Raw genomic sequence first — 56,697 nt, forward strand, 5'->3', positions numbered from 1 at the left:
CCAAGCCACGCTGCGTTAGGAATGGCGTGCCATCGCTAAGGACCCCCATCCCCAAATTGTTTACCTTTGTTCCACCTTCGTCGGTCAGGAAACCGAAATCCTGTTGTCGAGCGTCAGCAGTCGATAGGCTTGCAGGTAATTTGGCAATGGTGGTCATCTTGTGCTCCGCAGATTTCAATTCACCATAATTTCCATCATCACGAACTTGATTGCTAAGCCGCATTTCAAACCGAAAACCCACCCTTATTCCGGCGGTTCGATCCCGCCGCCAGCACTTTCTTGCCCGTCGGGGTCAGCGTCCATTTCGCGCCCTGTTGCGCCACCAAGCCCAGCGCGATGAGTTCGTCGCGGACGGGGTCGGTGGGGAGTTGGGGGCGGCGGTTTGACAGGCCCTCCAGGCAGGCGCGTTGCGGCTGGCTGAGGATCAGGAGTTTCAGTTTTTTCTTGTCGGTCATTTGCGACGTCTCTTTTCGATCATCGGTTCGGGCCGTTTGGCCCACCCCGCTTCGCCAAGCCAGCAAGCCGGCAGGCTTCGCTGCCCCTCCCCCCGGCCTGCGCCGGGGCAGGCTCTGAAGGGGGGGTGTTGGTTATTCGGCGGCGATGCCGGCCTGTTTGAACATGTCGTCGCCGCCATCGTCGCTGCTCGCGGCGGCCGGGTCGTCGTTCGCCTTGGCCTTCTTGCGGCTGTCGAAGCTGGTCCACACGGTGTTCCAGTCGCCGCGCGTCGCGGCCTTCGAATATTCGGTGGCGCGCGTTTCGAAGAAATTGGCGTGCTCGACGCCGTTCAGCAGCGGGGCGAGCCAGGGCAGCGGGTGTTCGTCGATCATGTAGATCGGCTGGAAACCGAGCTGTCCCAGGCGCCAGTCGGCGATGTAGCGAATGTAGCGCTTGATCTCCTTGGGCGTCATGCCGGGGACCGGGCCCTGTTCGAAGGCGAGGTCGATGAACGCATCCTCGAGCCGCACGGTCTTCTGGCAGCAGTCGATGATGTCTTCGCGGACGCTCTTGGTCAGGCAGTCGCGTTCCTTGACGAAGGCGTGGAACAGGCGCGTGATGCCTTCGCAGTGCAGGCTTTCGTCGCGCACCGACCAGCTGACGATCTGGCCCATGCCCTTCATCTTGTTGAAGCGCGGGAAGTTCATCAGCATCGCGAAGCTGGCGAAAAGCTGCAAGCCTTCGGTAAAGCCGCCGAACATCGCGAGCGTGCGCGCGATATCCTCGTCGCTGTCGACGCCGAAGGTGCCGAGATAGTCGTGCTTGGCGCGCATCTCGTCATATTCGAGGAACATGCCATATTCGCTTTCGGGCATGCCGATCGTGTCGAGCAGGTGCGAATAAGCGGCGATGTGGACGGTTTCCATGTTGCTGAACGCGGTCAGCATCATCTTGACCTCGGTCGGCTTGAACACGCGGCCGTACTTGTCGTGGTAGCAATCCTGCACCTCGACATCGGCCTGGGTGAAGAAGCGGAAGATCTGGGTGAGCAGATTGCGCTCATGGTCGCTGATCTTCTGCGCCCAGTCGCGGCAATCCTCGCCCAGCGGCACTTCCTCGGGCATCCAGTGGATCTGCTGCTGGCGTTTCCAGAAATCATAGGCCCAGGGATATTCGAAGGGCTTGTAGGTCTTGCGGGCTTCGAGAAGGGGCATGGCGTTTCCTCGGGTTCGATCTTTACTTTGTCATCCCCGCGAAAGCGGAGACCCAGTGTTGCGTAACCCCGCCCTGGGTTCCCGCTTTCGCGGGAATGACAGGATGGGGGAGGGCGGCCTTATTGGCAGGCCAGGCACTCGTCATAATCGGTGCTCTCGGCCGATAGCTCGAACTTCGCGGCCTCGGGCGTGTTGTCGGCTTCGACCCCGCCCGCGAAGCCGGCGCGCTGCACCGATTTCGAGCGGAGATAGTAGAGCGATTTGATGCCGAGCTCCCACGCGCGGTAGTGGAGCATGAGCAGATCCCATTTCTCGACGTCCGCCGGGATGAACAGGTTCAGCGACGCCGCCTGGTCGATATAGGGCGTGCGGTCGGCGGCGAGTTCGAGCAGCCAGCGCTGGTCGATCTCGAAGCTGGTCTTGAAACAGTCCTTCTCGTCCTGCGTCAGGAAGTCGAGGTGCTGGACGCTGCCGCCCCGCTCGAGGATCGAGTTCCAGATATTGTCGCTGTTCTTCGCCTTGTCGACGAGCAGCGCTTCCAAGTGCGGGTTGCGGATCGAGAAGCTGCCCGAGAGCGTCTTGTGCGTATAGATGTTCGCCGGGATCGGCTCGATGCACGCGCTGGTGCCGCCGCAGATGATACTGATCGACGCGGTCGGCGCGATCGCCATCTTGCACGAAAAGCGCTCCATCACGCCCTGATCGGCGGCGTCGGGGCAGGGGCCGCGCTCGTTGGCGAGCAGCATCGACGCCTGATCGACCTGCGCGCGGATATGCTTGAAGATGCGCAGGTTCGACGACTTCGCCATCGCGCCCTCGAACGGCAGGCCGCGCGCCTGGAGGAAGCTGTGGAAGCCCATGACGCCGAGCCCGACCGAGCGTTCGCGGCTGGCGCTATATTTTGCACGCGCCATTTCGGGCGGGGCGCGGTCGATATAGTCCTGCAGGACATTGTCGAGCATGCGCATCACATCTTCGATGAAACGCTTGTCGCCGTTCCACTCGTCCCAGGTTTCGAGGTTCAGCGACGAGAGGCAGCAGACCGCGGTGCGATCGTTGCCGAGATGGTCGCGGCCCGTCGGCAGCGTGATTTCCGAGCAGAGGTTCGAGGTCGACACCTTGAGCCCGAGATCGCGATGATGCTTGGGCATCATGCGGTTCACCTGGTCGATGAAGATGATGTAGGGCTCGCCCGTCGCGAGGCGCGTCTCGACGAGCTTCTGGAACAGCGAGCGCGCGTCGACGGTGCCGCGGACGCTCTGGTCCTTGGGCGAGCGGAGGTTGAATTCCTTGCCGTCGCGCACCGCTTCCATGAATTCGTCGGTAATGAGGACGCCGTGGTGGAGGTTCAGCGCCTTGCGGTTGAAGTCGCCCGACGGCTTGCGAACCTCGAGGAACTCCTCGATCTCGGGGTGCGAGATGTCGAGATAGCAGGCGGCCGAGCCGCGGCGGAGGCTGCCCTGCGAGATGGCGAGGGTGAGCGAGTCCATCACGCGAACGAAGGGGATGATACCGCTGGTCTTGCCGTTCAAACCGACGGGTTCGCCGATGCCGCGCACCGCGCCCCAATAGGTGCCGATGCCGCCGCCGCGCGAAGCGAGCCAGACATTCTCGTTCCAGGTGCCGACGATCCCTTCGAGGCTGTCGTCGACCGAATTGAGGTAGCAGCTGATCGGCAGGCCGCGGCCGGTGCCGCCGTTTGAAAGAACGGGGGTGGCGGGCATGAACCACAGCTTCGAGATATAGTCGTAGAGGCGCTGCGCATGGTCTGCATCGTCGGCATAGGCCGAGGCGACGCGGGCGAAGAGATCCTGATAGGATTCGCCGGGGAGCAGATAGCGGTCCTGCAAGGTTTCCTTGCCGAAGTCGGTCAGCAGCGAATCGCGCGACGAATCGGTGACGACCTCGAATCGGCGCGCATGCACCTTGGGCTCCGACGAATCGTTGAGCTTTGCGGCGGGTGCCGCAGCCTTTGATTCGGCACCCGATTCGGGCGCTGCCGGAGCGTCATTCTTCGTCAGTTCCACCGTCGCCACGTCGCCTGTCTCCACCCGTTCGGTCTCGCGAAAATCCATGTTTCAATGCCCCGTTTTCCGACCGCGCAGCGGCGCAGTCTGTTCCCGTCTTGTTCGACTCAGGGCGAAGCCCCAGCCTAGCACCATTCGACCGCCGGGTGGCACTTATTTTCGGACGCAAAAAGCTGTTTCCCGCCCCCATATGGGATGGAGCGCGGAAATCCGCCATTTTCGGCCGCATACTAATTCTTGGGGTGCCCCCGTGGTCTACCCACCATCTATAGTGCCACGTCGGCGCCGCGATGCAAGAGAGTAAATGACAGATTAGGGACTCGGTTCGTCGCTGATTTGATTCAACTCGTCGATGGAAAAGCACGCCTCAGGGGGTTATCGCCTGCGTTTCCGCGGGGTTCGGCCATATGTGGCGAAAGAGCATCGCTGTCGCAAAAAATCGGAGCGACGGCACAAGATATCGGGGTGCTTCGGACGGAGGGCCTTGCTCCAAAAGAAAAGGCCCCGGCAATGCCGAGGCCCAATCTTTGAAATTCGTTCGGGTTAGGCCGACGCGCCGCCGTTGCCGGAGCCGCCGCCACCCAGGAATCGCCAAAACCAACCCATGTCAGATCTCCTGTCGGTACTGCCCACGAAGAACAGTTAACGGAGCGTATACCTTAATCGACATGGTAAATCGAGTCTTAACTATAAATTCCCTGCCAATCTGGCACCTTAGGCGCGGCGGCTGTCGGAGGGCGGGGAGAGGCTGGCGAGGAGGTCGCCAATTAGCTGTGGTTTGCCAAGCAGATAGCCCTGGCCGATATCGCAGCCAAGCTGATCGAGAAGCGCCATCGTTTGCGCATCTTCGATGCCTTCGGCGACCGCGGTGGCGCCCAGGCGGTGGGCGAGATCGATGGTCGATTTAACCACTTCGAGGTTGCGCTGCGAATCGCGCATGGTCATCACGAATCGCTTGTCGATCTTGATTTCGTCAGCCTCGATTTCGGTCAGATATTCGAGGTTTGACTGCCCCGTGCCATAGTCGTCGATCGACAGGCGCATGCCGGCGCGGCGGATCTGCGCCAGCGTCTGGCGGGCCTGGAGGCTGTTTTCGATCTGTGCGGTTTCGGTGATTTCGATGGTCAGCCGTTCGGGCGGCAGATGATGCGCGCTGAGCATGACGCGGATCGTCGAGACGAGATCCTTGTGATCGAGCAGGGTCGCCGAGAGATTAACCGACATGTGAATTTCAGTGCCGAGTTTCTGCAACTGCGCCGCCGAACGGATCGCCTGGTCCATGACGAACAGGGTCAGGCGATAAATGTCCTGGCTCTTTTCGGCCTGAACGATGAATTCGTCGGGCGAGATCGGCCCGCGCGTCGGATGCGTCCAGCGCACGAGCGCCTCGACGCCGACGAGCTGCCGCGTCGCGATCCGGTATTGCGGCTGGAAGGCGACCCAGATGTCGCCCGCGTTGAGTGCATCCTCGAGCTGCGAGTGGAAGCTGAGCTGCCAGCCGGCATCGTCCTTTTGCTGCGGCGTATATTTGGTCCACAGGACGCGGCTGCGGATCGATTTTTCGGCGGCGACCAGCGCGGCGGCGAGCCGCTGCGCGTTCGAGCCTTCGAACTCGTCATTGACCCCGAAAGCCATCGACACGTCGACCTTCAACTCGTCGATGGTCAGCGGCGCGTTGAACAGCGCCGCCAGCCCCATGAGCTGCGTTTCGATCTGGCTGTGCTGATAATAGGGCACCAGCCATGCGAAGGTGCCGTCGAGATCGTGGTAGAGGGTAGTGCCCTGCGAAGCGAGCTGAAGCCGACGGGTCACCTGATCGACGAGTTTGCCGATCCCGTCGCCCGGAATGAAGGCGGCAAGATCTTCGAAGTTGATCACCTTAGCGGCAATGACAGTTGCGCTGCCGAAAGACTGCTGCGTGCGCAATGCTTCGAAATTGGGTAGTCCGGACAGCGGGTTCTCACGCTGCGCCGACCGCCTGCGCCTCGACCGCGACACATTCGCCGAAACCGTGGCGACAAAAAACAGAGCGGCACCGATCGAACTGCTGATCAGCATGGTCATCAACACCAGCTTGCCAATGATCAGGGCCGAAACCGTGGTGACAACCGCGATATTGAACCACCGTGTCTGGCGACGCGACAAGGCGGTAATCAGCGCAATCACGGCGAGCAGGAATGCAGGCGCCCAGCCGATGTCAAAAGGTATTCCACGCTTCAACGTCTCGGCACCTACGATATGGATGTAGGCGCCGGGCACGCGATCCTTGCCGGGCAGATAGTGGATATCCTGGAATGACTCGGCTGTCGGGGCGAAGATGACGTCTTTCCCTGCCAACTCGCGTTTGCCGATCTTGCCCGCCAGCACATCTGCGGCACTGTAAGTCGGGATGGAATTTACGTTATAGGAGTAATCGAGAGCATAGACGCTGGCCTTCTGCGGATGGAAATCGGCCATCATCGCTGAAAAGCTGGGATCGATCCTGCCGTCGACCATCACGGCGGCGGGAATGCGCCAAACTTGCCAAAACGCAAATTCCCAACCGATGACCCCGGTCTGGACTTCATTCCCGAACCCCGGGCCGGGCAAGTTTGCCAGTTCGGCGGTCGTCCCGCGCACCCATTTTGTAGAAGCGGCAAGGATGATGCGGTCATGCATCCGCTTGACCGCATCGGTCAGTAGCGGGAGGTCGCGGTCGTTGCGGCGGCGTTCATAGGTGAAGTCGACGAACAGCCGCTTGGCGCCGGCGCGATCGATCGCATCGATGACTTGCGCGTGGCGGCGGACCGAGAAATCGTCACGGCCATATTTTTCGATCGTCCGGTCGTCGAGGGCGACGACGACGATGTCGCCCGACACCGGGCGCCAGGCGACGGCACCGACAGCACTTTCGATGATGCGATCGATCGGTTCGGCGATCGACGACAGGCCCGCGGCCACGCTGAGCAGCAGCGCCAGCGCGATCGTCCGCCAACTGATGAAAAGGCTCTTGACCTTAACCGGCACGCACGGGTCTCCAAAATGACCCGCTGGCGTTAACTGAACCTGGTTAGCATCGCGTTAATCATGCCGCGAAACCGCGCCGCCCGATCGCGATGCGCGGCGCGGCTTTTCCGGCGTCAACCAAGGCGCGGCAGCGGCTCCAGCGCGGCGTCGCCGGCGAGCGCCGAGGGCGCGAGGCCGGTTGCCGCGGGCACGATCTGTTGCAGATAGAAGCGCGTCGAGGCGATTTTCGCTTCGAGGAAGGCGGTATCGCCCTCGCCGGCGTCGAGCGCGGCGCGCGCGCCCTGCTGCTCTACCGCCATCAGCCAGCCGCAGGTCGCGGTCGCCAGCATCGTGAGATAGGGATAGCTGCCCGCGAGCCGGTCGGGCGCGTTCGCCTGTTCGAGCCAGTCGGTGACCGCGGTGCAGGCGACGGCGAGGTCGGCGAGTTCGGGATGGCCGACGGCGCCGTGCGCGATGTCGGCGAGCAGGCTGCGCACGCCTTCGCCGCCCGCCATGCCGAGCTTGCGCCCGACAAGGTCGGCGGCCTGGATGCCGTTGGTACCTTCGTAGATCGGCGCGATGCGCGCGTCGCGATAATGCTGCGCGGCGCCGGTTTCCTCGATGAAGCCCATGCCGCCGTGCACCTGCACGCCGAGGCTGGCGACCTCGCAGCCGATGTCGGTCGCGTGCGCCTTTGCCAGGGGAATGAGGATTTCGGCGCGCAGCGCGGCGGCTTCGTCGCCGAGCTTGCCGAAATCGGTCTGTGCCGACGCATAATAGATCAGCGCGCGCGCCGCCTCGGTCTGGGCGCGCATCCGCCACAGCATGCGCTTGACGTCGGGGTGGTGCTCGATAGTGACGGGGGTGCGGTCGGCGCTGCCCGCGAGCGACGACTGGACGCGCTCGGCGGCGTAGCGCTGCGCCTGCTGCGTCGCACGCTCGGCGATCTGGACGCCCTGGCAGCCGACCATCAGGCGGGCGTTGTTCATCATCACGAACATCGCGCGCATCCCGCCCATCTCGTCGCCGACGATCTCGCCCAGGCAATCCTCGCCCTCGCCATAGACCATCACCGCGGTTGGCGAGCCGTGGATGCCGAGCTTGTGCTCGATCGAGGCGCAATGGACGCCATTCGAGATGGCGGGATTGCCGTCCGCGTCGAGGCGGTATTTGGGGACGAGGAAGAGCGAGATGCCACGCGTTCCCTCGGGCGCGCCGGGGGTGCGCGCGAGAACGAGGTGGACGATATTGTCGGTGAGATCATGCTCGCCGAAGGTGATGAAGATTTTCTGGCCCTTGATCTTGTAGAGACCCGCGTTCGGGCCTTCGGTGACCTTTTCGGCGGTCGAGCGCAGCGCGCCGACATCGCTGCCCGCGGCGGGTTCGGTCAGGTTCATCGTCCCGTTCCATTCGCCGGTGACGAGCTTGGGCAGCCAGGTCTGGCGCTGTTCCTCGGTGCCATAGGCCATCAGCGCGTGGATCGCGCCGGGGGTCAGGATGTTGCAGAGGGTGAAGCCCATGTCGGCGCTGCCCAGCGACTCGATGATCACCGTCGCGAGGGTGAAGGGCAGATCCTGTCCGCCATAGGCGGCGGGGCCGTCGATGCTGCCCCAGCCGGCTTCGACGAACTGCTTATAGGCTTCCTTGAAGCCCGGGGGCATCGTGACCTTGCCGTCCTGCCATATGGGGTTCTGGGTGTCGCCGACGCGGTTGAGCGGGGCATAGACCTCGGCCGCGAAGTCGCCGATGCCGGTGACGATCGCCTCGACCATATCGGGGGTCGCCGCCGCAAAGCGGTCGTGCTGCGCCATCGCATCGATGCGCGCGATATGCTGGAGGACAAAGAGCTGTTCGGTGGTCGGCGCCGTATAGGTCATGGGGTTTCCCGCTTTTGGGGGTGATTCCGTTGCGCCCGGCGCTATAGCGCGGCATGGCCGAGCGTCAAAACGAGAGTGTGGCAACAAAGGTCGCGCCCTATGGGGCCGATGCCATCGCGCGCGCAGCAGAGCTGATCGCGGCGGGGCAGCCGGTCGCGGTGCCGACCGAGACGGTTTATGGGCTTGCCGCCGACGCGCGCAACCCGCAGGCGGTCGCGCGCATCTATGCCGCGAAGGGGCGCCCCGATTTCAACCCGCTGATCGTTCATGTCCCCGACCTGGCGGCGGCCGAGCGGCTGGGTGTGTTCGGTGCGGCGGAGCGGGCGCTCGCGGCGGCGTTCTGGCCGGGGCCGCTGACGCTGGTGGTGCCGCGCACGGCCGATTGTCCGGTGGCGCGTATCGCGACGGCGGGGCTCGATACCATCGCGCTGCGCGTGCCGGGACACCGCGCGATGCAGGCATTGCTCGCCGCGACTGGCGCGCCGCTCGCCGCGCCGAGCGCCAATGCGAGCGGCCGCGTGAGCCCGACCAAGGCGGAGCATGTGCTCGCGAGCCTCGACGGCCGGGTCGCGCTGGTGATCGACGATGGCGCGACCATGGCGGGGGTCGAATCGACGATCGCGCGGGTGACGGACGGCGCGGTCGAGGTGCTGCGGCCGGGGCCGGTGACCGCCGCGATGCTGGGCGCGGCCAGCGGCCTGCCGGTGACGGGCGTTGCGGGATCGGAGATCGTCGCGCCGGGGATGCTCGCCAGCCATTATGCGCCGGGCAAGCCGGTGCGGCTGGGCGCGCGCGACTTCGCGGCGGACGAATATGGCATCGGTTTCGGCGCGCTGGCCGGCGACTATAATCTGAGCGCGGCGGGCGACCTGACCGAGGCTGCGGCGCATCTGTTCGATGCGCTGCACGCGGGGGCGGCGAGCGCGAAGCCGCGCATCGCTGTCGCGGCGATCCCCGCTGAAGGGCTGGGCGCGGCGATCAACGACCGGCTCGCGCGCGCGGCGGTCTAGGCGGCCGCGGGCTCGATCGGATCGAGCTGCGGGGTCTTGCGCGCGACGATCAGGCAGGCGGCGACGATCAGCAGCGCGCCGGCGATGGTCGGCAGCGTCACCGGTTCGGCGTAGAAATACCAGCCGAACATCATCGCCCAGAGGAAGCCCGTATATTCGGTCGTCGCGAGGATCTGCGCCTCGGCGCGGGCATAGGCCCAGCTCAGGAGCAGCAGGGAGATCGTCGCGAGAATCGCGGCGCCGACGATGTGCGGCGCATGGGCGCTGCCCGGCGGCACTGCGAACCACGGCGCGCCGAGGCCGAGGAACAGGGTGACGAACAGATTCTGGTAGAAGGCGATTTCCATCGGTTCGGCCATCTTGGCCTGCCGCCGCGCGAGGATGAGGTTGTAGGCGTAGAAGATCGCCGACAGGAACACCGCACCGACCGCGAGCAACGCCTCCGCCTCATATTGCCCCTGTCCGAGCTTGCCCGCGACGATGACCACGACGCCGACCAGCCCGAGCATAGAGGCGGCGATCGACCGCGGCCCGATCTTCTCCCCTAGGAATATCGCGGCCATGTAGAGCGTCATCAGCGGCGCCACGAAGGCGAGCGCGATCGCTTCGGCCATCGGCAACCGCGCGAGCGCCCAGAAGAAGGTGATCGCCATCCCCGCGACGAACAGCGCGCGCACCGCGTGGATCTTCATCGTCGCGGCATCGGGCCAGGCGGCGGGTCGCGAGGCGAGGTAGAGGAGGCCGCTGAACAGAGTGCCGGCGCCGGTGCGCCAGAGCACGGCATTATAGGCGCCGATGTCGATCGAGAGCCCCTTCATCAGCACATCCATCGCTGAAAAGGTCGCGATCCCTGCGCAGGCGACGAGGAAGGGGATGACGGGCGAGGGCGAATCGGGGCGCATGGGGAGGGCTTTATATTGATCGCCGGGATTCGTCATTGCGAGCGAAGCGAAGCAATCCAGAGCGGCGTATTCCAACTCTGGATTGCTTCGCTTCGCTCGCAATGACGACGCGGAATGAGACCGAAGATCAATCGATCCCGTCCGTTCGCCGGATGAAGTCGGCTACGTCGCTGTGCATTTCCGACAACAGCGTCGGGTTCACATAAACCATGTGGCCCGAGGGGTAATATTTGTATGCGATGTTCGCCTGCAATTGCTTGGGCACGGGCAAGTGCGCGAGTTCGTAGCGGCCGGCGAAATAGGGCGTAGAAATGTCGAAATAGCCGCCCGTCACCAGCAGCTTCAGCTTCGGATTCTGCTTCATCGCGACCGCCAAGTCGGGGAGGACGTTGGGGAGCGCGATCAGCGGCTGGCCGGCGCCGGGCGGCTGATGCTTGTAATCCCAGCTGCCATAGACATCGAGCCCGCCTTCATAATGCTTGCCTGCGCCATAGCCCAGGATGCCGCGGACATAGTCGTTGAACGCCGCGATGTAGGCGGCGCCGATCGCGCTGCCCTGCGGATCGTAGGATGCGGTCTTGCTGAGCGGATCGAGCGTCGCCCCGGTGAAGCGGGTGTCGAGCGTGCCGGTGGTTTCGCCCTTGTCGGCGAGCAGTTCCTTTTGCAGCGCGCCATATTCGATGCGCAAATTGGTCTTGAGCAGATAGTCGACCGGCAGGCCGGTATATCCGTGGAGTCTGGTCGCCATCGCCTGCCGGTCGGCGTCGGGCAGGGCGTTGCCCTTGAGCAGCGCGAGCGCATAGTCGCCGGTCGCAAAGGCCTCGACCTCTTTCAGGAAGGGCGCGAGCTCGCGTCCCATGCCCGCGCGTTTGTGATACCATGCGGTCGCGGCATAGGTTGGCAGCGAGACGATATAAGGAAGGTCGACCCCCGGATTGACCTGCGGATCGTCGGGGACGAGATCCCAGTTCAAAATGTCCGAAAGCAGGATGACGCCGTTGAGGTCGATGTCCTGCCGTTGCAGCGCCAGCGTCATCCCCGCCGCGCGCATCGTCCCATAGCTTTCGCCGTAGAGATATTTGGGCGATTTCCAGCGGCCGTATTTCGACAGGAAATCGCGGACGAAGACCGTGAAGGCGTGGATATCCTGATCGACGCCGAACCATGCCTTGTCCTTGTCCTTGCCGGCGACGCGGCTGAAGCCGGTGCCGGGCGCGTCGATAAAGACGAGGTCGGAGACGTCGAGCAGGCTGTGCTCGTTGGGAACGGTGCGATAGGGTGCGCTGCCGTGGGCAAGATCGGGGGTTTCGACGCGCTGGGGGCCATAGGCTCCCATGTGGAGCCACAAGGTTGGCGATCCGGGCCCGCCGTTGAACAGAAAGGTGATCGGCCGCGCTTCGGCGGGCGCGCCCTCCTTGAAATAGGCGGTGTAGAACATCGAGGCTTCGGACGCCGGAACCTCGGCCGCAGCGTCCTTGTCGCGCTTGCGTTCAATGGCGACGGTGTCGTCCCAGCCCCTGGGGTGGACGACCAGCGTGCCCGCGACGGCGCGATAGGGGATGGCGACGCCGCCGACCGTCACCGAGCCGCGGCTTTCGACCTCGGTGGGGGTGAACATCGGTTCGTCGGGGGCGGGCTTTTCGGACGCGGGCCGCACCTCCTTCGACTGTGCGGTGGCGCAGCCGGCGAGGACGAACGCGAGAGTGGCGGCGGCGATGAATTTCATACGGTCGATCCCTGCATCAGGTCGTCATTGCGAGCGGAGCGAAGCAATCCAGGGCGGTTTGCACTACTCTGATTTGCCACGCGGCTCCGCCGCTCGCAATGACGAGAAGGGCTTATCGGAAAGTCGCCTGCCCCGCGCCGTCGATGTTGAGTTTCTGACCCGAGCAATAGGGGTTGGCGTCGCTGACGAACCAAAGCACCGCCGCAGCGACATCGGAGGGATCGGACACACGGCCGAAGGGGAATTTGGCGTCGAGATGGTGAATGTCGGGATTACCCGTGATCGCCTGCGCCAGTCGTTCGCCCATGTCGCTGATCGTCAGGCCCGGAGCGACAATATTAACGCGCACGCCGTTCCGAAGTTCTTCCTTGGCAAGCGCGAGGGCGAGCGCTTCGCCCGCGACCTTGGCCATGGTGTAGGGGGCGCTGTTGGCGCTGTGCTGCAGCGTGGCGACGCTGGAAATGACGATCACATCGCTGCGCGCATGCTGGCGAAGCTGCGGCAGCGCGAGGCGGCTCAGCCGGTGCGCGCCGACCGCGTGGACCGCAAGGAGCTTTTCGACCTCGGCGGCGTCGGTGTCGGCGACGGTCCGGCCGCGGCTGGCGATGCCGGCATTGTTGATCAGGATCGACATCGGCCCGAAATCATCCTCGATCGCGGCGACCATCGCAGCGCTCGCCGCCTCGTCGGTGACCGACGCCTGATAGGCCTTGGCCCGGCGGCCGAGCGCCTGGATCGCCGCGACGGTTTCGGCGGCGGCGTCCGCGTCGCGGGTGTAGTTGACCGCAACGTCGGCGCCCGCCCCGGCGAGCGCCAGCGCGATGCCGCGGCCGATCCCGCGCGATGCCCCGGTGACGAGCGCGGTGCGACCGCCAAGGTTCATATCCGCCATCAGTTTTCCTCTCCCATAAGTTCGTTATAGATGTCGTCGTCGCTGCGGCTCGCGGCATTGCGCCATTTGGGCGCCGCCTTGCGGTTGAGCACGCGGCCGTCGCCGTCGAGGATCGCGACGGTCGGGGTGCCCTTGATTTTGAAACGGAAGCGCGCCGGCACCTCGGGATGCCGGACGAGGCCGGCGTGCGGCATCCCGATATCGGCAAATACGACAATATAGCGGCTCCGCACCGGGGCGAACCGATCTGTCGCGAGCAGATTGGCGAGCCACGCGCTGTCGTGGCAGGTGCCCGTCCCCATGACGAGCAGCACGCGCTTGCCCGATGCGCTGGCGGCGGCGAGCGCGGCGTCGATGGCGGCCATCGGATCGTCGTCGGGATCGAAAGCGTCGGTCTTGTAGGGTTCGGCAACACCGGGCATCGCGCGCGGCGCCGCTGTGGCGGAAAGAGGGGATGTCAGAGCGAGCGCGGCGGCAAGCGCGAGGGCGAAGCGGCGGGTCATCGCGCGACGGTAGCAGCGCGCGCGAAGAATCGGAATGACGTTTCCGTCAACGTAAGCTAGCCTGATCGGCATGAGCTGGAAAAAGGAAGTCGACGAGCTTTCCGCGCGGCGCGCGATGGCCGAAAAGATGGGCGGCGAAGAGAAGGTCGCGCGCCAGCACAGCCGCGGCAAGATGGATGCGCGCGCGCGGCTCGCCGCGATCGTCGATCCGGGCAGCTTTCGCGAGATCGGCAAGATCGCGGGGCGGGGGGATTATGGCCCCGATGGCGAACTCGAAGATCTGGCCGCGTCCAATTTCATCTTCGGGCGCGCGAATGTGGGCGGCCGGCCGGTGGTGGCGAGCGCCGACGATTTCACCGTGCGCGGCGGCGCGGCCGATGCGGCGCTGCACCGCAAGTTCATCCAGTGCGAGGCGATGGCGCACGAATATCGCCTGCCGCTGATCCGCATGATCGACGGCACCGGCGGCGGCGGGTCGGTGAAGACGCTGGAGGATATGGGCTATACCTATATCCCGCACGTACCCGGCTGGGACCAGATCATCGCCAATCTCGATACCGTGCCCGTCGTCGCGCTGGCGCTCGGGCCGACCGCGGGGCTGGGCGCGGCGCGCGTCGTCGCGAGCCACTACAGCATCATGGTGCGCGGCCTGTCGCAACTGTTCGCGGCCGGCCCGGCGGTCGCCGCGGCGATCGGCGACACGCTCGACCGCGAGGAACTGGGCGGGGTCGACGTGCATACGCGCAACGGCGTCGTCGACGACGAGGTGGCGTCGGAGGCCGAGGCCTTTGCGCGGGCGCGCTGGTTCCTGTCCTACCTGCCGTCGTCGATCCATGAGCGCGCGACGCGGACGCCGTGCAGCGATCCGGTCGACCGCCGCGACGAGGCGCTGCTGTCGGTCGTTCCGCGCGAGGCAAAGCAGGTCTATTCGATGCGGCGCATCGCGGGGGCGGTGTTCGACCAGGGCAGCTTCTTCGAAATGGGCGCGCGGTGGGGGCGAGCGGTGATCACCGCCTTTGCGCGATTGGACGGTTATCCGGTCGCGGTGCTCGCGAGCGATCCCACCTATCTGGGCGGATCGTGGGACGCCAAGACGAGCGAGAAGGCCGAGCGTTTTGTGAAGCTGGCCGACCAGTTCCGGCTGCCGATCGTCCACCTCGTCGACAATCCGGGCTTCATGATCGGCGGCGAGGCCGAGCGAACGGGGACGATCCGCTATGGCGTGCAGGCGATGAACGCAATCTACCGCGCGAGCGTGCCGCTGGCGTCGGTCGTCGTGCGGCGCGCCTATGGCATCGCGGGCAGCGCGATGTCGAACGCCGAGCGCTTCCAGTACCGCTTTGCGTGGCCCTCGGGCGACTGGGGCAGCCTGCCGATCGAGGGCGGGGTCGAGGTCGCGTACAAGAGCGAGCTCGAGGCCGCGGAGGATCCAGCGGCGCATCTGGAAGCGATCCGCGAACGGCTCAACCGCGTCCGCTCGCCGTTCCGCACCGCCGAGAAATTCGGGGTCGAGGACATCATCGATCCCCGGGATACGCGGCCGCTGCTTTGCGAGTTCGCCGAGCTGGCGTGGCGGGTGCTCGATTAAGGCGTTTCAGCCCTCCAGATTCTCCCGGAATCGCCGGCTGCCGCGGAGCATCTCGCCGCTTTCCATCTCGACCTCGAAATCGCCGCTCTTGTGTGTGACGACGCGCCGGACCGCCTGTTTTCGGACGATGCGTCCGCGGTGGATGCGGACGAAGCCCGCGTGGGCCAGTTCGGCTTCGATCGCGCTCAATGTCGCGCGGTGGAGCAGGCGCTGGCCACGCCATGCGATCTCGACATAATTGCCCGCTGCGGTGACATGCTCGATCTCGGCGACCGGCAAGTGGTGCGTGACCGATCCGTCGCCGACCGCGAGCGTCGTCGGCGCGACGATTCCGACCGGCGGCATGGCGTAACGGTCGATCAGCCACTGCATCAGGAACATGAGCAGGATCAGCTCGGCATAAGTCGCCAGATCCTTGCGCAATTCATAAAAGACCGGCGTCCCGTCGGGCGATTCGAAATGATAGGTGCCGCCCGATAGCCGCCACGCGAGCATGCGAAAGCCGACCATCAGCGCGATATGCGCGAGCGACACGGGAAAGGCGAGCGCGGCATGGATCGCGACCGCCGTGCGCCAGCCGAAGCGCGGTGGGCGGACGGTGCGGACGCTGAACCAGCAGACGATCATCATCAGCGCCCAGGCGAGCAGGCTGGTGCTTTCGTATGTCCATGCCGTCGCCGCGGTCACATCGACGCCCGCCGCGCGGCGGTCGGCAAGATAGGAATAGACGTTCGAGGTGATACGGATGAGTCCGTAGGCGAGCAGCGCCCCGAAGGCGAGCAAGGTCAGCGCGCGCGGGCCGAAACCGTTCGTCCCGGTCGCGCCGCCGCTCGTCCCTCGCCCGTCCTTCTCCGTCACATCGGCTCCGCAATTCGTCCCGCCGCCGTCGCCCGGCTGCCGCCATCCCGATTAGCGGCTGCGGCGGGCCCCGGCAAAGGAGATTTGGGTATGGTGACGACACGGCATTATGGGATGGACTGGTTGCGCATCGGCGCGTTCGCGCTGCTCATCCTCTATCATATCGGGATGTATTTCGTGCCTTGGGGGTGGCATGTCAAAACGCCGCATCCGATGGACTGGGTGCAAATCCCGATGATGGCGACGAACAGTTGGCGATTGCCGCTGCTGTTCCTCGTGTCGGGTTATGCCAGCGCCGCGCTGTTCGCCAAGCTCGGCGGCGCGGGGGCCTTCCTGCGGTCGCGCAGCGCACGGCTGCTGATCCCGCTCGCCTTCGGGATCATCGTCGTCATTCCGGTGCAGCCGTGGATCGAGTTGGCGACCCAGCATGGTTATGCGCATGGTTTCGGCTACTTCTGGGGCGACGACTATTTCCGCTTCGGAACGCTCGACGGGATCGTGCTGCCGACGTGGCAGCATCTGTGGTTCGTCGTCTATCTGTTCGCGTACACGCTGCTCGCGGTCGCGGCTCTTGTGCTGGTGCCCGAGCGGGCGCGGACCAAGATCGCCGATGGTGCGGCGCGGTTGCTCGGCGGCTGGGGGCTGCTGATTGCGCCGCTTGCTATATGGCTCGCCATCCTGTTCGCCTTTCCGGGCTATCGCGAGACGCACGCGCTGGTCGACGACGGGCCGAACCATCTCCATTACCTCGTGCCCTTCTTTATCGGCTGGCTACTTCGCGAGCGGCCGGTGCTTTTCGAAAGCGTCGCGCGCTGCTGGCCGGCGGCGGCGGCGCTCGCGGTCGCCGCCTATGGCTATATCGTTTGGGCGATGTGGAGCGCGCCGGACGAAGGCCCGGCCCCGGCGGGAATCGTGACGATCTTCATGGTCGTGCGGCTGGTGCAGGGCTGGGCGACCATCGTCGCGCTGATCGGCATTGCCGACCGCTTTGCGAACCGCGACCATCCACGGCGCGCCATGCTCGCCGAGGCGGTGTTCCCCTTTTACATCGTCCATCAGACGATCATCGTCGTCGTCGGCTGGTGGCTGTTGCAGGGGCAGGTCGCGGCGTTGCCGGCCTTCCTGATCCTCGTCGCGGCGACGGTCGGGGGATGCTGGGCCTTTTATCTCGGCGGACGGCGGATCGACTGGCTGCGGCCGCTGATCGGGCTTCAGCGCCGCGCGTGACAGCGGCGCGGCTTTGTGTCAGCTTCCCTGCAAGAAAAAGGGGAGGCTGACATGCAGATCGTGAGAGGATTGGCGGCGATCGTCGGGGTCGCGATGGTGCTTATGGGCGGGCTGTGGATATTGCAGGGGCTCGACATCGTGCGCTGGCCCGCGAGCAGTTTCATGCTGGGCGACATCGTGTGGACGCGCAACGGCGCAGTCCTGGCGGTGCTGGGCGTCGTGCTGATCTGGCTAGGGCGTAAACGCGCCTGATCATCCATCGACTACAATTGTAGTTGATCTGTATTGCAGATGTGATACAGCTTCGTCGGACGGCGCGGCGCCGGACGGGGACCGGTCGCGCCGAATATCCTTTCGATGGAGACCGATATGATGCCTGGCCGTTTTCCCCTGTCGCTGCTGCTGCTCGCGGCGAGCCCCGCGGCACTTATGCTGCCGACACCCGCCGCGATGGCGGCCGATGCCGGTGCGGCGGTGCCGTCCGACGTCGTCGCCGAACATTATGCCGCGCAGCTCGAAGCCAATTATGTCTATCCCGATACCGGGAAGCGCTACGCCGCCGCGCTGCGCGAAGGCATTGCGGCGGGGCGCTATGCGCCGCTGACCGGCGCGGCGCTCGCCGAGGCGCTGGGCGCGACGGTGCAGGGGGTGTCGCCCGACGGGCATCTGCGCGTGAAGCCGCCCGAGAGCGCGGATGCGGCGCCCGGCGCACCGCCCGCGCCGCGCCCGAAAAAGCCCGCGATCGAACAGCCCGGCTGGATCGCGCCGGGCATTGCTTTCATCCGCTTCAATGTCTTTCCGAACGACGCGGCGGTCACGCAGGCGGCGGCGCAGTTCATGGCCGATCATGCCGACGCCAAGGCGATCATCTTCGACATCCGTTCGCACAATGGCGGCGGGATCGACCAGATGGACGTCATCTTTCCCTGGCTGTTCGCGAAGCCGACGCGGCTCGTCGCGATGGCGACGCGGGCATCGGTCGATGCCGAGGGCGGCTCGCCGATCGACGGCATCCCCTCGATGCGGCCGGTCGCGGGCGACCCCGCCATGGTGACGCGCGAACATTGGGCGACACCGAACGGCGACCCGCGGCTGGCGCAGGCAAAAGTCTATGTTCTGACGTCGGGCGCGAGCGCGTCGGCGGCCGAACATTTCGCGTTGGCGATGAAGGCGAGCGGGCGCGGTGTGCTGATCGGCGCGCCGACCGGCGGCGCCAATCATTTCGGGCGCGGTGAAGAACTGGGCGGCGGCTTTACCGCCTTCATCCCGGTCGGGCGGACCTATGATCCGGCGACGGGGAAGGATTGGGAAGGCGACGGGGTGCAACCCGACATCGCGGTGCCCGCCGCGGCGGCGCTGGAGCGGGCGCTGACCGAATTGGGGATTGCGCCGGGCGAGGCAAAACGCCTGTCCGATGCGCACATGCCGAGCTGGCCGATGGAGCGGCGCCGCCGCCCCGGCGCGTCAGGCGGCTGACGTCGCTGCTTGGGCGAGGGCGGGGAGCGCGTCGCCATCGACGCGCATCACCGTCCATTCGTCCATCATCCGCGCGCCGAGACTGTGGTAGAAGCCGATGGCGGGGGCGTTCCAGTCGAGCACCGACCATTCGAGCCGCGCGCAGTCGCGCTCCACGCAAAGCTGCGCCAGATGTGCGAGCAGCGCCTTGCCGAGTCCGGCGCCGCGCGCTTCGGGACGGACGAACAGATCTTCAAGATAGATGCCCGGCTTCCCCTCGAACGTCGAAAAATTGTGAAAGAAGAGCGCGAAGCCCTGTGGCACGCCATCGACTTCGCCGATCACCACTTCGGCATAGGGGCGTTCGCCGAACAGCTTGGTGCCGAGCGTGGCGTCATCGAAACGCACTTCGTGGGCAAGCTTTTCATAGTCGGCGAGCGCGCGAATGAGGCCCGCGATCAAAGGCAGGTCGGCGCGGGTGGCGGGGCGTATGGCAAGGGTCATGCCGGCGCTTTGTCGGGCGCCGATGCGGTTGTCAATTTTCGGGGGAGGTCGACATCGGGAAGCGACAGATAGCGGACTTACCTCGCTTATTTCCTATTATTCGCTGCGCGAGCCATAAACGATAATATCAGGCCCTTGATATCTCGACCTGTAGGCGAAATCGATGAGGTGCTTGTGGTCCCATTCAGGATTCTCGCAATACTCATCATAGCAAGCGGTAAAAAATTCAGAGATCATCTTCAAATCTTCGACGGACACAACGAGGGTTGCTTCTCTAAGTTCCGATACGCCAGTTTCTTCCACTGGATTGCTTGCGTTCACATCCGTCCCATAAACTTTCATTGCTCTCTGATCCTATGTGCGGAGGGCCTATCTCGATGTCATAAGCGTTATAGCCACACATGCGTTAACGCCCGCTTCCGACCCCAAAGTCGCCGTTCGCGGCCGATCTGGATCGAATGTCGGCTAACGACCGATTGCGGACATCTTCTTCATCGTCATCCCGGACTTGATCCGGGATCCATTCACTCAGCGTCGGAATAATGGATCCCGGATCCAGTCCGGGATGACGACTGAGGTGAGCCCAGCGTGTATATGTGTTCCCCGGTGAAGGCCGGGGCCCATGGCTTTACGGCACCGACCTCAGCGTTCGACGCTCTGGACCCCGGCTTTCGCCGGGGTCCACAAAGCGGCTCACCGCAACGCCCGCTCTCCACCCCATTCCGGTCTGTCGTCGATGGCGAAAGGGGAAAGGGCCACCTGTCCCTTCCCACCCCGAAATCGCAGCGCGGCTGTCGTGGCGGGTTACGCCGCCTTGCCGTGCGTCACGTCCATGCTCACCGCGCTGCCGGCGTCGATCGCGGCCGCCTTGGCTTCGACCAGTTTGACGATGTGCGCGATCATGTCGGCGTCCTCGACATGGTGGTCGGTGACGCCCGAGAGATAGACCATATGCTTGCCGTTGCCGCCGCCGGTGATGCCGATGTCGGTTTCGCGCGCTTCGCCGGGGCCGTTGACGACGCAGCCCAATACCGAGAGCGACATCGGCGTCTTGATGTGCTGGAGCGCGTCTTCGAGCGCCTGCACCGTGCGGATGACGTCGAAGCCCTGACGCGCGCAACTGGGGCAGGAGACGACGCGGACGCCGCGCGTGCGCAGGCCCAGTGATTTCAGGATTTCATAGCCGACGCGCACTTCCTCTTCGGGTTCGGCCGACAGGCTGACGCGGATCGTGTCGCCGATCCCGGCCCAGAGAAGGTTGCCGATGCCGAGCGCCGATTTGACGGTGCCGCCGATCAGCCCGCCGGCTTCGGTGATGCCGAGGTGGAGCGGACAATCGACCGCTTCGGCGAGCTGCATATAGGAGGCGACGGCGAGGAAGACGTCGCTCGCCTTCACCGCGACCTTATATTCGTGGAAGTCGTGGTCCTGCAGCAGCTTGATATGGTCGAGCGCGCTTTCGACCAGCGCCTCGGGGCAGGGCTCGCCATATTTTTCGAGCAGATCCTTTTCGAGGCTGCCCGCATTGACGCCGATGCGGATCGCGCAGCCGTTCGCCTTGGCGGCGCGGACGACCTCGCCGACGCGCTCCGACGAGCCGATGTTGCCGGGATTGATGCGCAGGCAGGCGGCGCCGGCGTCGGCGGCTTCGAGCGCGCGCTTATAGTGGAAATGGATGTCGGCGATGATCGGAATGCGCGCGGCGCGGACGATCTTGCCGAGCGCCGCGGTGCTGTCGGTATCGGGGCAGGAGACGCGGATCAGGTCGGCGCCCGCATCCTCGCAGCGGCGGATCTGGTCGATGGTCGCGACGGGATCACTCGTCGGCGTGTTGGTCATCGTCTGCACGGTGATCGGCGCGCCGCCGCCGACGGGGACGTTGCCGACCATGATCTGACGGCAGTCGCGCCGCGCAATGTCGCGCCAGGGGCGCAGGCCGGGATTGTGATCGCTCATGAAACGGGTCCGGTGAGGAGAGGCTGGGATGCGCCTCCTTTAGCCGCGCGCGCGCGGCTTGGCAAAGCCTGTGGGCCGCGGTCGCGCTTGTGGCGGGAAAGACACAGTGTGGCGGCGAATGTAACATTTGTGCAGTTTTCAATTGTGCGCTGCCGCATGTTGCGCAATTTTCCGCGCGTTCCTGACCACGCGCCGGCCACAAGAGCATCGGGAGAGGATCGGGCGGGAACCGCAGGATGGACGGTTTCGGTTCAATATCGATGAGAGGGGGGCTCACCCAATGAAGTTTCTTACCAAGGCATGCTTCGGCATGCTGCTCGCGACATCGGCGATGGCGATGGCGACGCCGGCCATGGCGCAGGACGCGACCGACGCGCCCAGCGGTCCGATCACCGTGTCGGGCGGGGTCGACCTGGTGTCCGACTATCGTTTCCGCGGCATTTCGCTGTCGAACGAAAAGGTCGAGGTGCAGCCGACGATCACGCTGAGCCACGAAAGCGGTCTCTATGCCGGCGTCTGGGGATCGGGCCTGCCGAAGACCGACGAATTTGGCAAGGTCGAGGTCGATCTTTATGCCGGCTGGTCGGGCGAAGTCGCCCCCGGCACCTCGGTCGACATCGGCGCGACCTATTATTGGTATCCCGATGGCAAGGATGCCTTCGGCCCGGTCGACTATGTCGAGATCATCGGCAAGCTGTCGCACGACATCGGACCCGTGTCGGCGACGGCCACCGTCGCCTATGCGCCGAGCCAGAAGTCGCTCGGCAGCGATGACAATATCTATCTGAACATGGGCCTGTCGTCGGGGATTCCGAATACGCCGGTGACGGTCGATGCGTCGCTCGGGTACACGAGCGGTTCGCTGAGCGCGGGAGCGCCCGGCGGCGATTATCTCGACTGGACGGTCGGCGCCACGCTGACCGCGGGCATCTTCAATCTGGGCGTCCACTATGTCGATACCGACATCAAGAAGACCGGGATCAAGGCAGTCGACACGCTGTATGACCCGACCGTCGTCTTCAAGGTCGGCGTCGCCTTCTGACAGCGCGGCCCGATCGGGCCGACGGTAAAGCACGGGCGCCGACCGCGGGTTGGCGCCCGTTTGCGTAATATTGTTTCCGTTGAAACCGGATATGCGCAACGACCTGTTGCATAAAAGCCGCAATCCGCGCCTTATCGTGCCGGATGCGGCTTTTTTGTTTGTGCGCCGCAGCAAATTGTCGGAGAGAGGCGCCACGTACGGCCGACCGGAGCAAAGACTTCGGCTGTCTTGCGGCAGGCAGGGACGATCCATTTTACCTTGTTAAGGGGATCAACCCATGAAGACTCTCTCCCGCGCGTGCCTGGGCCTTGCCCTTGCGGCTTCCGCGCTTCCCGCCACCGCTTTCGCCCAGGACGAAGCGCCCTCCGATCCGATCACCATTTCGGGCAGCGTGACGCTGGTATCCGACTATCGCTTCCGCGGCTTCACCCAGAGCAGCGAAGACCCGGCGATCCAGGGCGGCATCACCGTGACTCACGAAAGCGGCTTTTACGCCGGCACCTGGGCGTCGAGCGTCAGCTTTGCCGGTAACACCGAGGTCGACCTGTTCGCGGGTTACAGCAAGGATGTCGGCGGCGTGACGGTCGACGGCGGCCTGCTTTACTATCTCTATCCGCAGCATGGCGGGTCGGGCGCCGACTTTTTCGAACCCTATCTGAACCTGTCGACCGATGTCGGGCCGGTGAATGCGAAGGTCGGCGTCAACTATGCGTGGAAGCAGTCCGCGCTCGGCAATCTGCAGGACCCGAGCCGCGCGCCCGGTGCCAAATCGTCGGCCTTCTATCTGCACGGCGAACTCGCCGCCGACATTCCGGGCACGCCCCTGGCGCTGAACGCGCATGCTGGCCATGCGTGGAGCGACGCCTTCCCCGGCGGTTTCGACGGCAAGGTGTTCGACTGGTCGGTCGGTGCCACGGCTTCGTACAAGATGCTGACCTTCGGCGTCAGCTATGTGAACACCGACGAGCCCAAGGCCGGCGGGTACAAGGAAGCGATCGGCGCCGACGGCGCGGTGGTCTTTTCGCTCGGCGCGTCTTTCTGACGCCGGGCAGGGGCGGCCTTCGGGGGGAGGCCGCCCCCTCCTTCTTCAGCTATTCGGAATGCCAGCGCAGATTGCCGCGCCCAAGGTCGGCGAGACTTTTCGCGCCCATCAGTTTCATGCCGCGCTCCATTTCGGCGCGGAGCAGCGCGACCGCGCGCGCCACCCCCGCTTCGCCCGCCGCGGCGAGTGCATAGAGATAGAGCCGGCCGCCCGAGCAGGCTTTCGCCCCGACCGACAGCGCCTTGAGCACATGCGTCCCGCGGGTGATGCCGCCGTCGCAGATGACCTCCACCCGGTCGCCGACCGCATCGACGATCGCCGCCAGCGCGTCGAAGGGCGCGATGCTGCCGTCGAGCTGGCGCCCGCCATGGTTCGACACCATGATCGCGGTGGCGCCGATGTCGGCGGCGCGCCGCGCATCCTCGACCGCGACGATGCCCTTCAGGCAGAAGGGGCCGTCCCACGCCTTGCGGATTGCCTCGGCGCGTTTCCAGTCGAGGCTCTGGTCGAGCATGGTGGTGAAATATTCGGCGACCGATTTCGGCACGCTCGACCCTTCGGACACGTGGGTCGCAAGGTTGGGCAGGCTGAATTTTTCGCGCAAGACATAGTTGAGGCCCCAGCCGGGCTTGATCGCATAGCTCAGCATGTTCGACGCGGTGAAGCGCGGCGGCGAGGTAAAGCCCGAGCGCAGGCAGCGTTCGCGGTTGCCGCCGACGATCGTGTCGACGGTGAGCGCAACGGCGTCGAATTTTGCCGCGCGCGCGGCCTCGAGCATCGCATGGTTGAGCCCCTCATCCTTATGGACATAGAGCTGGAACAGCTTGGGGCCGTCGGTCAGCGCGCCCGCTTCGGCGAGGCCGATCGTCGCGAGGCTCGATATGCCGGCGACGGTCCCCGCATCGGCGGCAGCGCGCAGCACCGCCCGCTCGCCCTGCCAGTGGAACAGGCGCTGGAGCGCGGTGGGTGACAGGAAGAGCGGCATCGCGATCTCGCGGCCGAAGAGCGTCGTTTTCATGTCGATCGATTCGACGCCGGCCAGCACGCGCGGGATGAGGTCGCACCGGTCGAAGGCGGCGCGGTTGCGGCGACGCGTCACCTCGTCATCCGCGGCGCCGTCGATATAGTCGAACACCGGCCAGGGCAGCCGCCGCTTCGCCAGCGCGCGGAAGTCGTCGATATTGTGGCAGTCGGTCAGCTTCATGTCGTGGTCGCTCCAGTCAGGCGGGCGAGCGCCCAGCGCGGTTCGATCGCGCGCGCGGGGTCGGCGATGTGCGCCGCGATACGCGCGCCGATGACCGGGGCGAGCGCGAAGGCACGCCCAGTCGCGCCGCCGGCGAGCCAGGCGCGTGCGTGGCCGGGCACGCGGTCGAGCAGCAATTCGCCGCTGATCGTGCGGCAGTCGTGCGCGGCGGCGCTCGCGACGACCGGAGCCTCAGCCAGATGCGGGACGCGGCCCGCGAGCCACTGGCGCACCGCGGCCAGCGCGGCATCGTCGGCGCGGCGGTCGAAGCTGTCGGGATCGACCGTTGCATCGGGGGCGTTTTTCCACACGCGCACCCCGCGCCCCTCGATGTCGGGGAGCAGGGTGAAGCCGTAAGCGCGGTCGACTAGCGCGGGCATCGCGGGCGGGCGATACTGGACATCGCCCTGACCGGGGCCGACGTGAAAAAGCTGGTAGCGCACCGCCGACAGCCGTGCGGGCGTCAATATCTGTGGAAAAAGCTCGGTCAGCCACGCGCCGGTCGCATAGACGATGCTGCGGGCGGTGCCGCCGTCGGGCAGGATATAGAGGTCGCGCTTCTTGTCGAACAGCGGCGCGGGCATGACGACGTTTTCGGCATCGACCTGCGCGTCGAGGATGGTTTCGAGAATGGCGCGGCGGCCGGCGAGAAGCGCGGCCTTATCGGCGACGAGAGCCGCTTCCTCGTCGCGCCAGCCGATCGCGCCGAAGCGGCTGCGCAGCTTGTGCCCGGTCGTGCGGTCGGTGCCCGGCGGCTCTTCGGCGCCGTCGGTCGGCAGCAGCGTCGTCACCGCGGCGCACGGCGTCACGATCGGCAGGCTGGCGCTGTCGGACAGGCGCTGCCACAGCGGCAGGCTGTCGTGCGCGAGATCGGCGTAGAGCGCGTCGCCCGCCTGCGCGGGATCGCACAGCATGGTCGGGAGGTTCGAAGCGGCGCGGCCGTTCCCGGCGCCATAGGCATCGAACAGCCGGACATCGAGGCCCTGACGGACGAGATGCCACGCGGTCCATGCCCCGACCGCGCCCGCGCCGACGATCGCGACATCGACATGCTTGTCGGGCGATTTGACGCCCTTGCGCTGTTTCGACGCGCGCGGCTGCGGCGGATCCCTGCGCTTCGGTTCTTTCGCCGCCGCGCCGAGCGCCAGCGCGGCGGGCGCCGCGGCGAGCGCGCCGAGCAGACGCCGCCGGTCCATCAGCCGCCCTTCTTGTAATAGCGGTAACCGCCGATCCAGGTTTCGAGCGGCACCATCTTGCGGATGTCCTCGGGGCTGGCGAGCAGCAGGTCGGTGTCGACGATCAGGAAGTCGGCGCGCATCCCCGGCATCAGCGTACCGAGCCGGTCCTCGGCGAAGGCGGCATAGGCGGCGCTGCGCGTGAAGCCGTCGAGCGCGGTCTCGCGCGAAACCGCCTCTTCGGGATGCCAGCCGCCGAACGGCTGACCCTGAGCGTCGGTGCGCGAGATGGCGGCGGCGATGCCGGGGAAGGGGTTGGCGCTTTCGACCGGCACATCCGACCCGAAAGCGAGGCGGACGCCGGCATTTTCCATGCTGCGCCACGCATAGGCGCCCTTCAGCCGGTCGGGCCCGAGGCGGGCTTCGGCCATCAGCCGGTCGGACGGCTGGTGGATCGGTTGCATCGACGCGATGACGCCGAGCTTGGCGAAACGCGGGATGTCGGCGGGATCGACGATCTGCGCATGTTCGATCCGCCAGCGCCGTTCGCCGGGCAGATCGGCGGTGAGATCGGTGATTGCGTCGAGCGCCTCGGCATTGGCGGCGTCTCCAATCGCGTGGATCGCGACCTGAAACTTGTCCATCGAGGCGCGGACCATCTTGTTGCGCAATTGCGCCGGGGTCAGCAGCGGCAGGCCCTTCTGGCCCGGCGCGTCGGCATAGGGCGCCTTGAGCCACGCGCCGCGCGACCCGAGCGCGCCGTCGAGATAGAGCTTCACCCCCACCATGCGCAGCTTGTCGTCATAGAGCCACGGCGTCGGCCCCGGACCCGCGATCAGCGCCATATTGTCGATGTCGCCGCCGTAGCTGAGGATACGGATCGCGAGCTGGTGCTTGTCGCCCGCGCGGCGATACGCCTGCCATTCCTGGATCGTCGTGCCCATGTCGGCGATCGCGGTGATTCCCTGGGCGAGCAACTGCTGCTGCGCGGCGAGGAAGGCGCGATCGAGGTCGCGCGCGAGCGGCTTGGGCTTGGCGCTGTCGATCAGCGCGACCGCGGCATCGACGAAGACGCCGGCGGGCTTGCCGTCCACTATCTCGATCCGGCCGCCCTCGGGCGCCTTGGTCGCGGCGGTGATCTTTGCTGCCGTCATTGCAGCGCTGTTGGCCCATCCGGCATGGCCATCGACGCGTTCGAGCCAGACCGGCCGGTCGGGCACGACCGCGTCGAGATCGGCCGCGGTCGGGAAGCGGCCCAATCCCCATTTTTCCTGATTCCACCCGCGCCCGATGATCCACGGCAGCTCGGGGTTTTCGTCGGCATATTTCTTGATCGCCGCCTGTGCCTCGGCCAGCGAGCGCGTGTCCGAGAGGTCGAGCAGCATGAGCGACAGGCCCAGGCCCATCAGATGGCCATGTGCGTCGATCATGCCCGGGATCAGCGTCCGGCCCTTGCCGTCTTCCTTGAAATCGGGGCGTTCGGGGCGCTTGTCCTTGCGGTCGAGGAGCTGCTTCACCTTGCCGTCGGTGCCGATCACCATGCCGGTGAATCGCACGACCTTGCCGTCCTTGTCGAGCGTGATGCCGTTGACATTGTCGACGAGCGTATCGGCCTGCGCGGGTGCAGCGAGCAGGAGGGCGATGACGGTTAGGGCTAGGCGCTTCATTTCGGCAACCTCGTCACGAGTGAGCTCGTGTCGAGGCGGCCGCCGCCCGCACCCTGCACCTCGGCATAAAATTGATCGACCAGCGCCGCGACGGGAAGCGTCGCGCCGTTGACGCGGGCTTCGTCGAGCGCGAGGCCCAGATCCTTGCGCATCCAGTCGACCGCAAAGCCGAAATCATATTCGTCCTTCGCCATCGTGCCCCAGCGGTTAAGCATCTGCCAGCTTGCCGCGGCGCCGCCCGAGACAGCTTCGAAAACCTTGTCGGTGTCGAGGTCCGACGCCTGGGCGAAGCGCAGCGCTTCGGAGAGGCCCTGAAGCACCCCGGCGATCGCGATCTGGTTGACCATCTTGGTCGTCTGGCCCGCGCCCGGCCCGCCGATATGGACGATGCGCGCGGCATAGGCGCGCATCAGGGGCTCGGCGGCGGCGAAGGCGGCGTCGCTGGCGCCGCACATGATCGACAGCGCCCCATTCTGCGCGCCCGCCTGACCGCCCGAAACCGGCGCATCGACGCACAGCAGGCCGCGCGCATCGGCCTCTTCGGCCAGGCGCCGGGCGATTCGGGCGGAGACGGTCGTGTGATCGACGAAGACCGCGCCGGACTTCATCGCGCCGAAGGCCCCGTCGTCGCCGAGCGTCACCGCCGCGAGATCGTCGTCGTTGCCGACGCAGGCGAACACCGCATCGGCGCCCGCGGCGGCGGCGGCGGGGCTGTCCGCTGCCTGGCCGCCATAATCCGCCGCCCAGGCGTCGGCCTTGGCGCGGGTGCGGTTATAGACGGTGACAGCATGACCGGCCTTGACGAGATGGCCGGCCATCGGACCGCCCATGATGCCGGTGCCGATGAAGGCGATGCGCAATTTTTCTTCGCTCATGCCGCGGTCCATAACCATGGTTTGCGCGCGGCGCCAGATAGGGTAGGGGGCTTGCCGCTATGACCGATCAATCCATCCTGACCGCCGCCGCCGATTTTCCGGCGATAAACCTGGACGATGTGCGGGCGGCTGCGGGACGAATTGAGGGCGCGGTTGTCCGCACCCCGACGCTGAAGTCGCAGACGCTGTCCGAACTGGTCGGCGCCGAGGTGTGGCTGAAGTTCGAAAATCTGCAGTTCACCGCGGCCTACAAGGAACGCGGCGCGCTGAACGCCCTGCTGCTGCTCAGCGACGAAGCGAAAGCGCGGGGCGTGATCGCGGCGTCGGCGGGCAATCATGCGCAGGGCCTTGCCTATCATGGCAAGCGGCTCGGCGTGCCCGTGACCATCGTCATGCCGAGCACGACGCCGCAGGTGAAAGTGTCGCAGACCGCGAGCCACGGCGCGCAGATCGTGTTGTTCGGCGAAAAATTCGACGATGCCTACGCCCATGCACGCGAGCTGGAGGCGGAACGCGGGCTGACCTTCGTCCATCCGTTCGACCATCCGCACGTCGCGGCGGGGCAGGGGACGGTCGCGCTCGAAATGCTCGAGGATGTACCCGAACTCGATACGCTGATCGTGCCGATCGGCGGCGGCGGGCTGCTGGCGGGCATGGGCACCGCGGCGCGCGGGATCAAGAATGACATGCGCCTCGTCGGCGTGCAGGCCGAACTTTACCCGTCGATGTATGCCGAGCTGAACGGCGTCGACATGGCGTGCGAGGGCGATACGCTGGCCGAGGGCATCGCGGTCAAGGAACCGGGAAGCTATACGCGCAAGCTCGTCGCCGAACTCAACGACGATATCGTGCTGGTCGCCGAGCGCCATCTGGAGCGCGCGGTCAGCCTGCTGCTCCAGATCGAAAAGACGGTGGTCGAAGGCGCGGGCGCGGCGGGCCTCGCCGCGATGCTCGCGCATCCCGAGGAATTCGCCGGGCGCAAGGTCGGCCTGGTGCTGACCGGCGGCAATATCGACACGCGCCTGCTCGCGAACGTGCTGCTGCGCGACCTTGCGCGATCGGGCCGCATCGCGCGGCTGCGCATCCGGTTGCAGGACCGCCCCGGCGCACTGTTCAAGGTGATGGAGGTGTTCAACGAAAAGCAGGTGAACATCATCGAAATCTATCACCAGCGCATCTTCACGACGCTGCCCGCCAAGGGGTTGATCACCGACATCGAATGCGAGGCGCGCGACAAGGAGCATCTCGACAGCCTCGTCTCGGCGCTGCGCGATGCGGGCTATATGGTCACGACGGTGGAACTGGCCTGATTTTTCCCCTCTCGCAAGCGGGAGGGACGGCGAGGCTTGGCAGCTTGCTGCCTAGCCGCAGCGGGGTGGGCTAGCCACGCCGCGTTCTTGCCCACCCTGTTGCGACTAGCGAACAAGTTCGCAAGCCTCACTGCCCCTCCCGCTTGCGGGAGGGGATTGCTATGGTGCCGCGATGAAAGACTTCACGCTCTCCCTCACCGCTACGCCCGACGCCATCGACGAGCTCGGCCATGTCAACAATGCGGTCTGGGTCCAGTGGATCCAGCAGGTCGCGACGGGACATTGGGACGCCGCGGCGCCGCAGAGCCACAAGGACGCCTATATCTGGGTCGTGGTGCGGCACGAGATCGACTATCTGCGCGCGCTCGGCCCCGGTGAGACGGTGACGGCGCGCACCTGGGTCGCCGACAAGCCGCAGGGCGCGAAGTTCGACCGTTTCATGGAATTCACCGGCGCGGACGGCACGGTGCATGTGCGCGCGCGCACCGTGTGGGCCTTGCTCGACAAGGCGAGCGGCCGTCCGCTGCGCGTCACCGACGCGATCGTCGCCCCCTTTCGGGCCGACCGCTGAGCGGTCCGGCCGTGCCGGGCGGTCAGTAGGCGAGCGCGCAGCCGTCGGCGCGCATCTCGCTCGCCGCGGCATAGACGCGCGTGTCGCCGTCCATGCGATGTTCGACGCACTGGTAGCGGCCGAAGCCGCCATCGGGATCGCCGATCGTCCAGCCGAGCGCCGCAAGCTGGGCCCTCGTCGCGGCGGGGACGCCGCTTTCGAGCCGCAGAAGTCCCTTGGGGCCGAGCCCCGGCGCATCCTCGCCCATCGATTGCGACGATCCTTCATGGTGCCAGCGCGGCGAATCGCCGGCGGCCTGGATTTCGAGGCCGTAATCGATGCGGTTGACCATGATCTGCGTCTGCCCCTGCGGCTGCATGTCGCCGCCCATCACCCCGAAGCTCATCCACGGCGTGTCGCCATGCGCGGCGAAACCGGGGATGATCGTCTGGAACGGGCGCTTGCCGGGGGCGTAGATATTCGGGTGGCCATCCTGCAGGCTGAACAACTGCCCGCGATCCTGGAACATGAAACCGAGGCCGTCGGCGACGAGACCCGATCCCATGCCGCGGAAGTTCGACTGGATCATCGACACCATCATACCGTCCTTGTCGGCGACGCTGAAATAGGTGGTATCGCCGTGGCTCGGCGCCTGCCCCGGATGGACCGGGGTCAGGATGCGGTCGGGGCGGATCAGCCGGGCGCGCTCGGCGGCATAATCCTTCGAGATCAGCCATTCGACCGGCACGTTCGAAAAATGCGGATCGGCATAATAGCGCGCGCGATCTTCATAGGCGAGGCGCTTTGCCTCTGCCTGAAGATGGATCGACAACGCGGACTGGAACCCCGCGCCCTTCAGGTCGAAATTTTCGAGGATGTTGAGCATCTGCAGCGTCGCGATGCCCTGCGTGTTGGCGCCGAGTGCATAGACGTCGGTGCCGCGGTAGGATGTGCGGTGCGGTTCGATCCATTCGGAGCGGTGCGCGGCCAGATCCTCGCGGCGCAGCCAGCCCCCGATGCGCCGGAAATAGGCGTCGATCGTCCGCGCAATCTCGCCATCGTAAAAGACGTCGCGGCCGCCCTCGGCGATCAGGCGGAAGGTGCGCGCGAGGTCCGGGTTGCGGAAGACCTGTCCCGCTTGCGGCCCCTTGCCGTCGGCCATGCCATAGGTGCGCAGCGCATTGTCGACCTCTTCGATCCCGCGCCCCGGCTGGCGAAAACCGGCAAGGCTGCGGCGGATATAATAAGCGATCATGTCGGGGACCGGGGCGCCCGCCTCGGCATGGGCGATGACCGGTTCGAAAAGCTCCTTCCAAGGCAGCTTGCCGTAGCGCTGGTGCATCGTCCACCACGCGTCGACCGTCCCCGGCACCGACACCGCGATCGCGCCATAGGCCGGGATCGCGCCGCCCTTTGCGCGCGACCGCACGGTGGCGAGGTCGAGCGCGCGGGGGCTTTTGCCAGACCCCGCCAGCCCGACGACCTTCTTTGCCTTCGGATCCCAGATCATCGCATAGGCGTCGCCGCCGATGCCGTTGGCGGTTGGTTCGAGCAGGCCGAGGCAGGCGTTGGTCGCGATCGCGGCGTCGACCGCCGACCCGCCGCGCTTCAGCATGTCGATCCCCGCCTGCGTCGCGAGCGGGTGCGCGGTGCCGACCGCGCCGCTGAGGCCGTAGGCGGCGGTACGCGAGGCGAAGCTCGCACCGACCGGCCGGTCGCCGGCATGCACGTCGGGTCGCAGGAAGCGTTCGCTGTCCTTGTCCCACGCGGGCGGCAGCGCCGGATCGCCTTTGGGCGCCGGCTTCGCGGACTGGGCAAGCCCGGCGGTCGGCAACAGGGCGACGGCGGGGGCGGCAGCAAGAAGCGTGCGACGGCGCATGGCGATGTCCTTTGAAATTTTCTGTCGCCCCTTTGTTGCGCCATGCGGCAGGCTTGGCAAGGGGCGTGGAGGCTCTCTACCCGAGTTCGGTAAGGTCGAGCGCCGCGAGCAACTGCGCGCGGGCGCGGCGGACATCGGCGGTGAGCGCGGGCGAAGCGAGGTCGCCGGGCGCGATCGCTTCGGGCCAGTGCGCCGCGACGACGGCGGCGATCCGGTCGAGCGTGGCTTCGTCGGCCATGAACCGCGGATCGACGGTCGCCGGATCGGCGACGACGCGCAGGCGCAGGCAGGCGGGACCACCGCCATTGGCCATCGACTGGCGCACGTCGACCGGAAACAGCCGCCGGATCGGGCCGTTGCCCGCGACATGCGCCTCGAGCCAGGTCCACACGCTCGGCGTCTCGCGCGCTTCGGTGGGGAGGATCAGCCCCATGCCGACGTCGTCCGGCAGGCTGACGAGCTGCGCGTTGAACAGATAGGATTTGATCGCATCGGGCAGGCTGACCGCGCTTGCCGGGACTTCGACGATCTCGACCTCGGGAAAGGCCGCGCGGATCTGCGCATGCGCCGCCGTGCGGTCCTCGAAAGCGGTTTCGTGGGTGAACAGCACGCGCTCGTTGGCGACCGCAACGACGTCGTTGTGAAAGGCGCCGCCCTGGATCGCGGTGTCCGATTGCCGGATGAACAGCGTCCGGTCGGGATCGAGCCGGTGGTGGCGCGCGATCGCTTTCGAGGCGTCGAGATGCTGGCGCGCCGGGAAGCGCCCGCCGCCGACGCCATAGACGAAAATCTCCACCCCCGGCTGGCCATGGCCGGCGCACAGCCGCATGTGATTGGCGGCGCCCTCGTCGCCGAACGGCGCGGGGACCGGGCCGTGCACCACAAAGGCGGGATGCGCGAAGGCGAGCCGGAGCTGGGCGAGCGTGCCCTGCCATTCATGGCTGCGGTGCGGCATGGTGACGAGGTTGGCGACGGTGAGATGGCATTTGCCGTCGCCGCTGTCGGGCGCGGGCGAGACGGTGGCGGCATTGGCGGCCCACATCGACGAAGCCGACCAGGCCTGCGCGCGCAGATGCGCTTCGGCGCTGTCGAGGTCGGTCGCGAGCGCCGCGAGCCACGCCGCATCGGGACGGTCGAGCGGCGCGAAAAAGCCCTGCGGCAGCCCAAGCGCGAGGTTGTGGCGCATCTTGTCGATGCCCTGCAGCGCCGCGGCGCGCGGCTGCGACACGTCGCCGGCATTGCTGGCCGAAGCCATGTTGCCGCGGCTGAGGCCGGCGTAATTATGCGTCGGGCCGATGATGCCGTCGAAGTTGATTTCGGTGATCATGGCTCAGCGCCCGATCCAGCTGATGGTATCGCCGGTGCCGATCTGCAGCAGCCGCGCCGTCTCGGCATCGATGCTGCCGCCCGCGCCGACCTTGCCGAAGCAGCAGCGGAAATCGGCAAGGCGGCCCGTCGCGATCAGCGCGTCCGCGTCATCGTCCAACCGGTCGGCGACCCGCGTCACCTCGACATGCTGCGCGTCGCGGATGCTCGACACCTGATCGGTGCGCGCGGTCATCGTCGGGCCGCCGTCGAAAATGTCGATGTAATTTTCAAAAGCGAAGCCCTCATTCTCCAGCATCCGCATCGCGGCGCGGCCGGTGGGGTGGGGCACGCCGATCACGCTGCGCGCGGTTTCGGGCAGCATTGCGATATAGACCGGATGCTTGGGCATCAGGTCGGCGATGAACTGGTTGCCGTGGACGGCATTGAACTGGTCGGCTTCCTGAAAGCTCATGCCGAAGAATTTGCCGGCGACGCCGTCCCAGAAGGGCGATCCGCCCGCTTCGTCGATCACCCCGCGCAGCTCGGCCAGGATGCGGTCGCCGAAGCGCGCGCGGTGCCGCGCGATGAACAGATAGCGCGAGCGCGCGAGCAACAGTCCGAGCCCGCCGGCGCGCGCCGCGGGATGGAGGAACAGGCCGCCGACCTCGCTCGACCCGTTGAGATCGTTGCTGAGCATGAGCACCTGCGCGTGGAAGGTCCGCCCCAATTGCTCGCTGTGCTTGCTGTCGGTGCCGATGCGATAGCTGTAGAAGGGCCAGCGCTGGCCGACCTGGCCGAAAATCTGGCAGGTGCCGCGCACCTCGCCCGTTTCGGTGTCCTCGAGCATCATCAGATAAAGCTCGTCGGAGGGATATTCGCGGTCGCTGGCGAAGCTGGCCTCGGCGCGATCGAGCTTGGCGCGCAGCGCCTTGCGGTCGGGCGGCAGATTGGTGAAGCCGCCCCCCGTCAGTTTCGCCATTTCGTAGATGCTTTGCAGGTCGCTCGGTTTCGCCGAGCGGATCACATAGCTCACACAGTCCCCCGTTCCGCTATTTTCATTAGGGTCAGTGCCGACAGCTGCGCGCGTTCGGCGAGGCTGTCGACGATCAGAAATTCGTCCGACGAATGGATGGCGCCGCCGCGCGGGCCCATCGTGTCGACGACGGGAATGCCGCAGGCGGCGATATTGTTGCCGTCGCACACGCCGCCGGTCGCGTTCCAGCCGATCGACAGGCCCAGCGCCGCGCCGCAGTCGCGGACCAGTTCGAAGAGACGCGTCGCCGCGGCATCGAGCGGCTTGGGCGGACGGTTGAAGCCGCCGTAGAGGTGGCAATGGACGTCGTGGTCGCGCTGGATCGCGGCGATGGCGTCGCGCAGCGCGGCTTCGGCGGCGGCCATCGCGTCGGGGGTCATCGGCCGCATGTTGACGCGCAGGATCGCCTGATCAGGGACGACATTATTGGGGCCGCCCCCGTCGATCTTCGCGGGATTGACCTTGAGGTCGGGCGATTTCAGCGCGTTGAGGCGGAGTGCGAGGTCGGCGGCGGCGACGAGCGCGTTGCGGCCGTCCTCGGGGTTGCGTCCGGCGTGCGCCGAGCGGCCGTGGATCAGCACCGAGAAATTGCCGCTGCCCGGCCGCGCGCCGGCGAGCGTGCCGTCGGGCAGCGCGGGTTCGTAGGTGAGCGCCGCGGTCTTGCCGCGCGCCAGCTCGGCGATCAGCACGGCGGAGGCATGGCTGCCCGTTTCCTCGTCGCTGTTGATCATCACGTCATAGCCGACACGCTCGGCCAGCGGCGACGCCTCGAGCGCCGACAGCGCGGCGAGGATGACCGCGATGCCGCCCTTCATGTCGGCGGTGCCGGGGCCGTTGAGCACGCCCGGCTCCAGCCATTTGAGCGACTGGAAAGGATGATCGGCGGCGAACACCGTGTCCATATGACCGGTCAGCAGCAGCTGGACCGGCGCGTCGGGGCGCACGCGAAGGTGGAGATGCGCGCCGCGCTCGATCGTCTGGACGCGGCCCGCGGCATCGACGCTTTCGACGGGGTCGGGCGCGACGAGGCGCACGGTGCCGGGGAGCGCCGAAAAGGCGTCGGCGAGCAGGCCAGCGACGGTCTTGAGCCCGGCAAGATTGCCGGTGCCGCTATTGACCGCGGCCCAGCGTTCGACCTGCGCCAGCATCGGCGCATCGGCCGCACGCTCCAGCGTGGCGGTTTCGCTTGGCTTCAGGATGGTCATGCGCAGCCTATAGCCGCCCGCGCCCGGCTTTGGCACCCCCGGCGCGAAACAATCTTTCACGCGATACGGTAAATCACTGACATCGCTGGACGAGGCAAGCGATGTCGCGCGCGAAAGCGTCCGAATCGCAACGCGTTAACCGAAACTTCGTCTGCCTGGGCATAGGGCCTTGGCATCGCGCCAACGAGTGGGTCCATGACAGCCGCCTTCGTCCTCGTCATCAACATGTGCATCGCCGGGATTTTCGCGGTGGCATTCGGCGTGATCGCGGCGACCAACCGAATGGCGCGCGGCGCCGCCTTCATGGCGGCGGGCTATGCGCTGGGCATCGTTGATGTCGCGCTGGAATTCCTGCTGCCCTTCCAGACCGATCCCACGCCGGTGGCGGTCAGCATCTTTGTCGTATTCCTGCTCGCGCTCAGTTTCTGCCTCATCGGCATCTCGCGCCACTATCGCGTGCCGACGCCGCGCGGCGCGATGATCGCGATCTGGGCGAGTGCGCTGCTGTTGGCGCCCCTTGCCTTTTCGCTGCCTTACGGGTCGCCCGCGCGCGGCATGATCTATCAATTTTCCTATTGCCTGATGCAGGGGCAGGCCGGGGTCGTCATCTTGCGGTCGGGGCGGCGCCAAGCGCTCGACCTGCTGCTGATGGGGATGCAGTTCGTCGCGGCGCTGCTGTATCTGGTGAAACCCGTGATCGGTATGCTGGTTGGAACCGCCGCGGCGCCGCAGGCCTATATGGCGACAACCTATGCCGCGATTTCGCAGACGATGGGCGCGGTGACGCTGGTCGCGGTGGCAATGGTGCTGCTGCTCGTGATGATCCGCGATGCGACCGCCGAGATGACCGCGCGGTCCGAAACCGACCCGCTGTCGAGCGCGCTCAACCGGCGCGGCTTCGAACTACATGGGGAATCGGCGCTGGCGGGCGGTACACGCGGCGTTCTGGTCGCCGCCGACCTCGATCATTTCAAGCAGATCAACGACAGTTACGGCCATGCGGCGGGCGACGGCGTGATCGCGCATTTTGCCGCGCTGTTGCAGGACGCGGCGCCCGAGGGGGCGATCGTCGGACGCGTCGGCGGCGAAGAATTTGCGGTGCTGCTGCCCGATGCGCTGCTGTCCGACGGGCGGCTCTATGCCGAAACGGTGCGCGGCCGCTTTGCGGCGCAGCGGCTTCCGGTGCTCGGCGTCGATCGCTGTTTCACCGCGTCGTTCGGCGTCGCGCAGGCGGGGCGCGGCGACACCCTGCACGACCTGCTCCACCGCGCCGACGCCGCGCTTTACAGCGCCAAGGCCGGGGGACGGAACCTTGTGCGTGTGGCGCTCGGCGAATTGCCGCCGCTGCCCGCGATGGGCGCTGCCTGACGCGGCCCTATGGAGCGATTGGGGCGCGAAGGGCGGTTGCCATCGCGCCCCAATCGCGCCATAGGGCGGCGGCCCTTTCCTCCCCGGGTCCATCCGCGCAATCGCGCTGACCAAAGGGTGCTTGAATGACTGATTTCCTCGACCGCAGCGGCCTGTCCGTCGATTCGCGTCTCGTCTCCTTCCTCGAGGAAAAGGCGATTCCGGGAACCGGCGTCGATACCGCCAAATTCTGGTCGGATTTCGCGGCGTTGCTCGGCACCTTCGCGCCCGAAAATGCCGCGCTGCTCGCGAAGCGCGAGGATTTACAGGCACAGATCGACGCCTGGCATCGGGCTCGCGAGGGGCAGGCGCATGACGCCGCAGCCTATCAGGATTTTCTGCGCGAAATCGGCTATCTCGTCCCCGAACCCGCGCCGTTTGCGGTCGGCACCGTCAATGTCGATCCCGAAATCGCGACGATGGCGGGGCCGCAGCTCGTCGTGCCGGCGCTCAATGCGCGCTTCGCATTGAACGCCGCCAATGCGCGCTGGGGCAGCCTTTACGATGCGCTGTACGGCACCGACGCGCTCGACGCGCCGCCGGCCAAGCCCGGCGGCTACGACCCCGAACGCGGCGCGGCGGTGATCGCGCGGGCGAAGGCGTTTCTCGACGAAGCCGTGCCGCTGGCGTCGGGAAGCTGGGCCGACTGGCAGGGCGGCGATCCGGTGCTGGCCGATCCGTCGCAGCTGGTGGGGCGCCGGCCGGGCGGGCTGCTGCTCCGCCACAACGGGCTGCACATCGAACTCGTGATCGATTCGAAGAGTCCGATCGGCAGCGGCGATCCCGCCGACATTGCTGACGTGGTGCTGGAAGCCGCGCTGACGACGATCATCGACCTTGAGGACAGCGTCGCGGCGGTCGATGGCGAGGACAAGACGCTCGGCTATACCAACTGGCTCGGCCTGATGCGCGGCGACCTCACCGAAAGCTTCGACAAGGGCGGCAAGACGATGACGCGCCGCATGGCGGACGACCGCGAATGGAGCGCGCCCGATGGCACGCCCTTCACGCTGCACGGGCGCAGTGTGATGTTCGTGCGCAATGTCGGCCACCTGATGACGACGCCGATGATCCGTCTCCCCGATGGATCGGAAGCGCCCGAGGGGCTGTGCGATGCGGTCATCACCAGCCTGTGCGCGCTGCACGATCTGAAAGGTCTCGGCAGCCGGACTAACAGCCGCGCGGGCAGCATCTATATCGTCAAGCCCAAGCAGCATGGGCCCGAGGAGTGCGGCTTCACCGACCGGCTGTTCGACGCGGTCGAGGATATGCTCGGCCTCGCGCGTCACACGATCAAGGTCGGCGTGATGGACGAGGAGCGCCGCACGAGCGCGAACCTTGCCGCCTGCATCGCAGCGGTGAAGGACCGGATCGTCTTCATCAACACCGGCTTCCTCGACCGCACCGGCGACGAGATCCACACCAGCATGCGTGCGGGTCCGATGATCCCGAAGGGCGAGATGAAGACCTCGGACTGGATCGCCGCTTATGAGGACCGCAACGTCCGCATCGGGCTGGCCTGTGGGCTTTCGGGTAAGGCGCAGATCGGCAAGGGCATGTGGGCGGTGCCCGACCTGATGCGCGGCATGCTCGACGCGAAGATCGGCCATCCGAAATCGGGCGCGAACACCGCTTGGGTGCCGTCGCCGACCGCCGCGACGCTGCATGCGCTGCATTATCATATGGTCGACGTGTTCGCGCGGCAGAAGGACATTGCGGGCGAGGCCGTGCCGTCGCTCGACCGGCTGCTGGCGATTCCGGTCGCGACCGGACGCAACTGGAGCGAGGCCGAGGTCGCGCGCGAACTCGACAATAATTGCCAGGGCATATTGGGCTATGTCGTGCGCTGGATCGACCAGGGCGTCGGCTGTTCGAAGGTGCCTGACATCGACGACGTCGGCCTGATGGAAGACCGCGCGACCTTGCGCATTTCGAGCCAGGCGCTCGCCAACTGGCTGGTCCACGGCGTCTGCACCGCCGAACAGGTCGATGCAGCGCTCGCGCGGATGGCGGTGAAGGTCGATGCGCAGAATGCGGGCGATCCGCTGTATGAGAAGCTGACGCCCGAGGGCATCGCCTATCAGGCCGCGCGGGCGCTGATCTTCGAAGGCGTGACGCAGCCGTCGGGCTATACCGAGCCGCTGCTGCACAAATACCGGCTGGCGAAAAAAGCCGCCGCCTGAGATTGGCAACCCCCGACCCGCGGGTTAAGTAGCCCGCGGGTCGCGATTTTTTCGGGGGAAAATTGCCATGCGTCATTCTGTTGTTTCTGCCTTGCTGGCGTCCGCTGCACTGGCACTAGCAGGGCCGGCTGCCGCCGCGCCCGACAGCACGCCGTCGAGCGGCGTGTTCAAGACCGGGCAGGAGGTCCACGATCTGTGCGTGTCCAAGGATGACGCCGATGTGTCGGCGTGCGACTATTTCATCATGGCGGTTCACGACGCGATCAAATTGTACGGCGACACGAAGATGGCCGACAGCAATCTGTGCCCGCCCGAAGGCGTGACCGCCCTCGAACTGCGCAACACTGTTCTCGCATACTGGAACGGCCGGACGACCAGCCTCAAATATTCGGCGGTCAGTTCGATCCGCAACGCGCTGTTCCAGAAATATGGCTGTAGCGAATAGGAGCCGCCGCGACCGTGGGTGAGGGCGAACACCGGCACGATTTCCTGGGCGCGTCGCACGACGCCAATGCTCGGCGCACGCTGTGGGTGGTGCTGTTGACCGCGGTGATGATGGTCGGCGAGATCGTCGCCGGTTATCTTACCGGGTCGATGGCGTTGCTCGCCGACGGCTTTCACATGGCGACGCATGCGGGGGCGTTGGGGCTGGCGGCGATCGCCTATCGCTATGCGCGCACGCACCGGCACGACCCGCGCTTCAGCTTCGGTACGGGCAAGGTCGGCGATCTGACGGGCTTTGCCTCGGCGCTGATCCTCGGCATCTTCGCGCTGGGCATCGCGGTCGAATCGACAATGCGGCTGATCGATCCGGTGGCGGTCGATTTTTCGGCCGCCGCGCTCGTCGCGGTGATCGGGCTGGTCGTCAATATCGTCAGCGCGCTGCTGCTGATGGGCGGGCATCATCATCACGATCATCATCACGCCCACGACGATCATGCGCACGGCCATCATGCGCATCATGGCGCCGACAATAATCTGAAGTCGGCCTATTTCCATGTGCTCGCCGATGCGCTGACGTCGGTGCTGGCGATCGCGGCGCTGCTGGCCGGGCGCTATCTGGGGCTGGGGTGGATGGACCCGATGATGGGGATCGTCGGCGCGCTGGTGATCGCGCGCTGGTCGTGGTCGCTGATGCGCGACACCGCCGAGGTGCTGCTCGATACCACCGACGCGACGATTGCGGCCACGCTGCGGAGCCGGATCGACACGGCGGCGGGCGTCCGGCTAACCGACCTGCACGTCTGGCGCGTCGGCCCCGATGCCTGTGCCGCGATCGTCGAGGTCGAAGGGGCGATGAGCGCGGCAGACCTGCGCGCGCGGCTCGCCGATATCCGCCAGCTCGCCCATCTGACCGTGGCGGTGCGCTGACAGGGGTGCGGCAGGGTTAATGCGGCGGCAATTCGGCGCTTGCCATCGGCGGGTTTTGGCGGATGATCCGGAGTAGCTGAAGCGGGGGACGGGCGATGTCGGCACCTTTCAATTTCGGGCAACTCAAATTTCTGAAAGCGCTGACCGAGGCGCTGTTCCACGGCGCGCCGATGGTCATCTCCGCCGATCAGGTGGTGGCGAACATCACCGAATTGTTCGCGAAGGTCGGCGGCACCAAACTTGACGAAATTCGCCTGTCGCTGACCGCGACCGAACTGGTGCTCGGCCCGCTGTTCGCGGCGGTCGATGTCGAGACGCGCGCCCACCGCATCCGCAACCGGCTGCAGAACAGTCAGATCGACCTGTTTCAGGACATGGCCCGGCTGCGCGGTATCGTTTACGCCTGCTATTACGGGCATTGGCAGCCGGGGGTCGAGGCAGGCGACCAGCAGGCGAACGCCGCCAATCCGGTGCACCAGCAGATCGGTTTCACGCTGCCCAAATTCCGCGTGCGCGGCCCCGCCGACATGGCGATCACTCGCGTCGAGGGGCGCGAGATCGATCCCGCGCATATATTGGATGCGGATACGCTGGGCGACGAATATGACGTCGTCGTCGTCGGATCGGGCGCGGGCGGCGCGGTCGCCGCGCACAATGTCGCCGCGCGCGGCTACAGGGTGCTGATCGTGGAGGCGGGCCCCTTTTATCCCTCGCCGCGCATCACGCACCACGAACTCGACATGGTGGCGCAGCTTTACAAGCATGGCGCGCTGCAAACCTCGACCAATCGCGACTTCATCGTCTTTCAGGGGCGCTGCGTCGGCGGATCGTCGACGATCAACAACGGCATCTGCCTGCGCGTCAACGAGGCGGGGCGGACGCACCCCGATGCGGTCGACGTGCTGGCCCGATGGGCGAGCATTGGCGCCCCGATCGACGCCGACGCCTTTCACGCGAGCTATGACGCGATCCGCGACCGGCTGCATATCGGGACGATCGAGGCGCGCGCCGGGCGGCATAACGGTCCCCATCTGATCAACGGCTGGCACGCCTATGCTGTGGGATCGTCGGACCCGAAGGAACAGCGCGCGGTCGCCGACTGGTTCGCGAAGAATTTTGGGCCGCCGCACACGCCGGAAGCGTGCGCCTATTGCGGCTATTGCAATTCGGGCTGCGCCTATGGCCGGCGGCTCGGCATGGCGCAGACCTATCTGCCCGACGCGTGCCGCGACCATGGCGCGCGCATCTTGCCGGAAACGAAGGTCGACCGGATCGTCTGGCAGACGAGCATCGACGGACGGCGCGAGGCCGAGGGGGTGAAGCTGATCCTGCCCGACGGCAGCCGCCGCACGGTACGCGCGCGGGTCGGCGTCGTCGTCGCGGCGGGCACCATCGCCTCGTCAAAGCTGCTCGACCGCAGCGACATCGACGGCACCGGGCATAATGTGTCGCTCAACATCGCCTCGCCTGTCGTCGCGCTGATGCCCCAAGGCGTCGGGGGCAATGCCTGGGACGAGGACCAGATGTCGAGCTACGTCGATTGCGGCGACTTCCTGCTCGAAAGCCATTTCCAGTCGCCGATGGCGATGGCGTCGCTGATGCCCGGCTGGTTTACCGATCATAGCGAGCGGATGCGCAATTATGGCCGCGTCCATTCGGCGGGCATCCTGTTTCCCGCCGACCGGCGCGGACGGGTCAAGGACGGCAAGCTGAAATTCGAACTCGACCGCGATACCGACCTGCCGCTGCTGCGCCGCGCGATGGCGACGCTGACCAAGGTGCATTTCGCCGCCGGGGCGATCGAATGCTATCCGGCGCTGACCAAGGGGCAGCGGCTGACCCCCGACATGGACATCGACAGCTTCTTCGAAACGGCGATCCGCGAATCGGACGATGTGACGCTGTCGAGCAGCCACCCGCACGGCGGCAATGCGATCAACGTCGATCCCGACGCAGGCGTGGTCGCTCCCGATTGCCGCGTCCACGGCACGACCAATGTCATCGTCACCGACGCCAGCGTCTTTCCGACCTGCATCCGCGTCAACGCGCAGTGGACGACGATGGCGATGGCGCATTACGCGACCGCGCGGCACGATCCGTTCGGTTAAGGCCGCAATCCTTGACGTGCCGAATTCGAGATGCATCCGCAGCCGGCGTAAACCGATCTGGATTGCTTCGCTTCGCTCGCAATGACGCGTTTATGACGCTAAGGGCCTGCCGTCATGACCTTCACCGTCGCCGCTCTCTATCGTTTCGCGCCGTTCGACGATCCCGCCGCGTTGCGCGCGCCCTTGCTTGATCTCTGCGCGGCCCAGGGGGTGAACGGCACCTTGCTGCTCGCGCGGGAGGGGGTGAACGGGACGATCGCGGGGAGCGCGGAGGGCATCGCCGCGGTCGTCGCACATATCCGCGCGCTGCCCGGCTGCGCCGAGCTCGACGTCAAATATTCGTCCGCCGCAGCCATGCCTTTTCAGCGGCTGAAGGTGCGGCTGAAAAAGGAAATCGTGACGATGAAGGTGACGGGGGTCGACCCGGCGCGCGAGGTGGGTGCCTATGTCGCGCCGGCGGACTGGAATGCGGTGATCGACGATCCCGACACGATCGTCATCGACACGCGCAACGATTTCGAGGTCGGCTATGGCAGTTTCGCGGGCGCGGTGAACCCGCAGACGAAAAGCTTCGGCGATTTTCCCGGCTGGTGGCGCGACCATGCCGCCGATTTCGCCGGGAAGCGCGTCGCGATGTTCTGCACCGGCGGCATTCGCTGCGAAAAATCGACCGCCTTCCTGAAAAGCGAAGGCGTCGCCGATGTCGTTCACCTGAAAGGCGGCATCCTGGCCTATCTGGAGCAGATACCGGAGGCCGACAGCCGCTGGCAGGGCAGCTGTTTCGTCTTCGACGAACGCGTCAGCGTCGGCCACGGACTGGTCGAGGTCGGCGACAAGGACTGACGGCCCGGCCGCCGAAGCCTCCCGCGCGGGCCGGAATCAGTCGGCGTCGAGGCCGTAGGCGGTGTGGAGCACGCGGACCGCGAGTTCGGTTTCATCCTCGTCGATCAGCACGCTGACCTTGATCTCGCTGGTCGAGATCGCCTGGATGTTGATGCCGCGGTCGGCGAGCGCGCGGAACATCGTGCTGGCGACGCCCGCGTGGCTCTTCATGCCGACGCCGACGACGCTGATCTTTGCGACCTTGTCGTCCGACAGGATGCGGTTGAAGCCGATCTTGTCCTTCGCGGCCTCGAGCAGGTCGATCGACCGCAAGAGATCGGCGGCGGGAACGGTGAAGGTCACGTCGGTCTCGCCCTTGTCGCGGCCGACATTCTGGATGATCATGTCGACGTTGATCCCCGCGGCGGCGAGCGGGCCGAAGATGTTGGCGACGCCGCCCGGACGGTCGGGGACGCGCGTCACAATGATCTTCGCTTCATTCTTGTCGTGGGCGATGCCGGTGATCAGCTGCCGTTCCATCTGATGTTCCTCTATTTCCTCGTCGCTGACGATCATCGTGCCTCTTTTGGGTGCCTCGTCGCCCTCGACGAAGCTGGAAAGCACCTGTACGCGCACACCCATTTTCATCGCGAGGCCGACCGAGCGCGTCTGGAGCACCTTGGCGCCGACGCTCGCGAGTTCGAGCATTTCTTCGTAGGTGACATAGTCGAGCTTGCGCGCGCGCGCGACGATGCGCGGGTCGGTGGTGTAGACGCCGTCGACATCGGTGTAGATGTCACAGCGATCGGCCTCCACCGCCGCGGCGACCGCGACGGCGCTGGTGTCCGACCCGCCGCGCCCCAGAGTCGAGATGCGGCCATCGTCCATCATCCCCTGAAAGCCCGGGATCACCGCGACCTCGCCGCGGCCCATCGCCGCGAGCAGCGCGCCCGTTTCGATGTCGAGGATGCGGGCGCGGGCATGCGCCTCTTCGGTGCGGACAGGGAGTTGCCAGCCGAGCCAGCTTCGCGCGGGAACGCCCATCGCCTGCAGCGTGAGCGCGAGCAGCCCCGACGTGATCTGTTCGCCCGCCGCGACCACGACGTCATATTCGGCAGGGTCGTAACGCGGGTTGGCCTCGCGGCAAAAATTGACGAGCCGGTCGGTCTCGCCCGCCATCGCGGAGACGACGACGGCCACCTCGTTGCCCTGCGCCACTTCGCGCGCGACGAGTTTCGCCACGGTGCGAATCCGCTCGGTGCCCGCCATCGACGTGCCCCCGAATTTCATCACGATCCGTGCCATCTCGTCCCGCCTTTTCGCAAACTGGTTTCGGCCGCAACTTCCAAGGATTTCCGCGGCGACCGCGCTGTTAGGGAAGGGGGAGCGCGATGGCAAGGCCGACAGATTATACCATCAGGATATTTTTTCTTGTCTGTTCGCAACAGGAGCGCGGGTATCCGCCGAACGATTATTCTATCCCGATAAGTCTTGTGCCGCGCCGGGCGGGGTGCCAAATCGCGCTCTATGAGCGCTACGACAATCAATCCGCACGAAGCCGCCCATTTCGGCGCGCTCGCCGCCGACTGGTGGGATCCGCACGGCTCGTCCGCCATGCTGCACAAGCTCAACCCGGTGCGCCTGTCCTATATTCGCGACCGGATCGACGCGCATTGGCTGACCGACAGCCGCGATCTGAAGCCGCTCGCCGGCAAGCGCGCGCTCGACGTCGGGTGCGGCGCGGGCCTGCTTGCAGAACCGCTTGCGCGGATGGGGGCGGCGGTGACGGGGGTCGATGCCGCACCCGAAAATATCGCCGCGGCGCGCGCGCATGCGGCCGGGCAGGGGCTGGGAATCGACTATCATGCGGGCGAACTGGCGGCACTGCCGCCCGCGACCTTCGACCTCGTCACCTCGATGGAGGTGGTCGAGCATGTGGCCGATCCGGCGGCCTTCATCGCCGAACTTGCCGCGCGCCTGGCGCCCGGCGGACTGATGATCCTGTCGACGCCCAATCGCACCGCCCTGTCGAAGCTGCTGCTCGTCGAGGCGGCCGAGCGGATCGGCGCCGTACCGCGCGGCACGCACGACTGGGACCAGCTTCTGAAGCCCGAAGAATTGACCGCGCTCCTAGCGGCGGCGGGGCTTGAAGTCGTCGACCGCACCGGCCTCGCGCCATCGGCAGCGCGCGGGTTCAAGCTCGGCGGCAGCGAAGCGCTGAACTATCTGCTCGCGGCGCAGCGCGCCGGCTGATCGCGCGCTTGATCGCGGCGCCGGCGCCTGATAGGCACCGCTGCGATGACCAACGACCGATCCCTTCGATTCAAGGCGTATTGGCGCTCCTTTACCTAAGGAGCGGCATGGCATCATTCATCATGACCATGGCCGCCGTGTCGGAAGGCGAATGGTCATTATCATGAAACCGCACCCCTCTGTCACGGCGCGCCTTTTAGAAGAGACGCTTGCGATGACAGAGACTTTGATCCGCCTCACCACCCCGCGATGCCGCATCGACCGGCTGGTCGCCGATGATGCCGCCGATCTGTGGGCGATCACCGATGCGTCGGTGACGTCGCAGGTCCATTTCCTGCCCGAACCCTTCACCAAGGACGAAGCCGCCGCGCTGATCGCGCGGTCGCGCGGCGACGATGTCTTCCACGCCGTGCGCGACGCGGCGGGGCTCGCCGGGGTCATCGGCGTCCACCGCCGCGGCGCGGGCGAATATGAGGTCGGGTACTGGTTTGCGGCGCGCGCGCGCGGGCAAGGGCTGGCGCGCGAGGCGGTCGGCGCGACGGTGCGCGAGATAGCGGCGGCGCGGCGCGGCGCGACGGTCGTCGCCGAATGCCGGCCAGGCAATGCGCGGTCCGAAGCTTTGCTGCGCGCGGTCGGCTTCGTATCGACGGGCACTGCGGGACGGCGCCCCGGGCGCGCGCTGTTCGTGTGGCGCGCGGCGCCGGGCGAGCGGATCGATGTGTGCTGAGGGTGCTGAGGGCCGGCTCGATCAGGACCCGAACGCGGCAAGGCGGCGGCGGTCGACCCAGCCGGTAGCGCAGGTCGCCCCGCGCGCGGGCACACAACTGTTGCGGCGGCTGGCATAGGCGACCCACGCCCAGCCGCCCTGTTCGCCGCACACGAGGACGCGCGTTCCAGCGCGCAGCCGGTCGGTCTTGCGCGCGGCGAGGCTGGGCGAGCGATAGACGGCGACGCGGGCGCTCTGCGCGCTGCCCGTGACGACCGCGGGCGGACAGGCGGCGGGCGCGGTGGCGCCCTGCATCGCGAGTGCGAGTGTCGCAAAGATTGTCAACATCGGCGCATTCCTTTGGCTGGCTCAGTCGCCAGCCTATCGCACATCAGCCTATCTCTTCGGTTAACGCCTTGGCAATTGCGGCGACCGACGTCGGGGCATAGGCAAAGCCCATATGCGCGCATTCGACCTCGATCTGCCGGTCGCTTTCGTGCGGCAGGCCGCGCGCGCTGTTCACCGCGACGACGCCGTCATGCTTGGACCATAAGGCAAAGGTCGGCATTTCGGGGCGCGGCGCCGGGTGGAAGTCGATGGGGGGATTGTCGACCGGGTGGCGCGCGATCAGATGATAGAGCCGCCGGGCGCGGTTGGCGCGGCGGCTGCCCGAAAAGGGCGAGCCGAGCGTGACGACGCGCGCGACCTTGTGCGGGTGGTGCTTGGCATATTCGCGCGCATAGATGCCACCGAGGCTCCAGCCGACGAGCGCGGGCGGCTGTCCGGTGCGCGCGATGATCCATTCGACGCGCGCGTCGATGCGGTCGATTATGTCGGCGGTTGCGCCGCGATTGAAGCCGAGGCCCCAGGCATAGCAGCGAAAGCCCGCGCGGCGCAGGTCGGCGCGCAGCGCCTTCGTCGACCAGTCGCCCGACAGAAATCCCGGCAGCACCATCACCGGCGGGTGGGCGCTGTCCGGATTGGGTTCGGGCGGCATCGGCCGGACGCGCCCGCCGAGCGCGCGCAGCAGCGACCCCGCCTCGCGCCAGAGCAGCGCCAGTCGCGGCGGGGCGTCGGGGTCGGGCACGCGCGCCGGCCACAGGGCACGCCGGGAGAGATAGCTGCGGATCATCGTCGGCGCGGCAGTCAGGCCTTCGGCACCAGCTTCAGCAGCTTGCCGTCCTTGCCGTCGGTCAGCAGCCAGACGCTGCCGTCGTCGCGCACCTCGACCTCGCGGATGCGGGTGCCGAAGTCCCAGCGATCGGACTTGTGCAGCGTGTCGCCGTCGATCGCCATGCGGATCAGCCCCTTGCCCGACAGCGCACCCATCAGCAGGCTGTTCTTCCAGCCGGGATAGGCGTCGCCGCCGTACCAGACGAGCCCGGCGGGCGACACGGAGGGGTTCCACCATAGCTTCGGCGCGGCAAATTCGGGGCGGGTCGGATGGTCGGGAATGTCGCGGCCGTCATAATGATCGCCGTTCGACACGATCGGATAGCCGTAATTGGCCTTTGCTGCGACCAGATTGACCTCGTCGCCGCCCTTTGGCCCCATTTCCTGATTCCACAGCCGCCCGCTGCCGTCGAACGCGAGGCCCAGGATATTGCGATGGCCGAGCGACCAGATTTGCGCGGTCACGCCGCCCTCAGCGGCAAAGGGGTTGTCGGCGGGGACGCTGCCGTCGGGGTTCAGGCGCAGGATCTTGCCGAGATTGGCCTTCATGTCCTGCGCCGGATCGAACTTCTGCCGTTCGCCCGAGCCGATGAACAAATATCGGCCATCGGGCGAGAAGGCGAGGCGGTGCGAATAATGGCCGCGGCCGGGCACTTTGGGATCCTGTTTCCAGATCACCTCGAGCCCATCGAGGCGCGGCGCGGCGCCCTGAACCAGCTTCGCCCGGCCGACGACGGCACCGGCGGTGTCGCCTGGGCCGGCTTCGGCCCAGCTCAGGTAAATGGTACCGCTCTGCGCGAAATCGGGGGCGAGGATCACATCGCCGAGGCCGCCCTGTCCGGCGTAGAGAACCGGGGGAACCCCTGCGACGTCTCGCGCGGCGCCGCCTTCTTCCCAGAGTTTGAGTTTGCCCGATTTTTCGGTGACGAGCGCGAGGCGCGTTCCGGGCAGGAAGGTCATCGCCCACGGTTCGTTGAAGGCCGCCGCTTCCTGCACCGTGAAGGGCGCATCGGCGAGCGCGGTCGCGGGCTGCGCACCCGACGTGTCGAGCGCGGCGCTGTCGGTGGCCGCGTTGCTGGGGGTTCCGGTCGAACAGGCGGCGACGGCCAGCGCGGCCGATAGCGCAAGGGCGGGGATTTTCTGCATGAAAAGGCTCGCTTTGCTGGGGAGGTGAGCGGCCAGTCTGGCGCGCCCGCCCGGAAAAGTCGAGAGGATGTGCGGCGCGTTAGCGGTTCGCGGCTTCGCGGCGCGCGGTGATTTCCTCGACGCTGTCCATGATCGCATCCATCGCCTCGCTCGCCGGAACCGCGTCCGAGCGGCGCTGCGAGAATTGGCCTCGATCCATGATCTCTTCGAGCGCGGTGCGCGCGCGCGACACGCGACTTTTCATCGTGCCGAGTGCGCAGTCGCAAATCTGCGCCGCTTCCTCATACGACATGCCGCCCGCGCCGACGAGGATCAGCGCCTCGCGCTGGTCCTGCGGTAATTCCATCAGCGCGCGCTGGAGATCGGCCATCTCGCCCGAATCTTCCTGCGACGCGGGGGTCGACAGCGTGCGCTCGACGGTTGTTTCGTCATATTCGCCGTGAAATTTGTTGCGGCGCATCTGCGAAAGGAAGGTGTTGCGCAGGATGACGAAGGTCCACGCCTTGATCGAGGTGCCGCGTTCGAAGCGCGCACGCGACGCCCACGCCTTGACCATCGTGTCCTGCGTCAGATCGTCGGCCAGATCGGGATTGCCCGACAGGCTGCGCCCATAAGCGCGCAGATGCGGGATGACGCCAGCGAGAAGCGCCTTGAATTCGCCGTCCGACAGGCTGTCATTTTCCTGCGAACGCGGCGCAGCAGCAGGGCGGGTCATCAGAGTTTCGGGCTTTTCTGATCGAGTTGGGCCAAAAGATCGAGCATCTGGTCGGGAAGCTTTTCGGCGACGACGCTGCCATAGATCATGCGCAGCTTCGCACTCACCGGCTCGGGTGACTGCCGACCGGTCAGCGTGCGATGCCACTGGTCGCTGTCCGTCCCCGGAAAGCTGCCGTTCGTGCGGCGCACGACTTCGGCTTCCTCCGCCGGGTGGGGCGGCTTGCCGTTGATCCTGTTGTCACCATGCGTAGCCATGCCGAAGCAACGAGGAAGATCGCCGCTGGTTCCCGGCAATTTCGATTTTGCGACGAATGCGTTGCCAAGGTGCCACACGCGCCCTAAGCAGGCTGGGCAGGCCCGCACGGGTTTGCGGATGGGGTCACAACGCTCCTTGAATGGGGAAGCCGGGAGTCATGTGACTTGCGATCGATTATCTATGTCAGCGTTGCGGACCCGCTGATAACGCCCGACGACATTGCCGATATTCTGGGTACGGCACGCCGCAACAATGCTCGCGATGCGCTGACCGGCGCCCTGATCTTCAACGGGCATAATTTCATGCAATTGCTGGAAGGCCCGGGCGACAAGGTCGAGGCGTGCCTCGCCGCGATCCGCGACGACCGCCGTCACAGCGGTATGGTCGAGGTGCGGCGTCGTGACATCGACCACCGCGAATTCGGCGACTGGTCGATGCTCTACGAACCCAATTTTGACGGGCATGAGGACAGTCTGAGGCGGCTGGCCGCCAACGGCCGGCTCGACCCCGTCGACGAACAGATGATGGCCAATTTCATCGCGCTTGGACGTCGCCGGCCGACGGCCGCGGTTCCCGCCTGAGCCATTGCGGCAGGGATCGCCGCTTTCCATCGACGTTTCAACGCGCTAAGCCCGATGCCAGACGCATCGAGAGATTGCCCAGATAAAGGCCCGATTATCAGCGACGACACGCCCCGACCGCTCGACGACGCCAGCTTCAAGCAGGAGCTGGCGGCGATGCTGCCGCATCTGCGCGCCTTCGGCCGCAGCCTGACGGGCAACGCCGACCTGGCCGACGATCTGGTGCAGGAAACCATGCTGAAGGCATGGAAGGCGCGCGCAAGCTATATTCCGGGGCCGTCGAGCATGAAGAGCTGGGCCTTCGTCATCCTGCGCAACTGTTTCCTGTCGCAGATGCGGCGCAAGAAATTCACCGCCGACTATGATGAGCTGGCCGCCGAACGCCTGCTCGTCGCGCCCGACGATCAGGACGACAGCCTGCACCTGTCGGACGTGCAGCGCGCGCTGATGATGCTGCCCGTCGACCAGCGCGAGGCGCTGATCCTTATCGGCGCAGGGCAATTATCCTATGAGGAAGGCGCCGACATCTGCGGCGTCGCGGTCGGCACGATGAAAAGCCGCGTCTCGCGCGCCCGGGCCGCCTTGCAGGCGATCCTTGACGGCGGCGAGATGCCGCTGCGCAGCGACGACCCGCTGCCGCCGAGCGAAGCCTTCGCGACGATCATGGGCAGCGTCGACCAACTGACAGGCGGGGGGCCATCGCCGGATTGACGGCGCCTGCGTGGCGGGTGCGGGGTTGGAAGCGGACGTTACCCACTAGCGTAAGTTAGCGAGCATCCCTCCGCACGGAGCCGTCTCATCTGAAATTCCAGAGCGCTGCGTGACTAGCACTGTTTTATTACCAATCTGGACTTGGGTCGGGAGTTTCGTTTGGTCTGCTTCCATAAACTCAACAACAAGCACAGTAGGGGACGACCACCTCAGATTCACCCCCCAGCTGCACTCGTTTCGCGTGGCTCCATATAGCGCACCTGCAGCGACGGTGTCGTCTGTTTCTGCGCGCGATGGCTTCAGTTTAATCTCGTATCCGAACGCAGTCGTTGCGCCGCCGTTCGTCTCGAACAGTATGGCGCGGGTCGTTCCGTCAGGTGAGGTAACTGGCGCGACCTCATCACTGCTGGGTTGGTCTATACAGCTGCAGAGCAGGAAAACTGTTGGTAGCAGAATGATGGGGCGCATCAGGCAAACTTGCCATGGAGCATGTATGTCCACAATCGGTCGTTTCCGGTCACTCGCTCCGTATCGGGGTGAGCGCCCCGGTGGCCAGCGAAGCCCTATGCCGCGAGTTGGGGGGTGAAGAGAAGGCTCTGGCTGATCGCGGCGCGGACCATGTTCTGGCGGAAGGGCTTGGAGATCAGGAAGGTCGGCTCGACGCGGTTGCCGGTGAGCAGCCGTTCGGGAAAGGCCGTGATGAAGATCGCCGGGACGGGGGCGATCGCCAAAATATCCTGTACCGCGTCGATCCCCGACGATCCGTCGGCAAGCTGGATGTCGGCGAGGACGAGGCCGGCCTCGGTGCGTTCGAACGCCGCGACCGCATCGTCGTGCGTCGTCGCGATCCCGGCAACCTCGTGGCCGAGTTCGCGGACGATCTGTTCAAGCTCCATCGCGATCAGCGGCTCGTCTTCGATAATCAGGACCGAGGTGCGCGATTCGCGGTCGAGATCGCCGACCGCTTCGGCGAGCAGTGTTTCGACGGTGGGGATGTCGGTGCCAGTGATCGCCGCGGCCTCGTCGGCCGAAAAACCTTCGAGCGCGGTCAGCAGGAGGATCTGGCGGCCGAGCGGCGTGATCCGGCGGAGGCGGTCGTTCGCGGCGCGCAGCACCGGGTCGAGTTCGGCGTCGCTGCCTTCGCCGTCGTCGATATAGGCGCTTTCCCAGATGCGGTGGAAACTGCGGTAGAGGTCGATACGCGTATCGGGACAGGTGCGAAATTCCTGGGGCGCCGCGACAATGACTTCCAGCGTGGTGTGGACGAAATTGTCGCCATGTTGCTGACTGCCCGTGAGCGCGCGCGCATAGCGGCGCAGGAACGGCAGATGGCCACGGATTTCTTCGCCCAAGCTCATGCAGGAACCTCCCTCTTTGAACCGATCATACGCGCCCCGCGGGGGCGGGTTCCCGGATTGACGCAAAAAAGCCCCCCCATTTTCTGCAACCACCACGCGCCTGATGCGTAGAGTCTGCCGGGACGCTACCGGATCGCCGCGTAAGTAGCAGAAAGATGGTCTTTTTCTTGCGCGCTCATTCACAAGCTTTTGCAGGGACCAGATTCATGGCACAGCGCCCCACCACGGCAATCGATGCGACGGCATCGAGCGAGGGCGCTTCGGAGAAGAGCGCGGCGGGAAAAGACGGAGGGCGGGCTTTGGCCGACGGGGGCGACGAAGGGGGTTCGAGGGACATGCGCGAGCGCGAACGCCGCCGGCTCGAGACGCTTCGCGAATACCGGATATTGGATACCGCCCCCGAACCGGCGTTCGACCGTGTCACCAAACTTGCAGCGGATTTGTTCGAGGCGCCGATCGCACTTGTTTCGCTGGTCGACGATTGCCGGCAATGGTTCAAATCCTCCTACGGCCTCGATGTGCCCGAAACGCCGCGCGAGATCAGCTTTTGCCAATATGTCGTGACCAGCGAGCAGGCGATGATCGTCGCCGATACGCTGGAGGACAGCCGTTTTCGCGGCAATCCGCTGGTCACCGACGAACCGCTGATCCGCTTTTACGCCGGCGTGCCGCTACGCGCCTATAATGGCGCGGTGCTGGGGACTTTGTGCATCATCGACCGGCGGCCGCGCGCCGATTTTGCGGACCGCGAGCGCGAACGGCTCGAGGATCTGGCGGCGATCATCATGGCCGAGGCCGACCTGCGGCGCACCGTGATGGAGCGCGACGAGGCGCGGCACATGCTGGAACGCGCGCTCGACTTTTCGTGCATTGCGACCTGGCAGTTCGACGCGCGCACCGACGAGCTCAAATGGCGCGGCGCCACCGCCGAGCTATGGGGCGCCGATTTCGAAACCGCATTGAGGACCGGCGAGGGGTTTTTCGCGCGCGTCCATCCCGAGGATCGCGACGCGGTGCGCCGCGTGCTCTATGCCTCTGTCGACAGCGGCGCGCCCTATTCGATGGAGTACCGCATCGACCATCCCGAACGCGGTGTGCGCTGGATCGCGGCGCGCGGGGACTGGGATGTGCGCCGCGACGATGCCATTCTGACCGGGATCAGCGCCGACATCACCGAACAGAAGAGCCGCCAGGAAAATGCGACGCTGTTGATGCGCGAGCTGCACCACCGGATGCGCAACCTGTTTGCAACGGTCGGCGCGATCATTTCGCTCACCAAAAATTCGGCGCGCGATGTCGACGATTATGTCGAGCGGATCAGCAGCCGGCTCGACGCGCTTAACCGTGCGCAGAACGTCCTGCTCGGCGCAAATTTCATGACCGGATCGATACACGCGCTGATGCGCGAGGTCGAAGCCGCCTTTCCGCGCGTGCGCTGGTCGGGCCCCGACCTGCTGCTGCCCGAAAATGCGCTGGTGGCGATGGCGCTGCTGTTCAACGAACTGGCAACCAATGCGGTCAAGCATGGCGCGTTGACCGGCGCGCGCGGGCAGGTCGATGTCAGCTGGAGCCAGGATCCCGAAGGCAGCGAGCCGCGCCTGTTCCGGCTCGACTGGACCGAAAGCGGCGGCGATGCGCCGATCGGTCCGCCCGATCGCACCAGCTTTGGCACGCTGCTGATGGAGCGCAGCGTCCGGAACAATCTGGGGGGCACGATTACGCGGCACTGGAACCCCGAGGGCCTGCGCGTCGAGATATCGCTGCCCGCCAAATGGCGCGAAGCCTGAAACGCGACGAGGCGATTTGTTCCTAAAATGTTCTCGTGTTAAACGGGTGGCATGTCGGGAAAATCGATTCTGCAAAAGCTCGCGATCCTCGCCGATGCGGCGAAATATGATGCCTCCTGCGCCTCCTCGGGAACGGTGCGGCGCGATTCCACCGCGACCAAGGGCATCGGTTCGACCGAAGGCATGGGCATATGCCACAGCTATGCGCCGGACGGCCGTTGCATTTCGCTGCTCAAGATACTGCTGACCAATTTCTGCGTTTATGACTGCCGCTTCTGCATCAACCGGGCGTCGAGCAATGTCGCGCGCGCGCGTTTCGATCCGCAGGAGGTCGTGCGGCTGACACTCGATTTCTACAAGCGCAACTATATCGAGGGGCTGTTCCTGTCGTCGGGGATCATCCGGTCCGAAGACTATACAATGGAGCAGCTGGTCGAGGTCGCGCGGCTGCTGCGCGAGGAGCATCGCTTTCAGGGCTATATCCATTTGAAGACGATCGCGGGCGCCGATCCCGCGCTGATCGCGCTTGCCGGCATCTATGCCGACCGGCTGTCGACCAATGTCGAACTGCCGACCGAGGCGGGACTGGCGAGCTTTGCGCCCGAAAAGAAGCCCGGCGTTATTCGCAAGACGATGGCATCGGTGCGCACGCGCGAGGCCGACGTCCTCGACGCCGCGAAGGGACGGCTGATCGGCAAGGCACCGCCGCCGCGCTTTGCGCCTGCCGGGCAATCGACGCAGATGATCGTCGGCGCCGACGGCGCGCGCGACGACGACATCCTGCACGCGGCGACCAACCTCTATTCGGGCTATCGGCTGCGCCGCGTCTATTATTCGGCCTATAGTCCCATTCCCGACGCGAGCAGCGACCTGCCCCCCGTGCGGCCGCCGCTGATGCGTGAGCACCGCCTGTATCAGGCCGACTGGCTGCTGCGCTTCTATGGCTTCGAGCGCGCCGAGATCATGGCGGGCGGGCGCGGCGGTATGCTCGACCTGGCGATCGATCCCAAGCTTGCGTGGGCGCTTCAGCAGCGCGAGAGCTTTCCCGTCGACATCAACCGGGCGCCGCGCGAACTGCTGCTCCGCGTGCCCGGTCTTGGCACGCGCGCGGTCGACCGCATCGTGGCGGCGCGGCGGCTGGGCAAGGTGCGGCTCGGCGACCTCGCCAAGCTGACGGCGTCGGTTAAAAAGCTGCTGCCCTTCATCGTCACGCCCGACTGGCGGCCGGGCAAGCTCACCGACAGTGCCGACCTGCGCGCCCGCTTCGCGCCGCCCGCGGAACAACTGACGCTGGCGCTGTGAGGGAGGTCGTCCTCGAAACGCCCGGCGATTTCGGCGAATGGCGCCGCGCCGCGCGCAGCCTGCTGGCGGACGGGATTGCGCCCGAGGACATCAGCTGGCGCGGCGGCGGCGAGGGCGCATCGCTGTTCGGCGAGGCCGCAGCGGTGCTGCCGCCGTCCGGCGCGCTCAGCCTGCCGCGCGAGCTGGTTGCGATCGCCGAGCGGGTGATCTGTTACCGCGATGCCGCGGTGCCCGCTCGTCTTTACCGCGTCCTTTGGCGCGCGTTGCAAGACCGTCGGCTGCTTGAACGGCGCACCGACGCCGATGTCGACTGGCTGATGAAGGCCGACAAGGCGATCCGCCGCGACGTTCACAAGATGCACGCCTTCGTGCGGTTCCGGCGGCTGGGCGAGGATGGCGAGCGCGAGCGCTTCGCGGCGTGGTTCGAGCCCGCGCACCGCATCCTGCGGCTGACCGCCCCCTTTTTCCAGCGCCGCTTCACCGGCATGGACTGGGCGATCGTCACCCCCGATGCGCGCGCGATCTGGGAAGGCGAGCGGCTGCGTTACGGCCCCGGCGGGACGCGGGACGAAGTGCCGGAGAGCGATGTGGTCGAGGATCAATGGCGCACCTATTATGGCGCGATCTTCAACCCCGCGCGCGTCAAGATCGCCGCGATGCGCGCCGAAATGCCGAAAAAATATTGGCATAACCTGCCCGAGGCACAGGATATTGCGCCGTTGCTGGCAGGCGCCGAGGCGCGCGTGGAACGGATGCGCGCGGTGGCCGTTTCGGCTGCGAATGCGCGAACGGAGAAATGGCGCAAACGCGTGACCGACGACGACGCCTCGACCGAAGCCCTTGATACGCTTGACGCGATCGCGCGCGCGCTCGATCGCTGCACGCGCTGTCCGCTCTATTGCGACGCGACGCAGGCGGTCGCGGGCGAGGGGCCGGAGACGGCGCGGATCATGCTGGTCGGCGAACAGCCCGGCGATCAGGAGGATTTGCAGGGACGGCCCTTCGTCGGCCCGGCAGGGCAAGTGCTGAACGAAGCGCTCGACGAAGCGGGCATGGACCGACGGCGGCTGTTTCTGACCAACGCGGTCAAGCATTTCAAATTCGAACCGCGCGGCAAGCGAAGGTTGCACCAGAATCCGACGGCTGCCGAGATCGACTTGTGCCGCTGGTGGCTCGACAAGGAGCGCGCGCTGGTCCGGCCCGACGTGATCGTGACGCTGGGCGGCAGCGCCCTGCGCGGGGTGACGGGGCGAAGCGCGACGATCGCGTCGATGCGCGGGTCGGTGCATGAATTGGAGGGCGGCACGAAGCTGATCGCGACGGTCCAT

The 56,697-nt window shown here is 66.1% G+C and carries 51 protein-coding genes (1 of these 51 only partly in view); 22 read left to right on the plus strand and 29 right to left on the minus strand.

Annotated elements, in window-relative coordinates:
* The 6 genes from STE01S_RS20700 to STE01S_RS08475 all read right to left on the minus strand — a co-directional run.
* Positions 1–223: hypothetical protein (locus tag STE01S_RS20700; protein WP_218016979.1), on the minus strand; the 223-nt coding region annotated here is incomplete at its 3' end.
* A gap of 1 nt (position 224) precedes the next feature.
* Positions 225–455, minus strand: a complete 231-nt coding sequence (locus tag STE01S_RS08455; RefSeq protein WP_062766946.1) for a hypothetical protein — start codon at positions 453–455, stop codon at positions 225–227.
* Between the two features lie 132 nt (positions 456–587).
* The gene (locus STE01S_RS08460) at positions 588–1,649 is read right to left on the minus strand and encodes a ribonucleotide-diphosphate reductase subunit beta (RefSeq protein WP_003038741.1); all 1,062 of its coding nucleotides are present in this window, start codon (positions 1,647–1,649) and stop codon (positions 588–590) included.
* 119 nt (positions 1,650–1,768) lie between these two features.
* Positions 1,769–3,724: a ribonucleoside-diphosphate reductase subunit alpha gene (locus STE01S_RS08465; protein WP_062766948.1), complete on the minus strand. Its 1,956-nt coding sequence runs from the start codon at positions 3,722–3,724 to the stop codon at positions 1,769–1,771.
* A 666-nt stretch (positions 3,725–4,390) separates the two neighbouring features.
* A complete protein-coding gene (locus tag STE01S_RS08470) occupies positions 4,391–6,682 on the minus strand; it encodes an EAL domain-containing protein (RefSeq protein WP_058812468.1) in 2,292 nt (763 codons plus the stop codon).
* A gap of 113 nt (positions 6,683–6,795) precedes the next feature.
* Positions 6,796–8,538 (minus strand): acyl-CoA dehydrogenase, encoded by a 1,743-nt coding sequence (locus STE01S_RS08475; protein ID WP_062766951.1) that lies wholly within the window; start codon positions 8,536–8,538, stop codon positions 6,796–6,798.
* Positions 8,539–8,591: 53 nt separating this feature from the next.
* Between STE01S_RS08475 and STE01S_RS08480 the strand changes: the two genes are divergently transcribed.
* Positions 8,592–9,548 carry an L-threonylcarbamoyladenylate synthase gene (locus STE01S_RS08480; RefSeq protein ID WP_062766954.1) on the plus strand — a complete coding sequence of 319 codons (957 nt, stop codon included), beginning with the start codon at positions 8,592–8,594 and terminating at the stop codon, positions 9,546–9,548.
* Here STE01S_RS08480 and STE01S_RS08485 read toward each other — a convergent pair.
* From STE01S_RS08485 to STE01S_RS08500, 4 genes are all read right to left on the minus strand, one after another.
* Positions 9,545–10,450, minus strand: a complete 906-nt coding sequence (locus STE01S_RS08485) for a DMT family transporter (RefSeq protein WP_062767045.1) — start codon at positions 10,448–10,450, stop codon at positions 9,545–9,547. The two genes, STE01S_RS08480 and STE01S_RS08485, sit on opposite strands and share 4 nt — an antisense overlap.
* 127 nt (positions 10,451–10,577) lie before the next feature.
* Entirely contained in the window at positions 10,578–12,176 is a 1,599-nt protein-coding gene (locus STE01S_RS08490) for a S10 family peptidase (RefSeq protein WP_062766957.1), read from the minus strand.
* A 112-nt stretch (positions 12,177–12,288) separates the two neighbouring features.
* Positions 12,289–13,068 (minus strand): SDR family NAD(P)-dependent oxidoreductase, encoded by a 780-nt coding sequence (locus STE01S_RS08495; protein WP_003038717.1) that lies wholly within the window; start codon positions 13,066–13,068, stop codon positions 12,289–12,291.
* Entirely contained in the window at positions 13,068–13,571 is a 504-nt protein-coding gene (locus tag STE01S_RS08500; RefSeq protein WP_062766960.1) for a thioredoxin family protein, read from the minus strand. The genes STE01S_RS08495 and STE01S_RS08500 overlap by 1 nt, the downstream gene beginning before the upstream one ends.
* A 70-nt stretch (positions 13,572–13,641) precedes the next feature.
* On the opposite strand from STE01S_RS08500, the gene STE01S_RS08505 reads away from it, so the two are divergent.
* Positions 13,642–15,159: an acyl-CoA carboxylase subunit beta gene (locus STE01S_RS08505; protein ID WP_062766963.1), complete on the plus strand. Its 1,518-nt coding sequence runs from the start codon at positions 13,642–13,644 to the stop codon at positions 15,157–15,159.
* A 6-nt stretch (positions 15,160–15,165) separates the two neighbouring features.
* On the opposite strand, the gene STE01S_RS08510 is transcribed toward STE01S_RS08505, so the two are convergent.
* Positions 15,166–16,017 (minus strand): LytTR family DNA-binding domain-containing protein, encoded by an 852-nt coding sequence (locus STE01S_RS08510; protein WP_062766965.1) that lies wholly within the window; start codon positions 16,015–16,017, stop codon positions 15,166–15,168.
* Between the two features lie 90 nt (positions 16,018–16,107).
* Here STE01S_RS08510 and STE01S_RS08515 point away from each other — a divergent pair, with 90 nt between their 5' ends.
* The 3 genes from STE01S_RS08515 (at position 16,108) to STE01S_RS08525 (ending at position 18,720) form a co-directional block, all read left to right on the plus strand.
* Entirely contained in the window at positions 16,108–17,244 is a 1,137-nt protein-coding gene (locus STE01S_RS08515) for an acyltransferase family protein (RefSeq protein ID WP_062766968.1), read from the plus strand.
* Positions 17,245–17,295: 51 nt separating this feature from the next.
* On the plus strand, positions 17,296–17,496 hold the full coding sequence (locus STE01S_RS08520) for a hypothetical protein (RefSeq protein WP_062766971.1): 201 nt from the start codon (positions 17,296–17,298) through the stop codon (positions 17,494–17,496).
* Between the two features lie 117 nt (positions 17,497–17,613).
* Complete coding sequence (locus tag STE01S_RS08525) at positions 17,614–18,720, plus strand: S41 family peptidase (RefSeq protein ID WP_162928239.1); 1,107 nt, start codon at positions 17,614–17,616, stop codon at positions 18,718–18,720.
* Here the strand turns inward: STE01S_RS08525 and STE01S_RS08530 are convergent.
* The 3 genes from STE01S_RS08530 to ispG form a co-directional block, all read right to left on the minus strand.
* Positions 18,709–19,203 (minus strand): GNAT family N-acetyltransferase, encoded by a 495-nt coding sequence (locus tag STE01S_RS08530; RefSeq protein WP_062766977.1) that lies wholly within the window; start codon positions 19,201–19,203, stop codon positions 18,709–18,711. The genes STE01S_RS08525 and STE01S_RS08530 overlap by 12 nt on opposite strands.
* Positions 19,204–19,299: 96 nt before the next feature.
* On the minus strand, positions 19,300–19,545 hold the full coding sequence (locus STE01S_RS20355; protein WP_156000812.1) for a hypothetical protein: 246 nt from the start codon (positions 19,543–19,545) through the stop codon (positions 19,300–19,302).
* A 462-nt stretch (positions 19,546–20,007) separates the two neighbouring features.
* Positions 20,008–21,159 (minus strand): flavodoxin-dependent (E)-4-hydroxy-3-methylbut-2-enyl-diphosphate synthase, encoded by a 1,152-nt coding sequence (gene ispG / locus STE01S_RS08535; protein ID WP_003038699.1) that lies wholly within the window; start codon positions 21,157–21,159, stop codon positions 20,008–20,010.
* Positions 21,160–21,439: 280 nt separating this feature from the next.
* On the opposite strand from ispG, the gene STE01S_RS08540 reads away from it, so the two are divergent.
* Positions 21,440–22,201, plus strand: a complete 762-nt coding sequence (locus STE01S_RS08540; RefSeq protein ID WP_062766980.1) for a TorF family putative porin — start codon at positions 21,440–21,442, stop codon at positions 22,199–22,201.
* 277 nt (positions 22,202–22,478) lie between these two features.
* On the plus strand, positions 22,479–23,243 hold the full coding sequence (locus tag STE01S_RS08545; RefSeq protein ID WP_062766983.1) for a TorF family putative porin: 765 nt from the start codon (positions 22,479–22,481) through the stop codon (positions 23,241–23,243).
* A gap of 49 nt (positions 23,244–23,292) precedes the next feature.
* On the opposite strand, the gene STE01S_RS08550 is transcribed toward STE01S_RS08545, so the two are convergent.
* From STE01S_RS08550 to STE01S_RS08565, 4 genes are read right to left on the minus strand one after another with little or no spacing between them, the layout of a single operon-like run.
* Complete coding sequence (locus tag STE01S_RS08550) at positions 23,293–24,447, minus strand: alpha-hydroxy acid oxidase (protein ID WP_058812456.1); 1,155 nt, start codon at positions 24,445–24,447, stop codon at positions 23,293–23,295.
* Positions 24,444–25,682, minus strand: a complete 1,239-nt coding sequence (locus STE01S_RS08555) for an NAD(P)/FAD-dependent oxidoreductase (protein ID WP_062766986.1) — start codon at positions 25,680–25,682, stop codon at positions 24,444–24,446. The genes STE01S_RS08550 and STE01S_RS08555 overlap by 4 nt, the downstream gene beginning before the upstream one ends.
* Positions 25,682–27,328 (minus strand): amidohydrolase, encoded by a 1,647-nt coding sequence (locus STE01S_RS08560; RefSeq protein ID WP_062766990.1) that lies wholly within the window; start codon positions 27,326–27,328, stop codon positions 25,682–25,684. Before STE01S_RS08560 ends, STE01S_RS08555 begins: the two co-directional genes overlap by 1 nt.
* Positions 27,325–28,203, minus strand: a complete 879-nt coding sequence (locus tag STE01S_RS08565; protein ID WP_040589033.1) for an NAD(P)-dependent oxidoreductase — start codon at positions 28,201–28,203, stop codon at positions 27,325–27,327. The genes STE01S_RS08560 and STE01S_RS08565 overlap by 4 nt, the downstream gene beginning before the upstream one ends.
* 59 nt (positions 28,204–28,262) lie before the next feature.
* Here STE01S_RS08565 and STE01S_RS08570 point away from each other — a divergent pair, with 59 nt between their 5' ends.
* Both STE01S_RS08570 and STE01S_RS08575 read left to right on the plus strand, forming a co-directional pair.
* Positions 28,263–29,513: a threonine ammonia-lyase gene (locus STE01S_RS08570; RefSeq protein WP_003038686.1), complete on the plus strand. Its 1,251-nt coding sequence runs from the start codon at positions 28,263–28,265 to the stop codon at positions 29,511–29,513.
* Between the two features lie 172 nt (positions 29,514–29,685).
* Entirely contained in the window at positions 29,686–30,084 is a 399-nt protein-coding gene (locus STE01S_RS08575) for an acyl-CoA thioesterase (RefSeq protein WP_003038684.1), read from the plus strand.
* Positions 30,085–30,106: 22 nt separating this feature from the next.
* Here STE01S_RS08575 and STE01S_RS08580 read toward each other — a convergent pair whose 3' ends face one another.
* The 4 genes from STE01S_RS08580 to STE01S_RS08595 form a co-directional block, all read right to left on the minus strand.
* Entirely contained in the window at positions 30,107–31,942 is a 1,836-nt protein-coding gene (locus tag STE01S_RS08580) for a gamma-glutamyltransferase family protein (RefSeq protein ID WP_062766994.1), read from the minus strand.
* 76 nt (positions 31,943–32,018) lie between these two features.
* Positions 32,019–33,269, minus strand: a complete 1,251-nt coding sequence (locus tag STE01S_RS08585) for an N-succinylarginine dihydrolase (protein ID WP_062766997.1) — start codon at positions 33,267–33,269, stop codon at positions 32,019–32,021.
* A 3-nt stretch (positions 33,270–33,272) separates the two neighbouring features.
* Positions 33,273–34,283 carry an arginine N-succinyltransferase gene (locus STE01S_RS08590; protein WP_062766999.1) on the minus strand — a complete coding sequence of 337 codons (1,011 nt, stop codon included), beginning with the start codon at positions 34,281–34,283 and terminating at the stop codon, positions 33,273–33,275.
* Positions 34,280–35,488 carry a hydrolase gene (locus tag STE01S_RS08595; RefSeq protein ID WP_062767048.1) on the minus strand — a complete coding sequence of 403 codons (1,209 nt, stop codon included), beginning with the start codon at positions 35,486–35,488 and terminating at the stop codon, positions 34,280–34,282. Before STE01S_RS08595 ends, STE01S_RS08590 begins: the two co-directional genes overlap by 4 nt.
* Positions 35,489–35,683: 195 nt before the next feature.
* On the opposite strand from STE01S_RS08595, the gene STE01S_RS08600 reads away from it, so the two are divergent.
* The 6 genes from STE01S_RS08600 (at position 35,684) to trhO (ending at position 43,400) form a co-directional block, all read left to right on the plus strand.
* Positions 35,684–36,856: a GGDEF domain-containing protein gene (locus tag STE01S_RS08600; protein WP_062767002.1), complete on the plus strand. Its 1,173-nt coding sequence runs from the start codon at positions 35,684–35,686 to the stop codon at positions 36,854–36,856.
* 125 nt (positions 36,857–36,981) lie between these two features.
* Positions 36,982–39,078 (plus strand): malate synthase G, encoded by a 2,097-nt coding sequence (locus STE01S_RS08605; RefSeq protein ID WP_062767005.1) that lies wholly within the window; start codon positions 36,982–36,984, stop codon positions 39,076–39,078.
* 91 nt (positions 39,079–39,169) lie between these two features.
* A complete protein-coding gene (locus tag STE01S_RS08610; protein ID WP_040589008.1) occupies positions 39,170–39,523 on the plus strand; it encodes a Rap1a/Tai family immunity protein in 354 nt (117 codons plus the stop codon).
* 14 nt (positions 39,524–39,537) lie between these two features.
* On the plus strand, positions 39,538–40,449 hold the full coding sequence (gene dmeF, locus STE01S_RS08615; protein ID WP_174531831.1) for a CDF family Co(II)/Ni(II) efflux transporter DmeF: 912 nt from the start codon (positions 39,538–39,540) through the stop codon (positions 40,447–40,449).
* 95 nt (positions 40,450–40,544) lie between these two features.
* Positions 40,545–42,557, plus strand: a complete 2,013-nt coding sequence (locus tag STE01S_RS08620; RefSeq protein ID WP_062767010.1) for a GMC family oxidoreductase N-terminal domain-containing protein — start codon at positions 40,545–40,547, stop codon at positions 42,555–42,557.
* Between the two features lie 114 nt (positions 42,558–42,671).
* The gene (trhO, locus tag STE01S_RS08625) at positions 42,672–43,400 is read left to right on the plus strand and encodes an oxygen-dependent tRNA uridine(34) hydroxylase TrhO (protein ID WP_082813273.1); all 729 of its coding nucleotides are present in this window, start codon (positions 42,672–42,674) and stop codon (positions 43,398–43,400) included.
* Between the two features lie 36 nt (positions 43,401–43,436).
* On the opposite strand, the gene STE01S_RS08630 is transcribed toward trhO, so the two are convergent.
* Complete coding sequence (locus tag STE01S_RS08630; RefSeq protein WP_062767013.1) at positions 43,437–44,684, minus strand: aspartate kinase; 1,248 nt, start codon at positions 44,682–44,684, stop codon at positions 43,437–43,439.
* 222 nt (positions 44,685–44,906) lie between these two features.
* Here STE01S_RS08630 and ubiG point away from each other — a divergent pair, with 222 nt between their 5' ends.
* Both ubiG and STE01S_RS08640 read left to right on the plus strand, forming a co-directional pair.
* Complete coding sequence (ubiG, locus tag STE01S_RS08635; protein WP_062767016.1) at positions 44,907–45,632, plus strand: bifunctional 2-polyprenyl-6-hydroxyphenol methylase/3-demethylubiquinol 3-O-methyltransferase UbiG; 726 nt, start codon at positions 44,907–44,909, stop codon at positions 45,630–45,632.
* A gap of 214 nt (positions 45,633–45,846) precedes the next feature.
* Positions 45,847–46,359, plus strand: coding sequence for a GNAT family N-acetyltransferase (locus STE01S_RS08640; protein WP_040589005.1), 513 nt, complete (start codon positions 45,847–45,849; stop codon positions 46,357–46,359).
* Between the two features lie 21 nt (positions 46,360–46,380).
* Here the strand turns inward: STE01S_RS08640 and STE01S_RS08645 are convergent, their stop codons facing one another.
* The 5 genes from STE01S_RS08645 to STE01S_RS08665 all read right to left on the minus strand — a co-directional run bounded on the left by STE01S_RS08645 (position 46,381) and on the right by STE01S_RS08665 (position 49,629).
* Positions 46,381–46,686, minus strand: coding sequence for a hypothetical protein (locus STE01S_RS08645; RefSeq protein WP_003038643.1), 306 nt, complete (start codon positions 46,684–46,686; stop codon positions 46,381–46,383).
* Between the two features lie 43 nt (positions 46,687–46,729).
* Positions 46,730–47,470 (minus strand): esterase/lipase family protein, encoded by a 741-nt coding sequence (locus STE01S_RS08650; protein WP_062767019.1) that lies wholly within the window; start codon positions 47,468–47,470, stop codon positions 46,730–46,732.
* A gap of 14 nt (positions 47,471–47,484) precedes the next feature.
* Entirely contained in the window at positions 47,485–48,657 is a 1,173-nt protein-coding gene (locus STE01S_RS08655) for a PQQ-dependent sugar dehydrogenase (protein WP_062767022.1), read from the minus strand.
* 79 nt (positions 48,658–48,736) lie between these two features.
* Positions 48,737–49,372, minus strand: a complete 636-nt coding sequence (locus STE01S_RS08660; protein ID WP_058812441.1) for a sigma-70 family RNA polymerase sigma factor — start codon at positions 49,370–49,372, stop codon at positions 48,737–48,739.
* On the minus strand, positions 49,372–49,629 hold the full coding sequence (locus STE01S_RS08665) for a NepR family anti-sigma factor (RefSeq protein WP_058812440.1): 258 nt from the start codon (positions 49,627–49,629) through the stop codon (positions 49,372–49,374). The genes STE01S_RS08660 and STE01S_RS08665 overlap by 1 nt, the downstream gene beginning before the upstream one ends.
* A gap of 165 nt (positions 49,630–49,794) precedes the next feature.
* Between STE01S_RS08665 and STE01S_RS08670 the strand changes: the two genes are divergently transcribed.
* The gene (locus tag STE01S_RS08670) at positions 49,795–50,211 is read left to right on the plus strand and encodes a BLUF domain-containing protein (protein WP_062767025.1); all 417 of its coding nucleotides are present in this window, start codon (positions 49,795–49,797) and stop codon (positions 50,209–50,211) included.
* 54 nt (positions 50,212–50,265) lie between these two features.
* On the plus strand, positions 50,266–50,922 hold the full coding sequence (locus STE01S_RS08675; protein WP_082657393.1) for a sigma-70 family RNA polymerase sigma factor: 657 nt from the start codon (positions 50,266–50,268) through the stop codon (positions 50,920–50,922).
* 563 nt (positions 50,923–51,485) lie between these two features.
* On the opposite strand, the gene STE01S_RS08680 is transcribed toward STE01S_RS08675, so the two are convergent.
* Complete coding sequence (locus STE01S_RS08680) at positions 51,486–52,280, minus strand: response regulator (protein WP_003052571.1); 795 nt, start codon at positions 52,278–52,280, stop codon at positions 51,486–51,488.
* Between the two features lie 335 nt (positions 52,281–52,615).
* On the opposite strand from STE01S_RS08680, the gene STE01S_RS08685 reads away from it, so the two are divergent.
* The 3 genes in view from STE01S_RS08685 to STE01S_RS08695 are tightly spaced (at most 51 nt apart) and all read left to right on the plus strand, a layout consistent with a single transcriptional unit that may run on beyond the window.
* Positions 52,616–54,067: a GAF domain-containing protein gene (locus tag STE01S_RS08685; protein WP_062767028.1), complete on the plus strand. Its 1,452-nt coding sequence runs from the start codon at positions 52,616–52,618 to the stop codon at positions 54,065–54,067.
* Between the two features lie 51 nt (positions 54,068–54,118).
* Positions 54,119–55,369, plus strand: coding sequence for a putative DNA modification/repair radical SAM protein (locus STE01S_RS08690; RefSeq protein WP_058812436.1), 1,251 nt, complete (start codon positions 54,119–54,121; stop codon positions 55,367–55,369).
* Positions 55,366–56,697, plus strand: the 5' portion of a protein-coding gene (locus STE01S_RS08695) for a UdgX family uracil-DNA binding protein (RefSeq protein ID WP_062767031.1). It continues 99 nt past the right edge of the window; only the first 1,332 of its 1,431 coding nucleotides appear in the window; it begins with the start codon at positions 55,366–55,368; its stop codon lies beyond the right edge, outside the window. The genes STE01S_RS08690 and STE01S_RS08695 overlap by 4 nt, the downstream gene beginning before the upstream one ends.

It is taken from the genome of Sphingopyxis terrae subsp. terrae NBRC 15098 (genome assembly GCF_001598815.1).
GTDB classification, from domain to species: domain Bacteria; phylum Pseudomonadota; class Alphaproteobacteria; order Sphingomonadales; family Sphingomonadaceae; genus Sphingopyxis; species Sphingopyxis terrae.

Coding starts and splice junctions, on each gene's coding strand:
- STE01S_RS08565 (WP_040589033.1), bottom strand. CDS start 28,203: ATGAGCGAAGAAAAATTGCGCATCGCCTTCATCGGCACCGGCATCATG.
- STE01S_RS08530 (WP_062766977.1), bottom strand. CDS start 19,203: ATGACCCTTGCCATACGCCCCGCCACCCGCGCCGACCTGCCTTTGATC.
- STE01S_RS08480 (WP_062766954.1), top strand. CDS start 8,592: ATGGCCGAGCGTCAAAACGAGAGTGTGGCAACAAAGGTCGCGCCCTAT.
- STE01S_RS08680 (WP_003052571.1), bottom strand. CDS start 52,280: ATGAGCTTGGGCGAAGAAATCCGTGGCCATCTGCCGTTCCTGCGCCGC.
- STE01S_RS08575 (WP_003038684.1), top strand. CDS start 29,686: ATGAAAGACTTCACGCTCTCCCTCACCGCTACGCCCGACGCCATCGAC.
- STE01S_RS08505 (WP_062766963.1), top strand. CDS start 13,642: ATGAGCTGGAAAAAGGAAGTCGACGAGCTTTCCGCGCGGCGCGCGATG.
- ubiG (WP_062767016.1), top strand. CDS start 44,907: ATGAGCGCTACGACAATCAATCCGCACGAAGCCGCCCATTTCGGCGCG.
- STE01S_RS08595 (WP_062767048.1), bottom strand. CDS start 35,488: ATGACCATCCTGAAGCCAAGCGAAACCGCCACGCTGGAGCGTGCGGCC.
- STE01S_RS08655 (WP_062767022.1), bottom strand. CDS start 48,657: ATGCAGAAAATCCCCGCCCTTGCGCTATCGGCCGCGCTGGCCGTCGCC.
- trhO (WP_082813273.1), top strand. CDS start 42,672: ATGACCTTCACCGTCGCCGCTCTCTATCGTTTCGCGCCGTTCGACGAT.
- STE01S_RS08580 (WP_062766994.1), bottom strand. CDS start 31,942: ATGCGCCGTCGCACGCTTCTTGCTGCCGCCCCCGCCGTCGCCCTGTTG.
- STE01S_RS08560 (WP_062766990.1), bottom strand. CDS start 27,328: ATGAAGCGCCTAGCCCTAACCGTCATCGCCCTCCTGCTCGCTGCACCC.
- STE01S_RS08460 (WP_003038741.1), bottom strand. CDS start 1,649: ATGCCCCTTCTCGAAGCCCGCAAGACCTACAAGCCCTTCGAATATCCC.
- STE01S_RS08570 (WP_003038686.1), top strand. CDS start 28,263: ATGACCGATCAATCCATCCTGACCGCCGCCGCCGATTTTCCGGCGATA.
- STE01S_RS20355 (WP_156000812.1), bottom strand. CDS start 19,545: ATGAAAGTTTATGGGACGGATGTGAACGCAAGCAATCCAGTGGAAGAA.
- ispG (WP_003038699.1), bottom strand. CDS start 21,159: ATGAGCGATCACAATCCCGGCCTGCGCCCCTGGCGCGACATTGCGCGG.
- STE01S_RS08675 (WP_082657393.1), top strand. CDS start 50,266: ATGCCAGACGCATCGAGAGATTGCCCAGATAAAGGCCCGATTATCAGC.
- STE01S_RS08545 (WP_062766983.1), top strand. CDS start 22,479: ATGAAGACTCTCTCCCGCGCGTGCCTGGGCCTTGCCCTTGCGGCTTCC.
- STE01S_RS08600 (WP_062767002.1), top strand. CDS start 35,684: ATGACAGCCGCCTTCGTCCTCGTCATCAACATGTGCATCGCCGGGATT.
- STE01S_RS08455 (WP_062766946.1), bottom strand. CDS start 455: ATGACCGACAAGAAAAAACTGAAACTCCTGATCCTCAGCCAGCCGCAA.
- STE01S_RS08500 (WP_062766960.1), bottom strand. CDS start 13,571: ATGACCCGCCGCTTCGCCCTCGCGCTTGCCGCCGCGCTCGCTCTGACA.
- STE01S_RS08630 (WP_062767013.1), bottom strand. CDS start 44,684: ATGGCACGGATCGTGATGAAATTCGGGGGCACGTCGATGGCGGGCACC.
- STE01S_RS08475 (WP_062766951.1), bottom strand. CDS start 8,538: ATGACCTATACGGCGCCGACCACCGAACAGCTCTTTGTCCTCCAGCAT.
- STE01S_RS08620 (WP_062767010.1), top strand. CDS start 40,545: ATGTCGGCACCTTTCAATTTCGGGCAACTCAAATTTCTGAAAGCGCTG.
- STE01S_RS08490 (WP_062766957.1), bottom strand. CDS start 12,176: ATGAAATTCATCGCCGCCGCCACTCTCGCGTTCGTCCTCGCCGGCTGC.
- STE01S_RS08555 (WP_062766986.1), bottom strand. CDS start 25,682: ATGGACCGGCGGCGTCTGCTCGGCGCGCTCGCCGCGGCGCCCGCCGCG.
- STE01S_RS08640 (WP_040589005.1), top strand. CDS start 45,847: ATGACAGAGACTTTGATCCGCCTCACCACCCCGCGATGCCGCATCGAC.
- STE01S_RS08605 (WP_062767005.1), top strand. CDS start 36,982: ATGACTGATTTCCTCGACCGCAGCGGCCTGTCCGTCGATTCGCGTCTC.
- STE01S_RS08550 (WP_058812456.1), bottom strand. CDS start 24,447: ATGAAGCTGACCGACTGCCACAATATCGACGACTTCCGCGCGCTGGCG.
- STE01S_RS08540 (WP_062766980.1), top strand. CDS start 21,440: ATGAAGTTTCTTACCAAGGCATGCTTCGGCATGCTGCTCGCGACATCG.
- STE01S_RS08485 (WP_062767045.1), bottom strand. CDS start 10,450: ATGCGCCCCGATTCGCCCTCGCCCGTCATCCCCTTCCTCGTCGCCTGC.
- STE01S_RS08585 (WP_062766997.1), bottom strand. CDS start 33,269: ATGATCACCGAAATCAACTTCGACGGCATCATCGGCCCGACGCATAAT.
- STE01S_RS08525 (WP_162928239.1), top strand. CDS start 17,614: ATGATGCCTGGCCGTTTTCCCCTGTCGCTGCTGCTGCTCGCGGCGAGC.
- STE01S_RS08465 (WP_062766948.1), bottom strand. CDS start 3,724: ATGGATTTTCGCGAGACCGAACGGGTGGAGACAGGCGACGTGGCGACG.
- STE01S_RS08665 (WP_058812440.1), bottom strand. CDS start 49,629: ATGGCTACGCATGGTGACAACAGGATCAACGGCAAGCCGCCCCACCCG.
- STE01S_RS08495 (WP_003038717.1), bottom strand. CDS start 13,068: ATGGCGGATATGAACCTTGGCGGTCGCACCGCGCTCGTCACCGGGGCA.
- STE01S_RS08685 (WP_062767028.1), top strand. CDS start 52,616: ATGCGCGAGCGCGAACGCCGCCGGCTCGAGACGCTTCGCGAATACCGG.
- STE01S_RS08690 (WP_058812436.1), top strand. CDS start 54,119: ATGTCGGGAAAATCGATTCTGCAAAAGCTCGCGATCCTCGCCGATGCG.
- STE01S_RS08645 (WP_003038643.1), bottom strand. CDS start 46,686: ATGTTGACAATCTTTGCGACACTCGCACTCGCGATGCAGGGCGCCACC.
- STE01S_RS08520 (WP_062766971.1), top strand. CDS start 17,296: ATGCAGATCGTGAGAGGATTGGCGGCGATCGTCGGGGTCGCGATGGTG.
- STE01S_RS08650 (WP_062767019.1), bottom strand. CDS start 47,470: ATGATCCGCAGCTATCTCTCCCGGCGTGCCCTGTGGCCGGCGCGCGTG.
- STE01S_RS08660 (WP_058812441.1), bottom strand. CDS start 49,372: ATGACCCGCCCTGCTGCTGCGCCGCGTTCGCAGGAAAATGACAGCCTG.
- STE01S_RS08515 (WP_062766968.1), top strand. CDS start 16,108: ATGGTGACGACACGGCATTATGGGATGGACTGGTTGCGCATCGGCGCG.